The organism is Bacillota bacterium (assembly GCA_013314855.1).
In the GTDB taxonomy this organism is placed as follows: domain Bacteria; phylum Bacillota; class Clostridia; order Acetivibrionales; family DUMC01; genus Ch48.
This window is the reverse complement of the sequence record JABUEW010000013.1, coordinates 1-50,686: the sequence shown is the minus strand read 5'-3', so window position 1 is coordinate 50,686 and position 50,686 is coordinate 1. Positions and strand designations below refer to the sequence as shown.

The 50,686-nt window shown below is 36.1% G+C and carries 53 protein-coding genes, 1 other RNA gene and 2 pseudogenes; 10 read left to right on the top strand and 46 right to left on the bottom strand.

Annotated elements, in window-relative coordinates; translation table 11 throughout:
- The first annotated feature begins 349 nt into the window (after window positions 1-349).
- Window positions 350-574: a hypothetical protein gene (locus HPY74_03655; protein NSW89773.1), complete on the top strand. Its 225-nt coding sequence runs from the start codon at window positions 350-352 to the stop codon at window positions 572-574.
- A gap of 61 nt (window positions 575-635) precedes the next feature.
- Window positions 636-2,534, top strand: a complete 1,899-nt coding sequence (locus HPY74_03650) for a hypothetical protein (GenBank protein NSW89772.1) — start codon at window positions 636-638, stop codon at window positions 2,532-2,534.
- Between the two features lie 197 nt (window positions 2,535-2,731).
- Here the strand turns inward: HPY74_03650 and HPY74_03645 are convergent, their stop codons facing one another.
- The 6 genes from HPY74_03645 to cysE all read right to left on the bottom strand — a co-directional run bounded on the left by HPY74_03645 (window position 2,732) and on the right by cysE (window position 10,301).
- Window positions 2,732-6,232, bottom strand: a complete 3,501-nt coding sequence (locus tag HPY74_03645; GenBank protein ID NSW89771.1) for a heparinase II/III family protein — start codon at window positions 6,230-6,232, stop codon at window positions 2,732-2,734.
- A gap of 23 nt (window positions 6,233-6,255) precedes the next feature.
- A complete protein-coding gene (locus HPY74_03640; GenBank protein NSW89770.1) occupies window positions 6,256-6,768 on the bottom strand; it encodes an NYN domain-containing protein in 513 nt (170 codons plus the stop codon).
- A gap of 13 nt (window positions 6,769-6,781) precedes the next feature.
- On the bottom strand, window positions 6,782-7,570 hold the full coding sequence (gene rlmB, locus HPY74_03635) for a 23S rRNA (guanosine(2251)-2'-O)-methyltransferase RlmB (protein ID NSW89769.1): 789 nt from the start codon (window positions 7,568-7,570) through the stop codon (window positions 6,782-6,784).
- 40 nt (window positions 7,571-7,610) lie between these two features.
- Complete coding sequence (locus tag HPY74_03630) at window positions 7,611-8,024, bottom strand: Mini-ribonuclease 3 (GenBank protein NSW89768.1); 414 nt, start codon at window positions 8,022-8,024, stop codon at window positions 7,611-7,613.
- A gap of 52 nt (window positions 8,025-8,076) precedes the next feature.
- Window positions 8,077-9,516, bottom strand: coding sequence for a cysteine--tRNA ligase (gene cysS, locus HPY74_03625; GenBank protein ID NSW89767.1), 1,440 nt, complete (start codon window positions 9,514-9,516; stop codon window positions 8,077-8,079).
- A 128-nt stretch (window positions 9,517-9,644) separates the two neighbouring features.
- The gene (gene cysE, locus HPY74_03620; protein ID NSW89766.1) at window positions 9,645-10,301 is read right to left on the bottom strand and encodes a serine O-acetyltransferase; all 657 of its coding nucleotides are present in this window, start codon (window positions 10,299-10,301) and stop codon (window positions 9,645-9,647) included.
- Window positions 10,302-10,519: 218 nt separating this feature from the next.
- Between cysE and HPY74_03615 the strand changes: the two genes are divergently transcribed.
- Complete coding sequence (locus HPY74_03615) at window positions 10,520-10,888, top strand: phage holin family protein (protein ID NSW89765.1); 369 nt, start codon at window positions 10,520-10,522, stop codon at window positions 10,886-10,888.
- 66 nt (window positions 10,889-10,954) lie between these two features.
- Here HPY74_03615 and HPY74_03610 read toward each other — a convergent pair whose 3' ends face one another.
- The gene (locus tag HPY74_03610) at window positions 10,955-11,884 is read right to left on the bottom strand and encodes a hypothetical protein (GenBank protein NSW89764.1); all 930 of its coding nucleotides are present in this window, start codon (window positions 11,882-11,884) and stop codon (window positions 10,955-10,957) included.
- Between the two features lie 209 nt (window positions 11,885-12,093).
- On the opposite strand from HPY74_03610, the gene HPY74_03605 reads away from it, so the two are divergent.
- Entirely contained in the window at window positions 12,094-13,512 is a 1,419-nt protein-coding gene (locus tag HPY74_03605; GenBank protein ID NSW89763.1) for a hypothetical protein, read from the top strand.
- A gap of 76 nt (window positions 13,513-13,588) precedes the next feature.
- Here the strand turns inward: HPY74_03605 and ssrS are convergent.
- The 3 genes from ssrS to HPY74_03590 form a co-directional block, all read right to left on the bottom strand.
- Window positions 13,589-13,801: non-coding RNA, 6S RNA (ssrS, locus tag HPY74_03600), on the bottom strand.
- Between the two features lie 209 nt (window positions 13,802-14,010).
- Window positions 14,011-14,268, bottom strand: coding sequence for a DUF3343 domain-containing protein (locus HPY74_03595; protein NSW89762.1), 258 nt, complete (start codon window positions 14,266-14,268; stop codon window positions 14,011-14,013).
- Between the two features lie 62 nt (window positions 14,269-14,330).
- Window positions 14,331-15,239: an 8-oxoguanine DNA glycosylase gene (locus HPY74_03590; protein ID NSW89761.1), complete on the bottom strand. Its 909-nt coding sequence runs from the start codon at window positions 15,237-15,239 to the stop codon at window positions 14,331-14,333.
- Window positions 15,240-15,461: 222 nt separating this feature from the next.
- Between HPY74_03590 and HPY74_03585 the strand changes: the two genes are divergently transcribed.
- Window positions 15,462-16,238 carry an ABC transporter substrate-binding protein gene (locus tag HPY74_03585; GenBank protein ID NSW89760.1) on the top strand — a complete coding sequence of 259 codons (777 nt, stop codon included), beginning with the start codon at window positions 15,462-15,464 and terminating at the stop codon, window positions 16,236-16,238.
- Between the two features lie 12 nt (window positions 16,239-16,250).
- Here HPY74_03585 and HPY74_03580 read toward each other — a convergent pair whose 3' ends face one another.
- Together HPY74_03580 and ytxC are read right to left on the bottom strand one after the other, a co-directional pair.
- Complete coding sequence (locus HPY74_03580; protein NSW89759.1) at window positions 16,251-17,087, bottom strand: Asp23/Gls24 family envelope stress response protein; 837 nt, start codon at window positions 17,085-17,087, stop codon at window positions 16,251-16,253.
- Window positions 17,088-17,253: 166 nt separating this feature from the next.
- Window positions 17,254-18,177, bottom strand: coding sequence for a putative sporulation protein YtxC (ytxC, locus tag HPY74_03575; GenBank protein ID NSW89758.1), 924 nt, complete (start codon window positions 18,175-18,177; stop codon window positions 17,254-17,256).
- A gap of 528 nt (window positions 18,178-18,705) precedes the next feature.
- Here ytxC and HPY74_03570 point away from each other — a divergent pair.
- The gene (locus HPY74_03570) at window positions 18,706-18,921 is read left to right on the top strand and encodes a DUF378 domain-containing protein (protein NSW89757.1); all 216 of its coding nucleotides are present in this window, start codon (window positions 18,706-18,708) and stop codon (window positions 18,919-18,921) included.
- A gap of 144 nt (window positions 18,922-19,065) precedes the next feature.
- Window positions 19,066-19,251, top strand: a complete 186-nt coding sequence (locus HPY74_03565) for an alpha/beta-type small acid-soluble spore protein (GenBank protein ID NSW89756.1) — start codon at window positions 19,066-19,068, stop codon at window positions 19,249-19,251.
- Window positions 19,252-19,413: 162 nt separating this feature from the next.
- Here HPY74_03565 and HPY74_03560 read toward each other — a convergent pair whose 3' ends face one another.
- The 15 genes and pseudogenes from HPY74_03560 to metG all read right to left on the bottom strand — a co-directional run bounded on the left by HPY74_03560 (window position 19,414) and on the right by metG (window position 33,011).
- Window positions 19,414-20,142, bottom strand: coding sequence for a YebC/PmpR family DNA-binding transcriptional regulator (locus tag HPY74_03560; protein ID NSW89755.1), 729 nt, complete (start codon window positions 20,140-20,142; stop codon window positions 19,414-19,416).
- Window positions 20,143-20,498: 356 nt separating this feature from the next.
- Entirely contained in the window at window positions 20,499-21,257 is a 759-nt protein-coding gene (locus HPY74_03555; protein NSW89754.1) for an L-ribulose-5-phosphate 4-epimerase, read from the bottom strand.
- A gap of 42 nt (window positions 21,258-21,299) precedes the next feature.
- Window positions 21,300-22,373 carry a trimethylamine corrinoid protein 2 gene (locus tag HPY74_03550; protein ID NSW89753.1) on the bottom strand — a complete coding sequence of 358 codons (1,074 nt, stop codon included), beginning with the start codon at window positions 22,371-22,373 and terminating at the stop codon, window positions 21,300-21,302.
- Window positions 22,374-22,407: 34 nt separating this feature from the next.
- The gene (locus HPY74_03545) at window positions 22,408-23,034 is read right to left on the bottom strand and encodes a YigZ family protein (GenBank protein ID NSW89752.1); all 627 of its coding nucleotides are present in this window, start codon (window positions 23,032-23,034) and stop codon (window positions 22,408-22,410) included.
- A complete protein-coding gene (locus HPY74_03540) occupies window positions 23,025-23,519 on the bottom strand; it encodes an NUDIX domain-containing protein (protein ID NSW89751.1) in 495 nt (164 codons plus the stop codon). Before HPY74_03540 ends, HPY74_03545 begins: the two co-directional genes overlap by 10 nt.
- A 110-nt stretch (window positions 23,520-23,629) precedes the next feature.
- Window positions 23,630-24,202: a GNAT family N-acetyltransferase gene (locus HPY74_03535; GenBank protein NSW89750.1), complete on the bottom strand. Its 573-nt coding sequence runs from the start codon at window positions 24,200-24,202 to the stop codon at window positions 23,630-23,632.
- Window positions 24,203-24,235: 33 nt separating this feature from the next.
- Window positions 24,236-25,135 carry a DUF2156 domain-containing protein gene (locus tag HPY74_03530; protein NSW89749.1) on the bottom strand — a complete coding sequence of 300 codons (900 nt, stop codon included), beginning with the start codon at window positions 25,133-25,135 and terminating at the stop codon, window positions 24,236-24,238.
- A gap of 94 nt (window positions 25,136-25,229) precedes the next feature.
- Window positions 25,230-25,721: a dUTP diphosphatase gene (dut, locus tag HPY74_03525; protein NSW89748.1), complete on the bottom strand. Its 492-nt coding sequence runs from the start codon at window positions 25,719-25,721 to the stop codon at window positions 25,230-25,232.
- Between the two features lie 20 nt (window positions 25,722-25,741).
- Window positions 25,742-26,149 (bottom strand): cell division protein ZapA, encoded by a 408-nt coding sequence (locus HPY74_03520; protein NSW89747.1) that lies wholly within the window; start codon window positions 26,147-26,149, stop codon window positions 25,742-25,744.
- A gap of 136 nt (window positions 26,150-26,285) precedes the next feature.
- Entirely contained in the window at window positions 26,286-27,398 is a 1,113-nt protein-coding gene (locus tag HPY74_03515; GenBank protein NSW89746.1) for a hypothetical protein, read from the bottom strand.
- A gap of 169 nt (window positions 27,399-27,567) precedes the next feature.
- Window positions 27,568-28,482: a 16S rRNA (adenine(1518)-N(6)/adenine(1519)-N(6))-dimethyltransferase RsmA gene (gene rsmA / locus HPY74_03510; protein ID NSW89745.1), complete on the bottom strand. Its 915-nt coding sequence runs from the start codon at window positions 28,480-28,482 to the stop codon at window positions 27,568-27,570.
- Window positions 28,483-28,537: 55 nt separating this feature from the next.
- Window positions 28,538-29,599 (bottom strand): DUF348 domain-containing protein, encoded by a 1,062-nt coding sequence (locus HPY74_03505; GenBank protein NSW89744.1) that lies wholly within the window; start codon window positions 29,597-29,599, stop codon window positions 28,538-28,540.
- 230 nt (window positions 29,600-29,829) lie between these two features.
- Window positions 29,830-30,552 carry a hypothetical protein gene (locus tag HPY74_03500; protein ID NSW89743.1) on the bottom strand — a complete coding sequence of 241 codons (723 nt, stop codon included), beginning with the start codon at window positions 30,550-30,552 and terminating at the stop codon, window positions 29,830-29,832.
- Window positions 30,549-31,334: a TatD family hydrolase gene (locus HPY74_03495; GenBank protein ID NSW89742.1), complete on the bottom strand. Its 786-nt coding sequence runs from the start codon at window positions 31,332-31,334 to the stop codon at window positions 30,549-30,551. The genes HPY74_03500 and HPY74_03495 overlap by 4 nt, the downstream gene beginning before the upstream one ends.
- Before the next feature lie 105 nt (window positions 31,335-31,439).
- Window positions 31,440-33,011: pseudogene (gene metG / locus HPY74_03490) on the bottom strand (methionine--tRNA ligase).
- 183 nt (window positions 33,012-33,194) lie between these two features.
- On the opposite strand from metG, the gene HPY74_03485 reads away from it, so the two are divergent.
- A complete protein-coding gene (locus tag HPY74_03485) occupies window positions 33,195-34,262 on the top strand; it encodes a DUF2600 family protein (protein NSW89741.1) in 1,068 nt (355 codons plus the stop codon).
- Between the two features lie 9 nt (window positions 34,263-34,271).
- Here HPY74_03485 and HPY74_03480 read toward each other — a convergent pair whose 3' ends face one another.
- On the bottom strand, window positions 34,272-34,811 hold the full coding sequence (locus tag HPY74_03480) for a spore maturation protein (GenBank protein ID NSW89740.1): 540 nt from the start codon (window positions 34,809-34,811) through the stop codon (window positions 34,272-34,274).
- A gap of 54 nt (window positions 34,812-34,865) precedes the next feature.
- A complete protein-coding gene (locus HPY74_03475) occupies window positions 34,866-35,450 on the bottom strand; it encodes a nucleoside recognition protein (GenBank protein NSW89739.1) in 585 nt (194 codons plus the stop codon).
- A 392-nt stretch (window positions 35,451-35,842) separates the two neighbouring features.
- Between HPY74_03475 and HPY74_03470 the strand changes: the two genes are divergently transcribed.
- Complete coding sequence (locus HPY74_03470; GenBank protein ID NSW89738.1) at window positions 35,843-36,082, top strand: AbrB/MazE/SpoVT family DNA-binding domain-containing protein; 240 nt, start codon at window positions 35,843-35,845, stop codon at window positions 36,080-36,082.
- 84 nt (window positions 36,083-36,166) lie between these two features.
- On the opposite strand, the gene rsmI is transcribed toward HPY74_03470, so the two are convergent.
- The 17 genes and pseudogenes from rsmI to folP all read right to left on the bottom strand — a co-directional run bounded on the left by rsmI (window position 36,167) and on the right by folP (window position 48,912).
- Window positions 36,167-37,021, bottom strand: coding sequence for a 16S rRNA (cytidine(1402)-2'-O)-methyltransferase (gene rsmI / locus HPY74_03465; GenBank protein ID NSW89737.1), 855 nt, complete (start codon window positions 37,019-37,021; stop codon window positions 36,167-36,169).
- Window positions 37,022-37,087: 66 nt separating this feature from the next.
- Window positions 37,088-37,828, bottom strand: a complete 741-nt coding sequence (locus tag HPY74_03460; GenBank protein NSW89736.1) for a tRNA1(Val) (adenine(37)-N6)-methyltransferase — start codon at window positions 37,826-37,828, stop codon at window positions 37,088-37,090.
- Window positions 37,829-37,917: 89 nt separating this feature from the next.
- Complete coding sequence (locus tag HPY74_03455; protein ID NSW89735.1) at window positions 37,918-38,088, bottom strand: 4Fe-4S binding protein; 171 nt, start codon at window positions 38,086-38,088, stop codon at window positions 37,918-37,920.
- Window positions 38,089-38,205: 117 nt separating this feature from the next.
- Entirely contained in the window at window positions 38,206-39,078 is an 873-nt protein-coding gene (locus tag HPY74_03450) for a stage 0 sporulation family protein (GenBank protein NSW89734.1), read from the bottom strand.
- A gap of 6 nt (window positions 39,079-39,084) precedes the next feature.
- Window positions 39,085-40,068 carry a DNA polymerase III subunit delta' gene (locus HPY74_03445; GenBank protein ID NSW89733.1) on the bottom strand — a complete coding sequence of 328 codons (984 nt, stop codon included), beginning with the start codon at window positions 40,066-40,068 and terminating at the stop codon, window positions 39,085-39,087.
- Window positions 40,069-40,128: 60 nt separating this feature from the next.
- Complete coding sequence (locus HPY74_03440; protein ID NSW89732.1) at window positions 40,129-40,581, bottom strand: YaaR family protein; 453 nt, start codon at window positions 40,579-40,581, stop codon at window positions 40,129-40,131.
- Between the two features lie 26 nt (window positions 40,582-40,607).
- A complete protein-coding gene (locus tag HPY74_03435; protein NSW89731.1) occupies window positions 40,608-40,937 on the bottom strand; it encodes a cyclic-di-AMP receptor in 330 nt (109 codons plus the stop codon).
- Between the two features lie 57 nt (window positions 40,938-40,994).
- Window positions 40,995-41,615, bottom strand: a complete 621-nt coding sequence (locus tag HPY74_03430) for a dTMP kinase (GenBank protein NSW89730.1) — start codon at window positions 41,613-41,615, stop codon at window positions 40,995-40,997.
- A gap of 31 nt (window positions 41,616-41,646) precedes the next feature.
- A pseudogene (locus HPY74_03425) lies at window positions 41,647-43,161 on the bottom strand (aminotransferase class I/II-fold pyridoxal phosphate-dependent enzyme).
- Between the two features lie 30 nt (window positions 43,162-43,191).
- A complete protein-coding gene (locus HPY74_03420; GenBank protein NSW89729.1) occupies window positions 43,192-43,959 on the bottom strand; it encodes a type III pantothenate kinase in 768 nt (255 codons plus the stop codon).
- A gap of 45 nt (window positions 43,960-44,004) precedes the next feature.
- Window positions 44,005-44,358 (bottom strand): hypothetical protein, encoded by a 354-nt coding sequence (locus HPY74_03415; GenBank protein ID NSW89728.1) that lies wholly within the window; start codon window positions 44,356-44,358, stop codon window positions 44,005-44,007.
- Between the two features lie 16 nt (window positions 44,359-44,374).
- Window positions 44,375-45,220, bottom strand: coding sequence for an amidohydrolase family protein (locus HPY74_03410; GenBank protein NSW89727.1), 846 nt, complete (start codon window positions 45,218-45,220; stop codon window positions 44,375-44,377).
- Window positions 45,221-45,255: 35 nt separating this feature from the next.
- Entirely contained in the window at window positions 45,256-46,095 is an 840-nt protein-coding gene (locus HPY74_03405) for a biotin--[acetyl-CoA-carboxylase] ligase (protein ID NSW89726.1), read from the bottom strand.
- Window positions 46,096-46,115: 20 nt separating this feature from the next.
- Window positions 46,116-46,751, bottom strand: a complete 636-nt coding sequence (locus HPY74_03400) for a hypothetical protein (GenBank protein NSW89725.1) — start codon at window positions 46,749-46,751, stop codon at window positions 46,116-46,118.
- Between the two features lie 277 nt (window positions 46,752-47,028).
- Window positions 47,029-47,538, bottom strand: a complete 510-nt coding sequence (folK, locus tag HPY74_03395; GenBank protein ID NSW89724.1) for a 2-amino-4-hydroxy-6-hydroxymethyldihydropteridine diphosphokinase — start codon at window positions 47,536-47,538, stop codon at window positions 47,029-47,031.
- Window positions 47,539-47,628: 90 nt separating this feature from the next.
- Window positions 47,629-47,997, bottom strand: coding sequence for a dihydroneopterin aldolase (gene folB, locus HPY74_03390; protein NSW89723.1), 369 nt, complete (start codon window positions 47,995-47,997; stop codon window positions 47,629-47,631).
- A 72-nt stretch (window positions 47,998-48,069) separates the two neighbouring features.
- A complete protein-coding gene (gene folP, locus HPY74_03385; protein NSW89722.1) occupies window positions 48,070-48,912 on the bottom strand; it encodes a dihydropteroate synthase in 843 nt (280 codons plus the stop codon).
- A 316-nt stretch (window positions 48,913-49,228) separates the two neighbouring features.
- On the opposite strand from folP, the gene HPY74_03380 reads away from it, so the two are divergent.
- On the top strand, window positions 49,229-50,605 hold the full coding sequence (locus tag HPY74_03380) for a hypothetical protein (GenBank protein ID NSW89721.1): 1,377 nt from the start codon (window positions 49,229-49,231) through the stop codon (window positions 50,603-50,605).
- Window positions 50,606-50,686: the final 81 nt, after the last annotated feature.

Sequence of the window (50,686 nt, the reverse complement as noted above, 5' to 3'; positions counted from 1 at the left end):
AGCAAAATAATTACATTGAAATATTATTAAATTCTATTCAAATTATTTTGCGAGTTTGATTTGCCCCGAAGTGAATTTACAGGCTCTTAAGACTTGGAGCATTTAGTTACCGGAAGCATTTTCTTCATAAAAATAAAATGCGCCCCTGCAAAACCATGTAGAACTGCAAATTTTGGTTAAATTCCTACTGACATATGGTGCCGGTATAAAGAGTTAAATTAACAATGTAATATATTAATTTATTCCTATTTTTTTATGTAAAGCCTATGATATAATTTTTATAAAAATGCTATTTCTTTTGAAAGGTATACAAGGATGCTTTGGAATAACTTCAGAGGAGGTTGTACATATGGTTGATGTAAATTCCAGGGACTTTCCCCAAAAAGTAGACAAGCAAAGCAGCACTATACCCAATCACCAAACATTCTCATCCAATTTAAAAAGTCCGGCTTTTTTTAAGGAAGGAGAAAATGTAGTTTTTATCAGGCCATTCACGGTAAATTCACATACTGCCGATAAAAACCGTATTAATCTTACATGTGAAACTAAAGGTTTTTTACATAAAGCAGTATAGACTCGTGTCTATCTTATTCACCTAAAATAATATTGTATGGTCAAGAAAGGAGTTAATAAGTATGCATGAATGGGATATCCAATTGCAGAAAAGTCGAAGGAAACAAATCTATGAATTATACAGGAAATATATGTTTGACAAGATAGACGATGAACTAAATTGGCATGGCAAGGAAAGAGAACCAGGCTTCCGTGAGATAATGTGGCACTGTCTGCCTCTACTGGATGGTGATGAACATGCAATAACCCGGGCAAACAGGATAATAGAAGCAGTCCCCCTTCAGGTTTGCCATTTTACACCCATGACATCTCTCCAGATCCTTTTGAAGTACAAAGACAGGCTTACAAAAAAGGCTGTAGAAAAACTGGAAGGTTATGTAAAGAACAGCCTGCCCGGTGCAGCAAGTGACAAAATCCATTTCACTATGTACAATGATAATTTTGCTTCTATGAATACGTTTACACTGTTGGCGGCAGGCGAAATGTTTGGAGACGAGGAAGCATTCAAAACCGGTATGCAAAAACTAAACCAGTTAAAAGAAGTACTTATGCGTTGCGGGACAATAATGGAATACGGCAGTCCTACTTATACACCTATATCTACCCACGCCTTAGCCGAAATAGTTAACTATATTGAGGATCATGAAGCAAAGAATCTGGCCAGGCAGTGTGAAGAACGGATGTGGGCTGAAATAGCCACCCATTATCATGCACCTACTGCTCATCTTGCCGGACCATACTCAAGAGCTTACATGGTAGATTCTGTGGGACATCCGCATAATCTAACGGCTTTACTGTACCTGGTATTTGGTGAAAAAATATTTATCAACCCGGTAACCAACATGTTTCCGCCTCACAAACAGCAGGTAATTCACTGCGGTTTGGAAACGCTAATGTGGCCTAATCTTGCATGGTTGTGCAGTGGAGATTGCCATTGTCCGGATTATTTAGCCGACATATTGCTCAATAAAGCTTTTCCATATAATGTCATAACCACTTCCGAGTGCTTGCCATCCCCCGAATATATATATGAAGATTGTAAAATTGAATACCCAGCTTATTCCGGACCTAATACAACTTATATGACAGAGGATTTTGCAATTGGCACAGCTTATTCCCAGTTCCATGATGGCGCAGCCAGTGAATCCTTTTATACAGTATATAGAAAAAAGGTTCCGGCTTCACATTTAGAAGATATAGGCGTGGTTTTCAGTCGATATATTATAAATGAAAAAATACCAGGCGTAGAAAACGTTTATAACGGCCGCGTGCATGGTGTTGAATCATTTAGAGATGAAGGAAGAAAGTTTGGTCTGCAGTATAAGGATTGTGCTATGGTTGTTTATAAACCCAAACATTTTGAAGCCAACAATATTTCCAGTATGAAATTATCAATTATCATGCCATGCCATTTCAATACCATAGAGGAAATATGGCTGGGTACTGATAAATTGTCCAGTCTTGAAGGAGAAAGCATTAAACCCTGTACAATATTTGTTAAGGACGGACCTGTGTATATGGCATTCAAACCTCTGGAACTTACAAACCATGGACGGAGAGCTACTGTTAAAGTTGAAAAAGTTAAAAACTTTATAATGATTTCCTTTTATAACTATGAAGGTCCTGCAAAATCTTTCGATCCGAAAGACATTATACTGACTTCTGCAGGCTTTATTGCTCATATTAAATCAAGTTCGGAATTTAAAGATATAAACAGGTTTGTAAGTTTTGTTGAAGATAGTACTTTAAAAGATAAAATTACTTCCCAAATGGGAGCATACACCCGCTGGGTCAGATATACAAGAAAAGACTTGGATTTGCATTTTGCATACAGCCCCATAAGTGAAGGCATTATGATAGCAACAATAAATGGATGCCCCCGTCCTAAGTCCATTTTCGAAGCTACAGGACTGGACAGCCGTGTATTACCCTTCCTCCAAGAAAATTTGCTTCGCTCATGACTTGAACATCGAAGCAAATTTTCTTGTTCGCTAGGGAACCCTATGGTTCCCTTCGACGGATTCTGCCTTATCATATTTATTGCAGAATCCTTAAGCACCCTCCTTAAAACGGGAAAGGGGAATCCCCTTTCCAAACCCCAGCGTATAGTAATTTAATTCCCAGATATTAGGGTTTTTATAAATTATATATATATACGCTAAAAAAGCAGCAACCCGAATCTTTTAGGATTATGATACTGCTGCATTAGGTAGGTCCGTTCCCCAGGCATGCAGCCTGACCAAACCATCTGCAGATCTCTGCGCACTCCCGAATCACGATCGTTGACAATTAAGTCGAATCCCCACAGATCACCACTTTCGGGCCTACCTCCTATGCACTCCCACGGTATGTCCAACAGCATTTCATACCCGTCTGCGGTCAGGTAGGTAGATACACCTATGCTGTCCAAATTGCCTATGTCAGTACCGACTGCTTTTATTGATGAAGAATTATCGAACACCCCAGGAATCACAACAAAGCCGTAGACGCCCGGTGTAATGCTGTCTACATTCCTGTATTTTTCAGTCCTTCGGTCAAAATAAACCTGTATACTATCATTATCAAAGAAGAATTTCCCTCCACTAAATAGTACGCAGTTATCTTTTACTTTGACTTTTAATATAAGACCTTTGTCATCTGCACAAACCATAGCTTCTGCCGAAAGATCATTTAGACCTTCCCAGTGTTTTTCCCCTCTTCTTACCTGTGACTCGTTTTGTAAATGAATGTTAGGTTTCCAAGCAAAGGAATCAATGGGTATATTCCTCTTTATCCATACCGCTTTTGTCAACGCTTTTGAATAAATCCTGTTGATTATATATGACCCGACCTTGAGTGTATATGGGATTGATATGCTTTCCTGGTCCGGATCAATATCGAGCATCTCAAAAGGTATAACCAATTCCTTTGCTTTTGAAGCATCAATTACAAAGGACTCTTTCTCTAGTGAGCATTCAACTTTTACAGGTAGATCAGTGACATTTTTAATAAAAATTTTAAATAATCTTCCTTGGCCCCTCGGTATCCACTCATCAATCTCAACCGGGCTGCCAACTTCAAAATTCCAAATATCCCCTGTAGGATTGAATCTTATATTACATGTTTCATTTCCTGTTGATAACAATTCAGTGTTATTACAAATAACAGCAACTTTGATTAATTCTGTCGAGAAAGGCGCAACATTAATATGAGGAGTTTTTAACAGTTCCCAACCCGCTGGCAAATCAAGCTGTACTTTTTCTTTCCATACATCATTAGTAAAGTTATACAGTTCTATATCGATCAAGTTTTCTATACCGACAAAAAGCTTATTTTTTCCTACCTTTGCATATCTCTTACCATCCTGTTTAACCACATACGCATTTCCTACTCTTACCAACGCAACATTTTTACCGTTTACCAATACCTTGTTCTTGCTCATCAAGTAGGACTGTATCAATTCAGCTGAAAATGTAATGTTTCCAAATAGTTCAGGTACCACCACCCGACATTCGTTTTCTTCAAATATGCACTCAAAATGACTTAAAGGAATCATAAATTTCATATACTCCTGAACTTCCTTAAGTCCAAAGCTGTGAAGACTTACAAGATTTTTCTTGTTATATATTAAAACTGCCCACCCTTCCTCGGCTTTTATAATGACATACCGGATGTTATCCCTGCACTCTATACAAAAAGTACTTTCGTTTAACTTGGAAAAATTCAAAACCAATGCATCATTTTTAGATTCTACCGATTCCATTAAAGTAACAAAATCTGTTGCCGTTTTATTCCTTTCTACAACAAGTACTGGAAATAAGGTAGGGATCTGATCCGGTGGTCCATAAGCCTTTCCTTTGTAAATAACAGTATCCGGTTGCCCGATCATTCTAATGACTAACGATGCATCTTTATTCTGAAATTTTGAACTCCAGTTGTCTCCGGTAGTGTACCTGTATATTTCCTTTATAAATGAATAATTATCGCCATGCAGTTGGGCAGGTTCCAGGTTTTCTTCCTCTAACACCAGTTCACCAAAACTGTGAAGTGCATAATGGTATTGGTGCGGCTCATTGGAATTTACGCTTACGAAGTCAAACAGCAAGTCATTATCCAGCAGTATGACAGTCCTGCTCATGTCAACACCCGGTGCAATCCCTACAACTTCAGCAGAAGCTATGGAAACCATCGAAGTCTCTTGAAACAGGTTACACCTCCCATCAACCTGCATATGAGGATGTCCGTCAACTCCAACGGTATTGTGGGCTATTGTCGAGCGGTACCAATGGAGATGATCAAAATAGTAGTTTCCTGTACCCCAATCTGACAACCACCTGTGTCCACCGGCAAAGAAATTCAGATTAAGCCTGTCAGGATGTCCGTGCCCCCCTCCGTATCTTCCATAATCAAGGCTTACATAAGTTTGGCTGTTGTTCTTCCTTAATACGGCAAGTCCTGTTCCCGTCATATTTATGCTACGGGTTACAGGCAGTCCATTATCTTCACCAAGCTCAGGTGTTGCATTTAGGAATCCTCTCCAATCCAGCCTGTTCCGTCTTGCCACTTCTGCCCTGAAGACATCCATTATTCCTGCCGCGCTTGGTGGGTCAAAACCTTTCGGCGGATTATAGGAATAAGCTATCTTCAGTATTTTAGCAAATAATGGGTCCCTATAACGGGTATAAGCGAGTTCATATAACCCGGCATACCACCTCTGGGCTATATGGTTTGCATATCTGGAATCCTTCCTCGAAGGAAATGTCAAATCCGGCTGCAGAGACATCAATGGCGCTTCAAACATCATCTTAATGCTGTGCCCGTTAAATTCCTGTAAATAAAAATCCAATCCATTATGCCTGCAGACTTCGGCGATATTTACTATAGACGGTAATGTGGCAAAATGGTAGTTATCCCCCTCATACCACAAACCGTCCTCAAGCACGGATTTATTCATATGTGGTATAAACCCGTGTGTACCATAGAGGGCATAATCAATCAATTTCCGATCCTCCAGCAAAAATCCGATGGAGCAGATAGCAGCATTGTTAAATGCCTGCCGGTTGTTCATTTTTTCATCATAATCCATAATAATCTCTGCCGAAGCGCGGAATAAATCATTTTCTATTACAATGCAGTCATCTTTTGTAAAGCAGAGACTGCTCCTTACCATATCATAAGCACCTGCAAGATATGTATCCCACACCGACTCCATGTACGTTGACTGAAATACCCTGGTTGGTCCAAGTTCATTGTCGTTATTTGGGTATTCATGGTAATACTTTGCATAATCAAGCAGAATAGTTCTCAACGCCTTTGCATAAGCTTCGTCTCCATCAATCAGGTAAACAATTCCTAAAAGAATGCTCATTTGTGAAAGCCACGAGTGATAACTCAAAACCCATGCTCTCTGAAAAGGTTTATCCTTGTAATTCATACCGCAAACAGGACAAATATGGTCATTTGGACGGTACGGATCAAATATTAAGCGGGCATTATCCCGTGAGCATGAATCAAAAAATACAAAGCCGCTTTCTTTAGGAACTTCGAAACCTTTCTTCAACATTGAATCAACACTGGATTTTATGTTTTGGTAAGCATCCGCATACCAGTCATATTGTTTCAAAAACTTTTTGATATTATCTATCTCCTTATTACTTGTATACAAGCGTGGTTCGGTCATTTAGAAACTCTCCTTTGCATATTCTACAACTTGCTTCTCCTTATTTTTTCCAGCAAATCCGCCAATTCCGGCTTTATGTTGGACATTATGGTATTTTTTTCACTATACTGATTTTTACTAAAATCTTTTATCATACTTCTATGGGCGTCTTCAATCTCTTTCCTCAATTCCCTGGGCGTCATCCTGGCCCCACCGTTTCTCAAGACTATAGTCTGTTCCAGGTAGTCTGAAGTTGCAACTCTTATGGTATGCTCATTCCCCAATTTATAGACAAACCTTTCAATATAATTGTCCGCAGTCTGGTTTTCTCCTGTAAATACTACAATAATATTATCATACTTTTCAACTTTCTTCTTGCTTCCACTTACCAAATGAGCATCAAATACTACAATGATCTTTATTCTCTTATATCCTTCATAATTAGACAGCATATAAAGGAGCTTTTCCCTGCATTCTTCAAGGGACTCCCTATTGAGGTCGAAAACATCTTTCCAGGCATTAATAATATTATATCCGTCCACAAGCAGGTACTCCATTTGCTCCCAATCCTCATCCGTTTCTTTGTCTTAATACTTCATACATTACTAATGCCGCAGCTACAGATGAATTCAAGGAATTAATATATCCTCTCATGGGGATATTTACAATAAAATCACACTTTTCAGCCACCAATCTGCTCATTCCTTCTCCCTCACTGCCAATAACAATTGCAACAGGTCCCCTTAAATCACTTTCCTGGAAAGACTTATCTCCTGAAGAATCTGTACCGACTACCCAAATATTTTCTTTTTTCAAATATTCTATTGTTTGTGCAATATTAGTAACCCTCGCTACAGGAACATATTCAACAGCTCCTGCCGAAGCTCTGGCAACTGCAGCAGTAAGTCCTATTGCCCTGCGTTTTGGAATTATTACTCCATGTACCCCACAAGCATCTGCTGTCCTCAATATTGCCCCTAAGTTTTGGGCATCGGTTATTCCATCAAGAATTAGAATAAAAGGCTCTTCGTCCTTTGAACCGGCAATTTCCAATATATCATCAACTTCAACATACTCCTTTACAGAAACATATGCAATAACACCCTGGTGTGATCCTGTAACAGATATTTTATCAAGCTTTGCCCTATCTACTTCCTGTACCACAATCCTCTTTTCTGAAGCAAGAGCTGCCAGGTAATTAATCGAACCCTCTCTTTCTCCTTTCGCGATAAGTATTTTGTTAATGCTTCTACCAGCTTTAATCGCTTCTATAACCGGATTTCTTCCCTCCAGAATGTCAAGGTTGCCGTTGCCATTCTGCTTTCTAATGTTTTCTCTTTCCATATTATTACATTCCATTTCCCTTCATAATATTCCTAAAGTTTAATCTTACAACATACTATATACACATTTTCAAAACCTGCATCAAGCGGGTATAGTCCTGCTTCAAATAAAGATACCCCAGCAGCGCTTCAAGTCCCGTAGCATATTTATATTCTACAATATCAGCATTCTTCGGTACTGTACCCGGCTTTGCATTTCTGCCTCTTCTAACAATTTCCTGCTCCTCGGGAGTCAAAAACTCCAAAATCCTATGGATTGTACCGGACTGAGCCTTTGCTTTTACATATTCTGTTGAGCGCTTGTGCAGCTTGTAAACAGACCTGTTCCCCTCAGATAACACTAAAGTACGTATAAAAAGTTCATATATGGCATCTCCCAAGTAAGCAAGCACAAGAGGGGAATACTCCCTTATATCCTGTTTCTTTAAATCAATTTCTGCAAACATATTTTTAAAAAAATCCTCAATCATATTTTCACTTCTCTATTTTCATTATTAATCACGTATACATTGCCCTACACCATTAATTCATATCCTTATCTTTCCGTATTACTCTAACCCCCTGGGGGGTGTCTTCAAGTAATATGCCCATATCCTTCAACTTATCCCTTATTTCGTCAGCCACCTTCCAGTTCTTTTCTTTCCTGGCCTGTTGTCTTTGTTCAATAAGTTCTTTTATTTCTTCATCTAATTCTAATCCTTCCGCATCTTCCCCTTTTTCTTCCTTTTTTTCTTCGGCCTTTGCTATATCTAACCCTAATACCCTGTCAAAATCTACTAATAAGTCAAATAAGTCCCTGGATTTCTTTTCATATCTAATAACATTCCAGACAACTCCCATTGCCTTGGGTATATTTAAATCATCAGTGATAGCTTCTTCAAACTCATTTTTAAAGGTATCAATTATTTCCGGGTCCGCCGAATTCACTTCATTTTCCTCATAACCTGCTTTTTTATGAGTCAAAGCTCCGCCAAGCAGTCTATCATAGGCTATCTGGGCCGCCTTTATAGCATCCCATGTAAAATTCAACTTGTTCCTGTAGTGGGCATTCAGGCAAAAATATCTGAAGGTGAGAGGGTTAAATCCCTTCGACCTTAAATCGGATATTGTATAAGTATTGCCCAGGCTCTTTGACATTTTGCCATTGTTCACTAAAAGAAACTCGCCATGCATCCAATATTTAACTGCAGGTCTACCTAAAAGGGCTTCGGATTGCGCTATCTCATTTTCGTGATGAATAGGAATATGGTCCACCCCACCCGTATGGATATCAAAAAAGTCCCCTAGGTATTTTCTTCCCATGGCCGAACATTCAATATGCCACCCGGGATAACCCATGCCCCAGGGACTTGGCCACTGCATTATATGCTCCTTCGGGGCTTTCTTCCACAAAGCAAAATCTGCCGGATGCTTCTTTTCTTCATTAACCTCAACCCTTGCACCTGCCATCTGTTCATCAAGGTTTATCCGAGAAAGTTTTCCATATCCTTCAAACTTCCCTATATCAAAATATATTCCATCACTGGTTTCGTATCCATAGCCTTTTTCAACCAGGCCTTCAACAAATTCGATCATTTCCTTTATATGTTCCGTTGCTTTAGGTATTATTTCAGGTTTCTGTATATTTAAGGCCTCAATATCCTGAAAAAATACTTTGGTGTAATAATCGGCAATTTCCCAAGGTGATTTTTGCTGTTCCCTTGCTGTCTTAAGCATCTTATCTTCACCCTCATCAGCATCGGATACCAAGTGCCCCACATCGGTTATATTCATAACATGCTTGAGTTTGTAACCCTCATATTGGAGTACTCTCCTTAAAATATCCATAAATATATAGGTCCTGAGATTCCCTATATGGGCATAATTATATACTGTAGGTCCGCATGAATAAATCCGTACCTCTTTATCGTTAATTGGACAAAACTCTTCTTTTCTTCTGGTCAAAGTATTATAAATTTTCATTTCTATCTCCTCTATCATAATTATTATTTTAATATTATCATTTGAAAATCATTATAACATTTATACTTAACAATGCCTGCACTAAAGTGCAGGGATTACGTCATTTTAATGGTGGGTAATTCTAATTTTTATACTTCATCATTGTCCTCTAATTTTGCCATAGCCTGTTCTAGACGGTCAAGTCTCGCTTTAAGTTTACATAATTCTTGCGCAACAGGGTCAGGTATATGTATCTGGTCTAACTCTATTGAAGGTGCAATTTTTGTTTCACCCCTTCTTACTGTCCTTCCCGGGACTCCAACAACAGTAGTATTGGGCTCCACTTCACATAACACAACAGCATTTGCACCAATTTTAGAATTATCTCCAACTTTAAAAGGTCCTAATACTTTCGCCCCTGCACTTATCAATACATTATTTCCGATGGTTGGGTGCCTTTTTCCCTTCTCCTTGCCTGTACCTCCAAGAGTAACACCATGGTATATGGTACAGTTATCTCCTATTTCTGCAGTTTCCCCAATTACAACACCCATACCATGGTCTATGAACAAACCTTTACCAATCTTTGCTCCAGGGTGTATTTCTATACCCGTAATAAATCTGTTAAGTTGTGATATTGCCCTTGCTACAAAAAATAGCTTCTTTTTATAAAACCAATGAGCAATCCGGTGAAAAACTATTGAATGAAACCCGGAGTATAATAATATTACCTCAACTACACTTTTTGCAGCCGGATCCCTTTTTGCAATTGACTTTGCATCTTCTAACAAATCCTTAAGGAACATAAAAACTCCCTTCTTAAGTTGTATATAATTATAATCTACGACCTTATTATACCACCACTTAAGCCATAAAAAATTAATTAAATTATATAATTTTTTGATTAATTTTATCAAAAGCCACCGATAAAGTAAATACAGTAAGTTAATAGTGAGTTAAATGAATAAATATTTAAATATTTATAAATACTAGTACTAAGCCAAAACAGAAAGGACGTGGTTAAATGGATAACCAATATGAAAATCCAGGGACAGAAACCTTCAACATAACTCATTTCATAATAAGATTGGTTGTAGGAGCTATAGTACTAGCCATTACGGCAGCACTTACTCCAGGTTTTACCATAGCCGGTATATGGCCTCTTTTGCTGGGTGCTGTTGTCCTGGCAGCCCTTGATTATGTTGCACTAAAACTACTGGGTGTAAACGCGACACCTTTTGGAAGAGGAATAACAGGATTTATTCTTGCTGCAGTAATTATATATGTAACTCAATTTTTTGTAGCAGGATTTAATGTCACCTGGTGGGGTGCAATAATAGGAGCGCTTGTATATGGATTAGTAGACCTGGTAATACCCGGGAGAGCAATGTAATATTATATTATCAATAAAACGGGCCGCCCGGAAATATTGGGCGGCTTTTTCGTTGTCTTCGGTTTCCTAATCCTCTTTTTCTTGCTTTCCCTGCATGGCCATTTCTTCCTCCAATGCCCGAGGAAAGTCAAATTTCTGCGGCGGAAAGAATTCGTCAACAGGAAATTCTATGGTCTCAAACAGTTCACAAGGATTTTCTTCTGTTGCTGCAACACATTTTTTCTTCGGCACGCAGAAGTTAAATGCAGGTATAAGCAACTGTACATTCCTCACAAGCTTTATAATGGAAAACAACCCTATAGTCACTACCACCCTACGTGTTGATAAGTGCCTATCTTCTTCCTCCTCTTCTTCAAAGATATCATTATCATTTATGCTTTCCATCTCAAGGTATTCTACGATTCCTCTCGGAAATTGCTCAATGCAGCAACATTCTTCAAAACACTTATCCATTAAATCCTGTATTTTTGCGCTAAGACAAATGGGTTCAGCAACCTCCACTTTGGCTACCGGCAAATTGTCTTGTTGTAATGCCGATTTAATAGGTGTATCAATACCATGCTCTACAAAACGGGATTTAAATATTTTTACATTGCCTTCCGAACCAAAAAGTATAACTTTTTTATCAAATATTACAATTCCAGGTATAGTAACAATTTTTGTTCCGCATCTCTTTTTAGGCACAAAGAAGTCGAGAGTAACCTTAATGAAATACTTTACATCAACACTGTAAAAACCGCGTTTAAATGGTACAGGCTCTACATCTGTATATACATCAATTACTTCTGCCCTTCTACACTTTACATTTATTGCCCTATTAATTATCTTTTGTATACAGTCTTGGTGACAAAACATTACTTTAGCATCTTCAATGCAGTCTTTTTCCTTGCAGGAATCGTACACTTTTTCCACTTGTACGCAAACAGCTTCCTTAACTTTTGCAATGTCCCTTTCACATAATGCACCGGCAACTACTTCGTCATTATTATAACTCATGGACACATCCTCCTTTATTTGGAATATGTTATAATCACTTCTCTCATTTTCATAATATGTTTATATTGTTTTTTGGTGATTATTTTTTTTTGTTAACAAGTTTTAAATTGCTTATAACCAGGTACATTTTTTTATATATGTACAGCATATATATAAATTAGGAAGACTTGAGATATTATTTGACCGAGGTATTAAAAGGGTGATGCAGATTGTATAATTTTAGTAATAAGCAGTACGTGTTCAAACAGTTTTCAGGCAAAATATGGAATTTTTCCCATGATGTAAAACTTGGTATATGTTATAGCAATTTGACAAAAAGGAACACATGGACAGAACCGATTTCCATAGAAAAAAAAGCATATCAACATTTCTATGCTGCCATGGATGATGAGCGTTTTCATTTAATTTATCAGGATTTGCACGGAAATATAATTTATTCAAAATTTGACGAAATGTCAATAATGACGTTACCAATACTAAACAGCAAATCCCCATCATTATATAATAAGCATTTTTATCTTATCCCTGCAAACGACAATATTCATTTCCTATATATTTTACTTTATAACAATAATGTGCTGCTTACTCACCAAATGCTTATAAATGGGACAGTTGGAAGCCCAAAGGTAATAGATTATGTTTACAATAACAACTTGCCGTACTCAGCCATACGGGACAAATCAGGTAACATATATGTTTTTTACCAATCTACCGATACTACGAATATGCAGCTGGGATATAGACTTTTTTCTGAAGAACAAGATATTTGGAGTAAATTCATACCTGTAACCGGTCCGGGTATCAATTGTGATTTTCCATCAGCTATAGTCGACAATTCAAATATAATACATATTTGTTTTCAAAAACGTAGTCCCAGGTATTATGAACTGGTATATAAGCAAAAAATCCCGGATAAAAGCATATGGTCCGATGAAACAGTAATACATTCTTCTGTATATCCCTTTGAAAATTCTTCAATTCTTTGTCTTGATGAAAAAGTTATAATTTATTGGGTCAGAAATGATATAATATATTATTGTTTTTCAAATAATAAAGGAAATTCCTGGAGTAAACCTGCAAAATATAATTTTCCTGCAGGGCGGCAACTTTTATGCATCTCATATAATACAAATATCCCTTATGAACTCAGTAGAATTGCAATACGAGATATTCCCGGAAGTTTTGCCAATGGACTTAAACTTGCGTTTTACCAGGACTTTTTAGGTAACAATAATGTTAGTTCAACCCAGGAAAGTCTGAAAAACATGATTGTAGATTCTTTTAAATATTTGAAAGAAGGTATTGATAATCTTACCGAAGGAAATAAAACTTTGAAAAACCAAATTAGAGAACTAGAACTTATTCAAAAAAATTTAATAAGGGAAAAGGAAAGATATTCGATAAAATTAAATTTGTTAGAAAATGAATTAAAGCAACTCAAACAAATTACAGGCAAACCGGAAAAATTTAAGGAATATATAAGACAACATGCATCAGAAAAACACCATAGTTCATATACTGAAATTGTAGATAATAAAAATAACAATAGCAATAATGATGAATGTAAAATAAAAAAAACAATGCGGCTAAAAAAGTTTGAAAAAATTAAAAGGTTTAGGAAGAAATAAATATTTCCTGAAAATTCTATTAATATTTGGGTTACAAGAAAAGCCCACCTTCAAAAAGCAGGCTTCTCTTGTTATAATAAACCCCAAAATGGCGTTCCCCTATATTTTGACACCTAGCCTCTGCTAGGTGGGTGTCCTGTTATAGGCTTCAACCTTCCCCAGCCGTTGCACCCGGCTAACACCAGATGACGGAATTATGTTGGGGCCTGGCATCCACCTATAAACCCGGACTCCCGTATTAACGCTGTAGGTTCAAAATTATAGGTTTATCCGCTCATTTCAGGACTTAAGTTTAACATCTCTCTTCGCTGCAAGTTAATTATATCACCGCGCGGTGTGCTTAACAACAAATTTCAGAGCCGTTTATTTACTGCAGACACTGTATTTTGCAATAATTCTCAAGAATACTCCAAAAATCAAAAATATCATCAATTAAATTTGCAAAACCCTTTAATATTGCTTGTCTAAGATAGTTCATTCCATTTATTACCATAGTATTCACTTAATCCTCTCATAAACATTTTTGCAATCCAATGTTGTAACCTTATATATTTCCCTGACATATATGTTATTCTCCAGACCTTCTTTAACAATTAAATCTTTATATTCAAAAGGCAATTTTATACAATAACTACAACCGCTTTTTGCAAGTTTACAGGGTGTTGATACCACTTCAACATCATAACCCTTATTGCGCATTATACTGTAAAGCCTGTATGCATAATTGCCGGAATCTACTATTGCCAGGCAGTACATGTCTACCTTCCCCTTTATATATTTTATTATGTATTATAATATTTACTTTATAAGTACATGGGTTACTTTTGACCTTTAAATTTACCTACACCTATTTTATTCTCCCTGGCATAGTAGAAAAGATATTGCTGTGCAAAACCTGCAAGGGGACCGAAATAGTTTCTCGCAAATTCCTGTATTTCGTTAAATGAAGCCATACGATGAAAGTATAATTCTTCCATTACTCTCTTTACCCATACATCGGTAGGAAATACATCATATTTTATACCACTATAAAGCAATGTACAGTCGGCTACTTTAGGCCCTACACCAGGAAGTCGTTTAAGTATTTCTCCCGCTTCATACGTACTAACCCTGTAAAGGTTATAGAGATCAATTTCTCCGTTTTTTATCATCTTTGATGTCTCTGCAATATATTTGCATCTAAAACCCCCTTGGCATATTTGAAGTGCATCAATGCATTCAGTTGCAAGCCTGTCAATATCAGGAAAAGTATAATAAACTTTATCACCGAGCATTATCTTTTTACCAAAATTTTCAGATAAGGATGCAACAACTTTCATAATCATTGGTATTCTGTTATTAGCTGAAATAATAAAAGATATTAAGGTTTCCCACAAATCCTGGCGTAGAAGCCTGATACCGTAGCCGAATTCAATAGCTCTCTTCATTATGCTGTCTTTTTTGGAAAGTATGTCTTTTATTAGTGAATAATCTCTGCCCAGGTCAAAATAATGGTACCACAAGTCTATAAAATCTCTAACTGAGCAGTTTTCTATTATAAGCTTTTTCCCATCATAATTTACATTAACCGCCTTATCCCTTACTACTCCCGTATAACTGCCGTTGTCTTCCTTTATCCAACGAAAACACTGTCCACATTCAAATATATGGACCGGGTTAAAATCCTTTATATTCTTAACAATAGTTTTGCTGCCATCCTCATAAATATCATATCCTTGGTATTCCAACAAATCAGCCCCTGTTCCAATGATGAATAGCGTAGAGGTTATTATACTAAAGTTTACCAAAATAATTGGATTTTTTCAAGCAATTTCACAATTCTTACTTGGTAGATTATGTTCTGCTTTTCTGCTATAATTTGACTTAAGCATCATAAGTTCTCCTGCCTTTACAGGGGGGAAATGAATCAGCAGAAGGGATAGAAAATTATAGAAAGGGTAGAATATGTTATGAAAGAGCAAATTTATACAATACCTGTTATGGACGCTTTTAAGGAAGAAAGCGAATGTCCGATGTGTATACTGGAGAAAAATTTAGAAGACCATTACATTGATTATGTACTTGGTCCTTCCCTTATGGAGCCTGACTGCAGGATAGAAACAAATGAAAAAGGTTTCTGCAGAAGGCATTTTGAACTTCTTTACAATAAACAGGAAAACAGGCTTGGCCTTGGGTTGATTATAGATACCCATTTATGTGAGCAGAATAAAAAGCTTAAGAAAAAACATAGTAAAAAGCCGGCATCAATTAAAAGAGATGGCGGAACTTTTATGGTCAAAAGCATATTCGGCAGGTTTGGATCAAGGAAAACACCGACAGAGGCTTTTGTGGATGAACTTATAGAAGAACTTGCCGTCCTGGAAAATAAGTGTATGATATGTGATAAAATGGACTACACAATGGAGAGATATTTGGACGTGATAATGTATTTGTGGGGTAAAGAGGAAGAATTCCGAAAATTATTCAACAATAATAAAGGATTTTGCCTTAAGCATTTTCGACAGCTTTTGGAAGGGACAAAAAAGTACCTGGATCCCAGGCAAACTCCTACTTTTATAGAGAACCTGCTTAAGTTGCAACTGGAAAACCTCGAAAGAGTACAAAAGGAAGTTAATTGGTTTACTGAAAAATTCGACTACCGTAATGCCGACGCACCATGGGGGAATTCAAAAGACGCGGTACAAAGGAGTATACAAAAGCTTGTGGGCTATTGCAATCTTAAGTAATCTTAAGTAATCTTAAGTAAAGCTCGGCTTCTTTTGCTCAAGGATGAGGTTTTTAGCATAAATGTTAAGTGCCTTGATATTTAGTCCGGTAAGTTTTTCTATTTCGTACCTAACCTTCTTTTGTACATTTTCCAATAAAGGCTTTATGGGATAGCCATATATAAGGGTCAAGTCCATATCAATAGTAATTCCTTCCTGACCATTTTCCACTTTGAACCTGGAAATCCTGCTTATCCCTTTAATTCCTGACACAACATACTCTGCTATTTGGTATACTGTATAATCAGATATTGTATATTTACCCATATAACTGAAAGTTGGCCTTACTACCGACTTTTCAGCAACAAGCTGCAGGCGCCCTTTACCTTTCCTCCTGAATATTTGTAACGGGTCAAGGAAATATCCTGAAAAATCTTTTTTTATTTCAAATGTAGGGACCGGAATAACATGTTTACCCTGCTCCTTCCTTATTGAAAGGGCCCGGTTAATTTCCGAATCTTCTGCAATTTCGTGGATATATACCTTTTCAGTAATACCTGGTAGGCTAAGACGTTTAGCAATACTTTCCACCATTCCGTCTGAAGTTCCAAGTATCAATAAAGCTTCAGGTTTATGAAGTTCTATTGCCTTTTTTACTTCCTCTGCATGCTCATCATAAACAAATAATGCTCTTTTTATAGAACCAATTTTTGTACTTTCCTTTTTTGCAGAAATACCTGTAATTATTCTATTTCCTTTTATTAGAAGGCCATCATCAATTATGTACTCAATTCCTTTACTTTTTGCCACCCACAATGCCCTATGGCTTTTCCCGGTACCGCTTGGCCCGATAAATCCTACTATTCTCAAATAAATACCTCCGAAGCAGTTCATTTTCCAATTATTTTTTCAATTGTGCATCAACATTTCAATTATGCACCATTATCAATTTCTATAACAATGATTTTAGCATATATATAAAAAAAAATATAGATATTTTTTGTTTTAATTATGTTTAATTATGTCGGCCAAATTATTAATTTTCCTTTTTTATGGCGGTATCGAGTTTACAAAGCCCACAACCTTTGCATATAGTTATATTACCATGAAAAATACTTTTTATAGTCTCTAATAATTCCTTATTTTTAAAATTCTCAATGTTGTGAATTGTCACCTTTTTAGGAGCTAATGTTATAAGAGAGCTTACAAGCAAATCATCATGGTTTATTTCCCCTCCGGAAATCTCATTCATATATTCCTTTATACATTCATTTGTAATTTCCTGCTTCTTTTCATCCAGTAATGTGTATTGACTGTTCTCGTCCACAACAATATGAACATTGTAAAATTTGGGCTCCTGGATATCAACAAAATACTTTAAGAGCTTTATAAACTCCTTATACTCTTTTTCCATAAGGAAATTGTCAACTGCCTTTTCCACAATCTCTTCCAAGTCTTTAATATAATCCTTAAGCCTGAAATTTACAAATCCGTCTAAAATAATGCTGTTTGAGCTATCAAAATAATCCATGAGCTTTTTAACTATAATATTCCTTCTGCGTATTTGCAGCAAAGTATTCAAAAAACTTTTATCTTCATTTCTAATGACCTTAAATGCTGCTTTTAAAATATCTTTTCTCTCGGATTGACTAAAATAAAAATAATTGGAGTTTACTATCCTCTTTGTTATTTTTTCTTCATAACTCCTCATTATATAATCTGCAAGGGCATTTGAAACATTTAGCATCAATGCTCTGTATGCTTGCCTTGATAACTTCTTTCCTTGTGTCTGGTCTTTATCATCATTTATTTTACATATTATTGATTCAGTCCCGTTTATATTTACCTTGTCTATAGAGTAATCCATATTATCATTTTTGAATTGTTGAAGTTCATTTGTTATAAATTCCAATATGTCATCAGCACACTTATTATTTGCTCCAATGCTGAGAAACTGCATCAACTTCACTTCCCTTCAAGTGTAGTATATGTCTTCATAATTTGTTGTATGCAGTAAGCCGTCCATGCAATTTTTTCCATGATTTCCGATAGTATTGCAATTCTATTAATTTCACTATCAATCTCATAATATTATATGATTCCAAAATCGGTAAGTTACTATATTGCCCTCATTTTAATTCCTACTTTTACTATTTCTCATTTTCACATTTTAATTTACTTCCATTTTTATATAATATTTCCTCCAATTATATTATCGGTAATACTATTCACAATTTGATGAAACTATTCATAATATACTAGTGAAATAATATAGTGTAAGACTAACTACCGGCTGCCGCGGTTGTCCGGTGGTTGTTTAAATAAACCGCGCCTTTATTAAATTAGAGGCGCGGCAGTTTTTTAATCTTTAATTTTTTAAAACTTTTACGTTAATTTTAATTTTTATACAATTATACATAAATTTTTATGCATTTTTAAAACTTATCATGGAAATACTGTAGATAAAAATAGTAAAGGAGATGTTAATATGCGTAGGACACCATTAGATAGACTCGCTCTTATACTTGTAATAATAGGGGCTTTAAATTGGCTACTTATCGGTCTTTTCAGTTATGACCTCGTAGCGGCAATTTTTGGTGGCAATACTGCATCTGTAAGTAGGATCGTTTATACTCTTGTAGGAATAGCAGGTTTATACAGCATAAGCCTGTTATTTAGAGAAGCTGAACCAGCAAGAGAATAACTTTTCTGTCGTTTACCAGTATTGCTATTGACCACAATTAAAATTAAAGAGTTGACAATAATTCCCGTAATAAAATTTAAAAAATCTACAAATCATAAGAATACGCTATGATAATAGCGGAATAAATTTTAAGGAGGTTGCATTATGGCAAAGAGCAAAACTTATTTTGAAAACATGAAGTATGAAATAGCAAACCAGGTTGGTGTAAACTTAAAACAAGGTTATAATGGTGACCTGGCAGCAAGAGATGCTGGTAAAATTGGTGGAAATATTGTAAAGAAAGTGTTTGAGGCTTATACCGGGAACAATTACAACATCAACAGGCAGTAATGAAATACCGGCGACTTTTTAAAAGGGGCATCGTCAGACTAATTCGGAATATTCTTCGTAAAACCCTTTTAAGTTAATTTAATAGAGGTTGTTTATGTAAATTGGTAGTCCCCGGTCCAAGCGGCCGGAAAGCTTTAAAAATTAATCCGGCTGCTTGGCACTTTAATCCTGTTCCCAGTTATGATAAACATTCTGTACATCATCCAAGTCTTCCAGATTATCTATGAGTTTGTTCATCTGTTCAATATGCTTTGGCTCTGTGAGTTTTGTTGTGGTCTTGGAAACCATTTCTACTCCTGCAGATATAAATGTATAACCCTGCTTCTCCAGGGTTTCCCTTACAGCAGAAAAATCGGCGGGATCAGTTAATATCTCAAAGTACTCATCCTGGGCATCGAAGTCTTCAGCTCCAGCATTAATGGCCTCCATCATAAGAGTGTCTTCATCAATATCTTCTGTCCTCTCAATTAATATAACTCCTTTTTTATCAAACATAAAGGATACACATCCTGTTTGACCGAGGTTTCCTCCAAATTTATCAAAATAATGCCTTATATCTCCCGCTGTCCTGTTGCGGTTATCGGTCATTGTCCGTACTATAATAGCAACTCCGCCTGGACCATAACCTTCATAGGATATCTCTTCGTAATTATCCGAATTCATATCTCCTGCTGCCTTTTTTATGCTCCTTATAATATTATCGTTGGGCATATTGGCAGCTTTCGCCTTTGCAATGGCATCCTTTAGCTTACTGTTAGTTTCAGGATCGGGACCTCCCTGTTTAACAGCAACAGCCAATTCTCTTCCAATCTTTGTAAATAATTTGCCTTTTTGCGCATCACTCTTTTCTTTTCTATGTTTAATATTAGCCCATTTAGAATGTCCGGACATTTTTACACCTCCAGTTGGAAATCACCAGGTAAAACTCTTAAGCTTTCGCAAGCTTTATTATACCATATAATAACACCCAACTGCAATTAGGATAAAAAATCCGGGTGCATTTTCCATATATGACCCATATAATGACAGAAACATTGCGAAAGGTCTCGTAGAGCCTGTTAATCCGACGAGGGATAAGCAAATCAACTGTTTGAGCAAAATAATCACATTAGATCTTTATTCAAATTATTTTGCGAGTTTGATTTGCCCCGAAGTGAATTTACAGGCTCTAGAGGCCTGGAGCACCGTTTCTGGAATATAATGGGTCATGGAAAGAAAATGCACCCAAAAAATCCCATTTTTCTTCCTTACCCTTGTCCATAGTAGGAGTTTTTCCCATGTTTTCTAAGAAAATGCTTATCAAGGAGTGCAGGCGACATTGTTATTGATACATTGGCTGACATATGGGTTGATATTTTATAGTCTGTTTTCACATGTTCGGAAGCCAATCCTGCTGCAAAATTCCTTAGCGCCAGCGTATTAAAAGCCATCATTGCAACTTCCTCCATTACCACGGCATGGTATACGGCTTCATCGGCATCCCTCCCCCAGCAAAACGGGCCGTGTTCATTTACCAGAACTCCGGGAATGTAAACAGGATTCTTATTTTTGAAAGTCTCAACAATAACATTTCCTGTTTCTTTTTCGTAATCTCCTTTGATTTCTGTTACAGTCATCTTTCTGGTACAGGGAATTTCTCCATAAAAGTAGTCGGCATGAGTAGTTCCAAGAGGCGGTATTGATAATCCCGCCTGGGCGAATATTGTTGCCCAGCGGGAATGGGTATGCACAATTCCTCCTATTTCCGGAAATGCTTTATATAGAATAAGATGAGTTGCTGTATCTGATGAAGGTTTAAGCTTTCCTTCAACAACATTGCCTTCAAGGTCAAGTACAACAAGGTCTTCCGGTTTGAGCTTATCATAATCAACCCCACTTGGTTTTATTACTACAAGTCCTTTCTCCCTGCATATACCGCTGGCATTACCCCATGTGTAGATTACAAGTCCCTTATTTACAAGTTCAAGGTTTGCTTTAAATACAATTTCTTTAAGCTTTTCGAGCATTTTAACTCCTTCCCCTTGTCATCATTTTCAGAACTAATACTTCTAATATATTCTTTTTTTATAAGACCTTTCTGCCTTTTTCAACAAATCCTCGGCATCCTGTTCACTTTTGCACCAGGTAGTATACATGACACCTTCCGGTCTTAATTCTGTTATAAGAATATCCAATTCGTGGGGTTCAATAGATACATGTACCAGTTTTCCCGCATCTTGGATTTTTTTCAATACAGGTATCCAGTGTGAGGCACTGGGTTGACCGGCACCATATACCCATTGTATTCCTTTTAATTCAGGTATATCAAGAAGTGCATCAAGGTGTTTAAGTGCTCCAGGCCCATCAAGATGAAAAATAGAGGCATCCAGCCAATATATTTCTTCCAGTAACTCCGGTAATACAAATTCGTCAAACATTCCCTTAGAAATAAGGCATATAAAATCACAGGACGTTGGATACCATTTCTCCGGATGCCATACACCCATCCAGTTTGAACTTCCGGGCAAATTTTTTAAAGTAATGTTATATAAGCGGTTATAAACCTGCTTGAAAACTTCGAAAACTTCAAAGGTAGCTTTTTTTACCCGTCCAGGATAATCCATAAGGTCAAGGCATAGGTTTTCCGGACCTCTGAGAGATACTAATGCGTCTACACCGCTGTGCAGGTCTGTTAATGACACAAAATAGTCACCTCTTGAATCTTTGACAGCCTCTTCGGTTATTTCCACAATTTTTTTCCACCACTTGTTCATAGGGTCAAATTCAAACTTTTCTATTTGTTCCCAATTATGTAATTTATGAACAGCCCAACTGGTGTTATCACCAAATTCCAGATCACACCAACCCAATATGGCGCCTAGAATATCCGGCCCCAGGTTAGGGCAAAAATTGGGAAAAGCTTCTCCACCAAAGTACGTCGCACTAAACCTCTCCCGGGCATTTTGAATTAAATATTCAATATCCATCCACCTATCAACCAGTTTCTCAGGTGCTTTTATTTCTTTCGGGATGTATCCTTCCTTTGGTGCACAGACCGATATCAATGGCCTGTCATGGTTCTCCTTTTCCCAGTATTCAATATATCTCTTTTCAATTAACTCCCAGTCAGCTTTATAAAGCATATAAATAATCAACTCCTCATCTTTACTATATTATTTACATCACAATATATTCCTTTTTTCCAATTTCCACCAATGCTTCGCCGTTAGTAGCTTCGTTTATATATTCAATAAATCTATCTCTTTCATCAATAGGAACTAGCATAACCATTTCTACATCCTGGGTATATTTTATATCTTTTATCTTATACCCGCAAGTAGCCACCCTATTTTGAACTTTTCCCAAAACCGGATATTCCAATATCACACGGATTTCCTCACATAATTTCTTTTTTACTATACCGGCAGCTTCAATACCTAATAAGGCACTTTTCCCATATGCCCTGACAAGTCCTGCAGCTCCAAGCAAAGTACCGCCAAAGTATCTTGTTACCACTACTACCAAATCCTGAAGTTCCATTCTCTTTATAACTTCAAGAACAGGAAGCCCTGCTGTTCCCGATGGTTCACCATCATCGCTGAAACGCCGGACAATGTTATCTCCGCCTATGCAATAGGCATAAACATTATGAGAAGCATCCCAGTATTTTGCTTTTAACTGGTTTATAAATTCAACTGCTTCCTCTTCGGTAGCAACAGGCTTAATGCTTGCTATAAACCTGGACTTTTTTTCTTCATATTCTGCCGTAGCGTAATTCAGCACTGTTTTATATTCTACTGGCATCCCCATAATTCTATATTCCTATATGTTTGTACATTATTATTATTTATATCGTCAATTTTGTTATTACACAATGTAACCATTTCGGAAAGCTTTTTTGATAAGAAATTAAGGATAGCTTTGTTATTATTGTGTGTTAAAAGTTCCATAGCTTCACCTATACTATAATAACCGCCGCTTTTGTAACCTTTATCTTTTTTAACTTGATATTCATTATTTTGAGAAATCATAACATACCAGATAATTTTATTGTAGATTGGGTTTTGATGTGTTTTTGAAGAGATTTCGTAACTTGCACGACCTTCTGTTGAAACAATTTCTGCCGTTATTCCCGCCGTTTCCTTTGCAACTCTTAAAGCAGCTTCGGCAGGTAGCTCATCTTTTTGTATCACCCCTTTAGGAAAGATCCATTCTCCTCTTTCATCCTTTAGGAGAAATACCTTGTCTTCCCAAAAGACTAAACCACCTGCACAGTTTTTAACAAGCATATAAAAAACCCCTTTCCGGTTTATTATAATAAGGCACTAATAATGTAATGCCTCTACTATTATAATAACCGAAAAGGAATTTTTAATCAATATACTCCGACATAATTATATCATTTGTTTTCCTGCCTTGAGAACGTGATTTCCCATTCCGCCCTTAGCAATCCATACAAATACATATCATACCTCTTCCCATCCCTGTTTATAAACTGCCTGTATGTGCCTTCCCTTATGAAGCCAAGGTCTTCATACAACCCTATAGCAGTTTTATTGTAGGAAATTACATTTAATTGGATCCTGTAAAAATTAAGCTCGTTAAAGCCATAATCCAGTAAAAGTGTCATGGCTTCTTTCCCCAGGCCCTTGCCGGTAAAATTCTCATCACCTATTCCAACAAAAACCGTTGCCACACCATTACTCCAGATTATTTCGTCAAAACCCGCAACACCTATTATCCTTCCCGTTTTCTTTTCTCTTATTGCATATATACATCTTTCCGGTGAATCTTCATAGTATTTAATCATATTTTCCACCTGTTTGCGAGATTTAGGCATGGCAGGTATCATATCATAATATCTAAGGAATTCTACATTGTTAAACCAATCTTCAATTACATGCATATCATCTTCTTGTACAGCTGTGAGCCGGATATTAGAACCATCAAGCAAGTTTCTCATAATATAGATTCCTTTCTTCCTTTGAAGATATTAATTATAATATTACAATAAATTCACAATAAATTTCTTTTCCAATTTTACAGGATTATATGCCTTCTTGGCTTTTCTCAAACCTTTTATGCCCATATCTTCCTGCATGTTTACAAACTTCACATCGCTGAAATATTTCTCTACAAAGGTTTTATTTATAAAAGAATATATACCGTTATAGGATAGGTCTCCCTTTTCAAAATGAATAACACCCATATTGCTATTTACCTTTTCACCGGCAGTAAAACCTGCAAGATGCCCATCAACATAGACAGCCATTCCCTTTATACCCAACAGACCTGATTTTGGCAAAACTTCTTCTATGCTTTCCAGTTCATATCTAAGAAGGCAATCATTATTCCCTCTTTCATGAAACCATGTTCCGGAAAACTTAATACAATCTTCTATTACTTTAGAGTCGTTAAAATCTTTAATCTCATATTTGTAATTATTTATAAACTGGTTGTACTGGTTCTTCTTGCGGTGGAATTTTTTGCCTGATAATAAAATCAGGTCTTCACTGTTACATATATAATCAAAGTTGTTGATATCCTCGCAAAAACATATTTTCCCTTCAAAAATATCTAAAAGCTCATATAAAAATGGTATTTCAATGTCCCTGAACAAATTTTTAAAATTTTCGTCATTCTTTCTGATGCTATTAAGCTTTAATACAATGCTCTTCAAACTTTCTTTTCTATAACCAACAGGCTGCATAAAGTAAGTACCGGTTTTTTTAGTGGACTTTTTAATTATTAAGGCATCGTCAATTATACCGAATTCTACATTAAGCATTTTCCGCCATATATAAAGTGTCAAAAAAGAATACTCATAAGTATTGAATCTGTAATCTCCAAGGTATCTTTGAAAAATATCCCTGTCATCAAGTTCCAGCTTTTTAAAATCCGTCATTTACCCCACCCTTGTAAAAATCAAACTGCTTCTGTAGTTATACCCATTTTATCAGTTAACTTAACGAGAAAATCAGTAATATGTCCTGCGCCTTTCAAATTCCCGTAGAACCAAAACCTCCGCCCCTATCGCTACCTATATATTTTACAGAATCAACAACGGTAAACTTTATTTTAGGTACTCTCTGTAACACTATTTGTGCTATCCTGTCACCCTTTTTTATTTTATAAGCACCCATTTTATTGCCTTCACTTTCAAGGGTAAAAATTTCATTATTACTGCAGTTAATATCGGAAGAATTATTCATAATAATACCAAGCTCATCCCTGTAACCACTATCGATTGTTCCGGGAGAATTAACAATTCTCAAAGGAGTTCTAAAAGAAATTCCGCTCCTTGGCCTTACCTGTATTTCATAACCTTCGGGTATTGCCATTTTTATTCCTGTAGGTACGATTACTGTTTCTCCAGGCTTGATTATAATATCTTCAGCTGCAAAAACATCCATTCCTGCATCACCAGGTTTTGCATATTCCGGTAATACAGCTCCCTCCCTGCATATTTCGACAAATACTTCAACATCCATTATTATATATCCCCCTTTTTTCATTTATTCCGGGTCAATTTCTCAAGAGAATTTCTTACTTCCCTCAACTCTGTTTCTGTTTTAACTAACTTAAGCTGCAGGTTATTATTCAAATTAACAAGGTCCAAATTTTCTTTTTTTAGGCGTTCATTTTCAGCTTTCATAAGCTGTAGTTCTTCCCTGAGCTTATTTATTTCATTTATAAGTTTTGCCCCGTTTTCCTGGGCCTTTATATAATCATCAGCAACATTTAAGGCTGTCAGGACGGCCGCCATATTAGTACTTAATTTGCTGTTATTCTTCATAATTTCGCTCATTTTTTTATCTACATACAACCCCAATTTATGCATATATTCTTCGGATTCTGCTCCGCGAATAGCATAATCCATACCCGCAATCCTTAATACTACCCTGTTTTTAGCCGTCACTGAAATCAACCTCCATACTATATTAATACTTGTTAATTTATTTGTTAGTTATTATTTCTGTACAAACGATATTTTTATATAGATATTATACTATAATTCTTCATAAAATGCATTTTTATTATTTTTTTTTGTTATTTTAATGATTCACCTTTAAAAATTCGCCTGTAGCAGGGTCAATATAAGCAATCCAATAACCAAACGCACCGTATTTGGGTGTATTCCCCTCAACCTGTATCCATCTGCACAAATCTCCCAAAGGGCTTTCATCTACATTATAAGTGCCGGGTATACCATATACAATATACTCTTTGCCTTTTTTCCTGCTGGTGTATATTCCTGCAATTAAATACCTGTATTTATAATATGCCATAATTATTAAGGGGTTAAATATTTTAGGTATCTGAATATTGCAGTAGTACAACACATTGCTTAAATGAACCGGGCTGCTGACTTTCCACCATTTATAGTCCTGTCTTTTGGTGTTGAAGGGGTCACACCTTTTAAATACTTTGTCAAGGCAATTTACCAACAGCTCTATATCCGGGGATTGACGGGTACAATACCGGCAATTTGCATCAGAAACTACTCCCGGTATATTTTCATTATATGAGTATTTGCTTTCAGTTTCTTGCCTGGTTTTTTCTTCGGTTTCGGTTTCAATTACTTCTTCTCGCTTCATTTCAGGTTTTTCTCCGGTTTTTTCTTCAATTTTTCCTTCAAGGTTTTCTTGTTCCTTCTCTTTTACTTCTCCGGTTTTTATTTCTTCTCCAATTTTTATTTTTCTTTCTGTTTTCAAAATCTCCGTAAGGTTCTGAGTATAATTACTAAAAGCTTCAGTCCATTTTATTTTTTTACCTTTATACACAACCAAGGGACATTTTATAACTATTCTTTCCGCATCCTTACGCTCCAATATAACTGCTGCTATGTTAAAATCATTAATTTGCAATTTTGTATCCTCTACATTAAGAGGATCAAACTCCCCTGTAATTTCTCCTCTTCCATTTTTAACAGGTATTGTACCCATACAGGCAGGACATATTTCTCCTTCATGGTACCTTATTAAATATAATTTGTAATTATTATATTCATCGCTATCTTTTAAATCCTGTACCATAGCCGAAAGCCTTCCTTTTCCTTCTCTGACTTCCAGCCTTACATACCCTGCAGGGGGTTTATCCTTTCCAAACCCCCTGTCTTCTTCATTAAGCATTAGAATTACACTATTAAACCTCAAGCTATTAACCACTTGCTCTTCCTCCCATATCCAGTTAAGGCTTGCACAGGCCAAGCCTTTGGCCAAGCCTTTAAGTTTTCTACTTCCTAGTACTATATATATGAATACGGGAGAAAAAATAAACCGCCATTTTAACTGGGGGCGCATTTTCTATGTATGACCCATTATAATGACAGAAACATTAAATATTTAAAGTATTTAATTTTCGAGAAATTACATTTGACATTTGCGCGAATTGAATTAGTGATAAGTTCTCTCCTCTCATGTTTTCATTTATTTCCAGACTTTTCAGTATAGATTTGATTTCTTCTTTACTAAGAGAAAATATATTTGCATTAAATAAAGCATTTAGCAAAGTTTTCCTTCTTTGACCAAAGGATGCCCTTACAATTTTAAAAAACAAATCTTTGTCAACAACGTGTACAGGAGGTATTTTATTTATGATTAATCTTATAACTGATGAATAAACTTTTGGCCTGGGCAGGAAACAAAAAGGCGGGACGTCAAATAGTATTTCAGGCTGTGAATAATACTGTACTGCTATAGACAAAGAGCCGTAATCCTTTGTCCCGGGTTTAGCAAGAATCCTGTCCGCCACTTCCTTCTGAACCATAAAAATAATTTCATCAATTCCAGGTTCTTCTTCCAATAGTTTCATTATAATAGGAGTAGTTATATAGTAGGGAAGATTTCCCACTACTTTAATACAAGCAGGAATAAACACGTCCCCTTTAGTAATTCCATTTGCTTCGTGGGCTGTCCCACATACCTTGCGAATTATATCATTCTTAATATCAAGTTTTAATACATCTTTATTGATAATTACTACATTTTTATAATCCTTTAAAATTCCCTCAAGTGCTGAAACCAAGTGTTTATCTATCTCTATAGCTACCAGCCTTCCAGCCTTGGCTGCAAGCTCTTTTGATAAAACTCCAAGGCCGGCGCCGATTTCAATTACAAGGTCATCCTTTTGCACAGCGGAAGCCTCGGTTATTTTAGCTTTGACCTCTTTGCTAACAAGAAAATTCTGGCCCCATGACTTAGAAGGCCTGATATTATATTTTTCCATAAGTCTCCTGATGTCCTTTTCCATTTCATTCCTCATAACCAGATGCTCATTCAGTTAAATGTCCCCTTACCTTAAGGACCTACTCCGATAATATATACACTCTGACTTTCTTTATGCCCCATCCATCGGCTTCTTCCTGTGTTTCAAAATACAAATCAATTAAATTTCCTTTAATGGCGCCGCCAATATCTGCCGCCAATGCAAATCCATAGTCCGGAGTTTTACCCACACCTTCAACATAAACCCTTGACCCTAATGGAATTACCTTGGGATCTACAGCTATAATCCCTCTTTTTGCCTTTATTCCCGTATAAGTTATTCCAAAATGCGGATGGTCGGGATTTTTTCCGGTATCCTTGTATGAAGAAGTATATGCGGTTGCACGCATATCAAGGACTTTGCTATAACGGAAAGTTTCGCCTCTTGCGGTTGTGTATTTAGCAATAGTGCCATATTCAACTAATTTGTTAACAGGTGCAGAGGCTATGGTTTCTTTAACTAATTCTTTGGTTTTTAATACTCCATCTTCATATACAACCCTGTAGAGTAATTCACGTATTCCCTCTTTTCCCTCTCTTACTGTCTTCTCAACACCCTGGTCCAATCTTTGGTTGGGTCTTCTTTCAACTATGTAAGAAATAGGTTCTTTTTCAATAATAAGGTCTTCTTTAATTCTTACAATTTTTACATTCATACCCGGGAAAACCGGTTGGTCAATTCCTGCGCCTTCTATCCTGTCACTCTCATTGACCTCGATCTGATTTTCTTCCAAAACTTCTCTTAAAGTGGTATTATGGGTTAATATCTCCAACTTTGCACCATCTACATTAACACATATGGGTATAGCTCTCTTAATAAATACTGTATTTGTTTTCTCTGTAAGTAGTTTTTCTTCAGGAGAGGGATAAATATAATCCTCACATCTTATGTTTATACCATTCTGTTCCAAGGCATCCCCAACAGTCAGTTTTTTGGTTTTAAGGGTAATTATGCTTCCATTGTCGTTAATAACTACTTCCCTTAAAGGCAAAGTTAATGCTTCCATTCCTCCCAGCATTGTAACAATTACTGTAAACAAAATAATCATTGCAACTTTTATAAAAAAGTATTTGTTTATATTGCCATTACCAAAATACTCCATTTTCAACAGCCCTCCTTTCTTGTAGCTGTAGTTATTCTATTCAAAATATCATTTTTTGTCAAATTTTTTTACAGTATACACCAGTTTATATAAATTATATACCATAAACTGTTTCTTTATTCAAATGAATACTTAAATGACATCAAATCATGTTAAATTCAGGTGCATTCATCCTTTAACAAAACAAAATTAAAGGCAGATTGTTTGTGAAATCTGCCTCTTTTTAATCTCTACTTAACTTCCATAATACTTGATATGTGCCATTTTTTTTCTTTAGTGTTATACTGCAATGCAAATATTTTCTTATTAACCCCTTCTACAAACAGCATATTGCTTTTACCGTCACCTTCGGCCAACTTTACATCCAATTCAACAACGAAAAATATATCTCCTTCCTGCAATATGTCTCCTTCCGGTTGTTTTTCAATACCCTGGGTATAAAGATCAATTGACTTAATTTTTACGCTTTTAATTTTATCCTTGTACTTGTTCGTAAAATCAGTAAGACTTTCCTTTTCATCTTCTTTCCCTATATACCAGGTACGGTATGCCGACTCGTAATCACCGGCATTAATATATTCCGCCCATTTTTTTATAGGAGTTTCAACAAGACCGGGTTGGACGTTTTTGTAAAGATAGTTTATAACTTCATTTTTATGTGTAATTGTCTTATTAGCCTTGAGATAATCTTGGTTTAGTTGCTCCAAATCTTTCTTTAAAAGGGAATTTTCTTCATCCAGTTTATTAATATTATCGTTTCTCAATTTCAGAGTGTTTTCCATGTTTTCCAATTGCCTGTTAAGGGCATTAATAGTTATTGAATTACTGGCATTTATATCCTGAAGATTTTTGATATCCTTCTCCCTGTTTTCTCTCTCCCATAATAAGTAGTTGAACCCAACAAACACCACAATAACCAGAGAGAAAAACATAATTAATACAAATTTTTTCATTTATTCACCTCCGGGGGGCCTACCCCGAATAATCTCCTTGCATTCCCCATTGTTATTTCAGCTGTTTCTTCAAAAGTCATGCCTTTGATTTCGGCAACTTTTTCAACAATATATTTTAAATAACCGGAATCATTTCTTTTCCCCCTATAAGGCTCAGGAGTTAAATAAGGGCAATCAGTCTCAACCAGGAGCCTGTCATCAGGAACATATTTAAGTACCTCTAACACTCTCCTTGCATTTTTAAAAGTAACCGGTCCGCCAACAGAAATATAAAAATTATTATTTAATACTTCCCGTGCCATTTCAACGCTACCTGAAAAACAATGGAATACTCCGCCCACTTCCTTTGCATTTTCTCCCTTTATTATTCTCAATATATCTTCATGAGAATCCCTATTATGGACTATTATCGGCAAAGAGAGCTCTTTTGCCACACTAATCTGTTCTGCAAAACATCTTATTTGAACTTCCCTTGGTGTAAAATCATAATAATAGTCCAAACCGATTTCTCCTATTGCCACAACCTTATCACAAGCTGCCCACTCATACAGAGAAGGTATTATGTTACTGCATACTTCTTCTGCATTATGGGGATGTATACCTATAGCAGCATATACATATGGGTATTTTTGGGCCAATTCCACGCTCACCCTTACCGATTTCACATCGGAAGATGCATTTATGATGTATGATACACCCTCTTGATGTACCTTTTCTATAACTTCATACCTGTCTTTATCAAATCTTTCATCATCATAGTGCGCATGTGTATCAAAAAGCATTTTTTCTCCTAAAGTTAAGAAATCATATATATATTATACATTATTTTTATTCGTTAGGCAATGCATCGGTTCACGGTTTCAGGGCGCATTTTCAAATTTTCCCGAAGCAATATTCTCCAGTTCTTCCAATTCCTTTTTAATGTCAATTCTAGGGAATATTAATTCGCCTTTCTTAACCCTTGCATCTTCAGGATACATGCCCCACCTGCCTGCGCTCTCCCATGAAATTAAAGGAGAGTTTTCTTCCAGGCCAAGCTGGTTCCATATCTTTTTAGGCGTTTCTGGCATAAAAGGCTGAATTAATATCGAAATAATCCTTATGCTTTCCGCCAGGTTATATAAAACTGCCGCCAATCTTCCTCTTTTTGAATCATCTTTTGCCAGAGTCCAGGGCATGGTTTCATCAATATATTTGTTTGTCCTGGATATAGCCTTCCATATTTCAGCAAGGGCAGAACTAAACTGCAATTTATCCAATAGCTCTTCAACTCTTCCGGGAGTTTCAAATAAAACAGCTTTCAAATCTTCATCAAATTCTCCTACTGTCCTTTCTGTGGAGATAGTCCCAGCGAAATATTTATCTATCATGGCTACAGTCCTGCTCACCAGGTTGCCCAGGTCATTAGCCAAATCCGAATTTATCCTGTTAATTAACGCCTCATTGGAAAACACTCCATCTGAGCCGAAAGGCACTTCCCTCAATAGAAAATATCTTACTGCATCAATTCCGTATTTTTTCACCAAGATTACAGGATCCACTACATTGCCTTTGGATTTTGACATTTTGCCTCCCTCAAGAAGTAGCCATCCATGGCCGAAAACCTGCTTGGGCAAGGGTTCTCCCAGGGCCATTAACATCGCTGGCCATATTATTGTATGAAAACGTACTATTTCCTTGCCTACCAAGTGCACATCCGCAGGCCAGTATTTCCTGTAGTCTGAATCGTCTTCCGACATGTAGCCAAGAGCAGTTATATAATTTGAAAGGGCATCAATCCATACATATATTATATGCTTTTCATCAAATGTTACAGGAATACCCCAATTAAAAGTAGTCCTGGAAACACAAAGGTCTTCAAGGCCCGGCCGCAAAAAGTTGTTGAGCATTTCATTCTGCCTTGAAACAGGCTGTATAAACTCAGGATTTTCCTCAATATGTTTTATTAACCTGTCTTGATACTTTGATAATCTAAAGAAATAGCTTTCCTCTTTTGTAAGTTCTACTTCTCTTCTACAATCAGGGCATTTCCCGTCTACTAACTGGGTTTCAGTCCAAAATGATTCGCAGGGAGTACAATACCAGCCTTCGTACTCGCTTTTATAAATATCTCCCTGGTCATAAAGCTTTTTAAATATTTTTTGTACAGCTTCTTCATGGTACTTATCCGTAGTCCGGATAAAACGGTCATTGGTTATCTTCATTACTTTCCATAACTCTTTAATTCCTGCCACTATATTATCAACATATTCTTTTGGTGAAACTCCTTTTTCCTCGGCCTTTCTTTGTATTTTTTGTCCATGTTCATCAGTGCCGGTAAGAAACATTACATCATAACCTTTCAATCTTTTATACCTCGCAATAGTATCTGCAGCCACTGTTGTATAGGAGTGTCCTATATGAAGCCTGTCGCTGGGATAGTATATTGGCGTAGTAATATAATATGTCTTTTTTTCCATACAATAAAGCCTCCTCTTAGTATTACTTATTAATTACTATACCTTCGGAAAAGAAATTTTTCAAGGAAAATATTCAAATTAACATCTTCCTAGAAAGACATATTTCCTACTGTCTGGAAATATATTGATTATTATAACATATAATGGTAATATTTTTTAGAATTGTAAGAAGATCTAAAGGGGATGATCAAAATTACTACTAATTCTTTTTATGCTTTCTATCTATTATTAAATTATGTTTTTAAAGTTCTTCCTGAAGCAAAAAAGCAAAAAAGGTACTGGCGGGACATATTGAAGGAATCCATGAATGAAGAAGATTTGTCCTATCTTTTATCAGTCTGCTTTAATATACGCAATAGTTTCATATACTATTTATACCCACTCTATCCGAAAGCAAATATCAAAATCGCCGTAAGCTTTATTTCATCCTTCTGCATGCTGGCAAACTATTTGGAGAGATTATGTATTCAAGGCAGGATAAAAGATGAAGCCGCATTACGTCAATTGTATCTTTCAATGCTTGATGCAGTAAATCCCGACAAGGAAATCAATAACTACTGCAAATATTTACAGTATAAAAGTATGGAAAATACTCTCAAACTCTTTGTTGAAACCTGCAGAAACCAACTTATTAAACTTCCGTCTTACAAAATTGTTCTGGAACATGTGAAAAAATATATTTATTTATATTCAGATCTTAATATATATAAATTTGTCTCCGATGAAAAAACCCGGGATAATTACCTGTTAACCTGGGCAGGTTATTATATCAACCAATATCCGCTAATATCACCATGGGAATTTTCTGCATCGGCAAATTCAATTTTATGCATCCTTGCATTATTTTCTTCTGCCTTTGACCCCTCTCTTGACATAAATACGGTCAAAGATATTGATTCGGTATATTTCCCATGGATATGCGGGCTTAATATCCTGTTAAGGGATTGCTTATATTACCATCGGAAAATACTTGAAGATATAGGGACAGAAAATTTTAATTTTACCCATAATTATAGTAATCTCAAGCAATGCGAGGAAAGACTTAAGTTTTTCTTAGACTATTCCTTTGAAACCTGCTTACAATTAAATTTTCCCAACTTCCATCAATCCATTATAAAATGGATGTTCGCAATGTGTTTATCTGATCCCAGGGCCCAGCTTGGCCTTAACAAGATAGCAAGCCGTAACCTGTTGAAAAACAGGGACAAGTCTTGTTACAGATTATGCAAGCTGTTAGGTATTATTTTGTAAGCAAAGAGTTCAAGTAGAATTATGAAAAATCAATGTACATATCCATACTGATGTAAGAACTCCTGCTATATCAGCGATTAATGCCGCTGCAAGTGTATATCTGATATTCTTGATTCCAACAGATCCACAGTAAATTGTCAACGTATAAAATATAGTCTCGGTAGATCCCATTATGGTAGATACAAGCCTTCCTATAAAAGAATCAGGCCCATAAACATTTATAATATCCGACACCAATGCAAGGGAAGCACTTCCTGATATGGGCCTTAATAATATTAAAGGTAATACCTCCGGCGGTATATTAAAAAGGGATGTTATTGGCTTTGCAATGTAAACTATAAGCTCCATAGCTCCGGATGCCCTAAATACTCCAACAGCTGTAAAAAGGCCTACCAATGAAGGAATTATCCTCAACATAGTTGCAATTCCTTCCTTTGCACCTTCAATAAAGATATCAAAAACCTTAACATCCCTATATAGTCCTATGCACAATATAACCAGAAATGTAATTGGTATGGCATAATCGGCTAGCAATATAATAATCTTCACTTCTTATGTTACCTCTTTCTTTATAATACCTCTTGATATTACCTTTATTATTAATTATCTCTTTCTTCCGACATAAGAAAACACTTTCAATGATATTATGCCTGCAATTGCAGCAAAAGCAGAAGCTACCCAAATTGTGCTTATTATTTCCACAGGATTTGTGGAGCCTGCCTGAGAACGTATAGCAATTACTGATGTAGGTATTAATTGTAAAGACGCAGTATTTAAAACCAAGAACATGGCAATTTCATTAGATGCCGTTTGTTTTAAAGGGTTCAATTTTTGGAGTTCCGTCATTGCCTTTAATCCTAGAGGTGTGGCTGCATTTCCAAGCCCTAATATGTTAGCTGCAAGGTTCATCACTATTGCTCCCATAGCAGGATGATTCCTGGGAATTTTGGGAAATAAGAACTTAAGGAGTGGCTTTACAATTGAAGCAATATTTTTTACAAGTCCGCTTTTTTCAGCTATTTCCATTAAACCTGACCACAGGCACATAATTCCAAGTAAATTAATGCTAAGTTTAATAGCATCTCCTGCAGATTCTATTACTGCATTTGTAACTTCATTTATTCTTCCATTCATTATTCCAACAATAAAACCAAATGTAATCATTCCAAACCATATATAATTCAACATAAAGAACCCTTCCCCATGTTTTACAATAATTTATATGTCAGTTTGCATGAATCTATTACCCGAGAATTTTATATCCTATGATAATTTATTACTACGTCACATATCGTTGCTATTAGCAATTTTGTACTATTATAATAATATGACCATAAATTGAGTATTTTGGAAGAAAAATATTTTTAAACAAATTTTAATATATTAGTAATAAAATTATTAAATCTCCTGTAATATAATTAATTACAGTATTTCACGCCGTATAGTTTGCAGCACCCAAAATATTTTATAACAAATTTTTGAATTTTTTTAATTTTATTCTTGACGATTATTGGTATATATGGTACTATTAAGTTACAGAAGTTTGTCGAATACTGTAATTTTAGAGGAGGAAGTGAACTATGAAATCAACAGGTATTGTAAGAAAAGTTGACGAATTGGGAAGAGTTGTACTTCCAATTGAGTTAAGGAGAACTCTCGACATCGCAGAAAAGGATGCACTGGAAATATACGTTGACGGGGCAACAATTATACTTAAAAAGTATGAACCGGCATGTATATTCTGCGGCGATGCGAAAGACGTTATTTCTTACAAAGGCAAAAACATTTGCCAGGTTTGTATGAAAGAATTAAAGGGTTAAGTTTGCCCTCAAGTTTTTTGTAAAGATAAAGGTTTAGTGTTAACACACTAACCCTTTATCTTTTGTTTGCTTTTTTCTTTTTGTTTAGTTAAATTCTTTAGTTAAACTTTTATAAACATCTCTCCTTGTTACGCCCCTGTCTTCCGCAACTTTTCTCATTGCCTCCTTTTTATCCAGACCCTGCTTTATATAAATATCAACATGTTCTCCAATGCTTATTTCATTCCATTTTTCTCTTTTTTTCGTTAGAATGTCTTTTTCTGATGCACCTTCCAATACCAGGACAAATTCTCCTTTAGGCACTTCCGTTTCAAATTTTTCTATTGCTTCCGACAGGTTGCACCTAATAATTTCTTCAAATTTCTTAGTCAGCTCTCTTGCTAATACAATTTTTCTTTCGCCGAGGAAGTTATAAAGATCTCTTAGTGTATATATAAGTTTATGGGGTGCTTCATAGAATATTATGGTCCTTGTCTCATTTTTTAAAGATAGTATTCTTTCTTTACGGGCTCTTTTGTTAATAGGCAGAAAACCCTCAAAAATAAACCTGCCTGTAGAAAGTCCCGATAATACCAGGCCTGTAATCGCAGCAATAGGTCCGGGTACCATGGTTACATTAATCCCATTGTCAACAGCAAGCTTTACAAGATCCTCCCCGGGATCGGATATGCCAGGTGAACCTGCATCAGATACCAAAGCTACATCCTTGCCTTGAAGAAGCTCATTTATAATAAAGATTCCTTTATCGGCCTTATTATACTCATAATAACTTGTTATTGGTTTTTTTATTTCATAATGATTAAGCAACTTCAATGTCTGTCTTGTATCTTCTGCAGCAATCAAGTCCACTTCCTTAAGAACTCTCAATGCTCTTAAAGTTATATCTTCCAAATTCCCTATAGGCGTTGCTACAAGATATAGTGTCCCTTTTTTATCCAAATCCTTTTTATCCGGGCAGCATTTCTCCAAAGTTTTTTCACCTCTTACTTACGTCTTTGTATTTTCTCACTTACGTCCATATATTTTATTAATCTCTTCAGAATACACTCCAGGGGAATCATATATATATAAAGGTTCTATCATTTTTAACTGGGGATTTCCTCCTCTTGTCCCTTTAACTAAAAAAATATTTGCTTTTTTGTAAACCGATGGGTGTATAAATCTTATGTATTTTGGTTCAATAGAGTATGTCCTCATTAAAAAAAGAACATCCACCAATCTCTCGGTCCTATGGACCATGGCTAGTTGTCCTCCGGGAACAAGAAGTTTGCTACTCACTGAAATTATATCTTCAAGGGTGCAGGTTATTTCATGCCTTGATATAGCCTTTGAATCTGCAGGATTTGTCAGTCCATCACCGCGTGCCATATACGGGGGATTGGTGACAATCACGTTGAATCCGGAAGGACCAAAATATTCCAGGCCATTTTTGATATCACCCTGAATTATTTTTACCCTATCTTGGAGATTATTTAATACGACACTTCTTTCTGCCATTTCTGCCATTTCTTTTTGAATTTCCAGTCCAAATATGGTTTTAGCCTCTGTTTTTCCTGCAATCAGTATACTTATTATTCCCGTACCCGCTCCAATATCCAATACAATATCACCCTTTTTAACATCGGCAAAATTCGCCAGTAATACCGCATCCATACCAAAACGGAATCCCTCTTTTTTTTGTATCAACATAAGGCCTTTATATTGCAAATCATCTATGGTTTCATTTTCTTTTAAGTCTACAGACATATTAACTCCCCATTCCGTAAAAAAATCAAGCAAGGTGTATATCATTTCCGACCCCGCTTGATTTCAAATATTACATTCAATACTTATTTTTATCTCTGTTGAGGAGCATCAACAGGACAAACATCTGCACATGAACCACATTCTATGCAAGCATCTTCATCAATAACATACTTTCCATCACCTTCCGAAATGCATGATACAGGGCATTCCGATTCACAGGCTCCACAGCTTATACACTCGTCTGTAATATAATATGACACTCAAAAAACACCCCCTAATTTTATATAAAAACAGGGTAAATTTAATAATTTTACATATTAAATTAATAAATTTACCGAACTAATTATAATATATACAAGGGAGTGTTGCAACATATTTTAATCCTCCAACTCTTTTAATGCTTCCAAGTCTATATCCAAATCTTCCTGCTGACCGGCAACATCCTTTATTACTTTAATTTTATCTACATTAAATATTTTAAGGTCAGGTTCATTTTCATTATCCAGTTTGACCTTTACTGTCTCTTTGAGGATATTTGTTTCCATGACCACCCCCTGGCCTTCGGGTGTACTTACTACGGCACCAACTTTAGGCATTTTCTTCAAAACTTCCTCATAAGCTTCATGCTCATATTTTAAACAACACATGAGTCTTCCGCAACAACCCGATATTTTTGCAGGATTTAAGGATAGCCCCTGTTCTTTAGCCATTTTTATTGATACAGGTTGGAATTCACATAAAAAACCTTTACAGCACAGTACCCGTCCACATATACCAACGCCTCCCATCATCTTGGTTTCATCTCTTACTCCTATCTGCCTTAATTCTATCCTGGTCCTGAAAATTGCCGCCAAATCCTTTACCAGTTCCCTAAAGTCAATTCTACCGTCAGCAGTAAAATAGAATAGTATCTTATTATTATCAAACGTATATTCTACATCTATAAGTTTCATTTCAAGGTTATGCTCTTTAATTTTCTTGAGGCATATATCAAATGCCTCTTTTTCCTTTTCCACATTTTCTTCATGATGTTTAACATCTTCTTCTGTGGCTATTCTTATAACCTTCTTTAAAGGTGCCACAATTTCTTCCTCATTTACTTCCCTGTTCGGCAGTACCACCTTTCCCATTTCAATTCCTCTTGCAGTCTCAACTATTACGCAGGTACCTTCATCAATATCCATGTTATCCGGATCAAAATAGTATATCTTTCCTGCTTTTTTAAATCTTACTCCAACAACTTTTACCACGTATATCTAATCCTCCTGAAGCCTAATAATCATTGTTTCAATAGCCAGTTGAAAATTGGCATTCTGCTTTATACTACGACGCGTAAATTCAACTATTTCAATGTTTTTAAGCAGTTTCTCCAAAGTAAACTTTTCGGCCATACTTATAATTTTATTTTTTTTATCTGAATTAATCAACATGTTTTCTTTTCCACCTGCTAAAGATACAACTAAATCCCTATAAGTCAAAAGCATTATATCCAACACCTTATCTATACTGTCTTTATTCTCCATATAAAACCCGCATATCTCAAAGAATTTTTCCTGGCCTTCGGTAGCCAACCTTAAAAGGATATCAACAGTTTTTTCCCTCAAAGGTATAAATTCGTCTGATAAGGCGAGATCCAATGCTGTACCAATAATCCCGTCAGCATATTGTATTATAAAATCCAGCTCATCTCCACTTTTACAAATTTTAGACTCGAGCACTTGCCGTACTTCTTCATTTGTATTTTTTACAAAAGCGTACTTTGTACACCTGGAACAAACCGTGTCCAACAATGCATTATAATTTGAAGTAGTGAGAATAATAACCCCATACGCCGGAGGTTCTTCCAATGTTTTAAGCAGGCAGTTTTGGGCCTGTACTGTCATTTTCTCTCCATCAACAATTAAATATACCTTCCTGTTTGAATATAAGGGTTTTACAGCAATGTCATTTTGCATATTCCGGATATCATCAACCGCTATACTTGTACCTCTACTCTCTATTATATAAAAATCAGGGTTGGTATTTCCTGTAAATAATCTACAGGATAAGCACTTCCCACAACCTCCGTCCTCTCCTGGGCGGCTACACAAAAGCATATAAGCAAAAGCCTTTGCAACAGTCTTTTTGCCTATACCTTTAGGACCGCTGAATATATATGCATGTCTAACTTCATTTTGTTTTATTGAGCTTTTAAGTCTGCCAACAATTTCCTTTTGTCCCGTAATACTACTAAAATCTATAATGCTGTTGAAATTCATAAAAATTGGCTTTCTCCTAATAAATTTGTTTTTTCCCTTTTATTACATCAACAAATCCAATATAAGCCCCTTAATATCATCAAGTCGCTGTAACACTTTTAAATTACCTTTTTGGTTGTCCAAAACATCTTCTGCCAAACTATCAAGCTGTCGGTTAATCTTTTTAATAATAGAATAAACCCGGTATCTACCCCTTCTGTCAAGTATACTTTGTTTTGAAAACTTATGAGAGTTGCCGAGAAACTCATTTAGGAATTCTGAAACAAGTTTTTTATAGACTATTAATTCTTTAATATCCATCCTTTTCTCAATTTTTTTACCCTGTTCAAATATTTGGCAGGCCAATTGGTCTAACCTTCCTTTATAATTTCCATATTCCGCTTGGTGCAACTGGCCTTGGAAACCTAAATCTTTAGTTTCCATACTTTTCCTATCTTCACTTTGGTTAATTCCGATTATCTTTGGCCGATTACCCAAAGATTCTTGAATTTTCAAGGCACTCACCCCCGACAAGCTGTAACTTACGCCTTTTCAAACCTTTCAACGTTAAGGACAAAAATTGTAGCTCCTCCTACAATAACTTCAACGGGGTAAGGCATAAACATCCCTCCCATATTGTTGGGTATCATTGTTGAATTGATTGCCTGTTTCCTGCTCTTTGATTTTTGTTTTATTATCTTGATAACACTATCCAGCTTTTCTTCAGTTACTCCTACTAAGAGCGTGGTGTTGCCGGCCCTTAAAAAACCTCCTGATGAACAAAGCTTGGTAACACTAAAACCATTCCTGTTCAATTCATCCATAACTTTTGGGCCGTCCTCATCATGGACAATAGCAAATACAAGTTTCATTTGACAACCTCCCCTTTTTCACTATTTTTATTGTTACAATATTTTATTGTAGAAATATTATAATAGTTTATCAAGCCATTCCTTTACATCTTTGAATATCTCGTCCTTACCTCTTTCTGCATTTATTGTTTTTATCCTCTCAGGGTATGATGCGGCAAGAATCTTATACCCCTCATAAACCTTCATATGAAATCCTATATTTTCTTGTTCAATCCTGTCAGGTCCTGAAGATGCGAATCTTCTCTTTAGGGCAGCTTCCGGAGAAAGGTCAAAGAAAAAGGTCAAATCCGGCATTATTCCATGTAATGCTATATTATTAACTTTAGCTATATAATCTAAATTTATCCCTCGTCCATATCCCTGGTAGGCAAAACTTGAATCAATAAACCTGTCACATATAACTATTTTCCCCGATTTTAACGCAGGCTTAATTACCTCATATACAAGCTGTGCTCTGGAAGAAGCATACAACAACATTTCAGTTATTTCTCCCATTCCTGTATTTTGCGGGTCAAGAATTATTGAACGTATTTTTTCGCTAATTTCCGTTCCTCCAGGCTCTCTTGTAACTATTACATTATATCCCTTCTCTTCCAGGTAATCCCTTATAAGGTTAATCTGTGTAGACTTCCCTGAACCATCGGTACCCTCCACACTAATAAATATTCCCTTTCTCATAACTAAATCCCCTTAAATAAATTATACCATATTATTCAATTATATCTACAAAAAAATTTTTATCTACACCATTAACAGTACCGCCCCATTCAATCACATTGTAAATATATTCAACAACTTCTTCCGTAATAATCTCTCCAGGACAAATAACCGGCACTCCAGGAGGATACGGCACAATAAAATCTCTACTTGCCTTTCCTATTGAATCTTTGAGTACTGCAGTTCTTCCTCGGGTTTTACCAATATCACAAAGCCGAATCCCCTGTTTAGGTATGGGAAGTCCTTTAAAATCTTCAAAGTTTTTGAAATCTATAAAATTTTTAAAATCTTTTAATCCTTTTAAGACTGAAGGCAATTCACTCAAAGCGCGGTATAGTGTCTCAAAATCTTCTCTTCTGTCAGATATAGTAGATATACACACAATATTAAATATGTCGGCCATCTCAACCTGTATTCGGAATTTTTTCCTAAGTATATGTGATACTGTATAACCTGCCATTTCTAAATTTCTCGAATTTAATACCAACCTTGTTTTATCCAGAAATTTTTTCCCAATTATCTTTTCTTCATTTTCTTTTACCCTGTTCTTCATTCCGCAAACATTATTATTCCGGACTTTATTACCATGACCAATATGATTCTCTGCAAGAGGTACAAAACTACCCAAATTATTAGCAGAATGCCTTAACCATTCTGAATTTTTTATCACTTCTTCCAATAGTTGTTCTCCAAAACATTCCATAATCTCCCTGGCAATATCTAAAGACGCCATAATAATATATGAGGGACTTGTAGTCTGGAGTAATCTTAAGTTAAATTCGAGCCTTTCAATATCCACCATACTGGATTTTACATGAAGATATGCACCTTGTGTAAGGGCAGGCAGGGTTTTATGGGCACTTTGTATACAAATATCCGCCCCTGCTTGAACAGCACTTGGAGGAAGAGTCTTGTTAAACTTAAGATGGGCGCCGTGAGCTTCATCTACAATAAGGATTTTTCCATATGAATGGGTTATCTCTGCTATTTGCCTTATATCAGAGCAAATGCCGTAGTAATTTGGCCTAGTTACCAGGACTGCCGCCACATCGGGGTCATCTTCCAACGCTTTTTCTAATTTCTCCGGGTCCAATATAGTAGGTATTCCAAAAAAATTGTCAAATTCTGTATTAATGTATACAGGATCTGCCCCTGCAAGCATCATACCCCCTATAACCGACCGGTGGCAATCCCTTGTTACAAGTATTCTGTCTCCCGGCCTGCAAACAGACATTATTGAAGCATGTATTCCGCAAGAAGAACCGTTTACTAAAAAAAAGGTTTTTTCTGCTTCAAAAGCCTTTGCAGCTAAAATTTGCGCCTCCTTTATTACCCCCTCCGGGAAATGCAGGTTATCTGTGTTGGGTAGCTCAGTTATATCGAACTTGGCAAGGTTCTTTATAAACTCATCAGGAAAACCCTTTCCCATTTTATGTCCAGGCATATGAAAAGGTATAATATTTTCTCCTGCATAGTTTTTTACTGCTTTATATATAGGTGCGTTAAGACGTAAATTGTTTTTGTTCAAATTCCACCTCTATCTATTCTTTTCGTAAATTATCCTTAAGCCTTCAAGAGTAAGCAACCCATTTACCTGATTTATTGTCTCGGATTCTGTAGCTATAAGGCCGGCCAGGCCTCCTGTTGCTATAACCTTTACACCGGGTTCCTTAATTTCATCTTTCATTCGCTTTACAATATAATCCACTTGCCCCACATAGCCGTAAAAAATCCCCGACTGCATTGCAGCAACCGTATTCTTACCTATAATACTCTGTGTCTTTACTATATCAATTTTAGGTAATTTAGAAGTCCTATGGAATAAAGCTTCAGCAGAAATCTTAATCCCAGGGCATATAGCACCGCCCAAATATTCGCCCTTTGATGTTACAACGCAAAAAGTAGTAGCTGTCCCAAAATCTACAATGATAACAGGTCCCCCATATATTTCATAGGCGGCAACAGCATTCACTATTCTATCTGCTCCTAATTCACGGGGGTCATCCAGTTTTATATTAATCCCTGTTTTTATACCCGGGCCTACAAATAAAGGTTCTACTTTTAAATATCTTAAAATTGCATTTTCAATAGTATTATTAATAGGAGGTACCACAGATGCTACAACAGCAGCCTTAATTTTATAAACATCAATTTTTTCATAATTTAGAAGTTCTAAAATCAATATACCATACTCGTCGGAAGTTTTTTCCCTGTTCGTACCCAATCTCCAATGAAATAACAGGCCTTCCTTACCATATACTCCCATAACAATATTCGTATTACCTATATCCATAACAAACAGCATATCTAAGTTCCCTCCGTGACAGACTCATTTATTTGTACAGCTTTTCTATAGTCCTAATTTTAAACTTCTTATCTCATTAATTTCAAGCCTTATTTCTTTTTCGATTCTGATAATATCCTCTTTTATATCATTTATAGTTTCATCAGCTTTTGACTTTTTTTCATGCTTTGAATTGGCACAGTCTGCAAGAGACCGACTTCTCCCCTTATTCTTACTATAAATATTATAATTATTTCCTTTGCGCTGATTTTGCTCTCGATTTTGTCTTTGATTATAATTTTCATTATTATTGTTATCGTAATCGCTTCTTTTTTTTGCAGGTATTTGGCCGTACTCCTGTTTTTTTGTCATTAATTTCACCCTTTCTTCTTTTATTTCTTCTTTTAAGTTGTTATCCAAACGACTCACTGAATTCCTAATGATTCACTGAATGACCCAGTAGTCTGCAAGCATTTCCACCCAGAATAGCATCCCTGATATTATCCTCAAGGCCTAATTTTCTAAACCTGTCAACTTCCTCTTTTTGAAGGGCCCACGGCGCATCAGTTGCAAATAGTATCTTTTCATAACCATGGTTGGCAATTATTTTTTTCGCCTGAATATCATTCATCCACCCAATACCATACGAAGTGTCAAAATATATATCTTCTCCCATAAGATATTTTTCAACATCATCCCAGCATTTGAAACCACCCATATGGGCTGCAATTATTTTACCTCCGGGGCAAGCTCTTAAAACATTCAATAATCTCTTCGGAGTACAATGGTATGGTTCTGGAAGGCCTATGTCAAGCCCTGCATGAAATAGCAAAATAAGGTCCAATTTGAATATCTCCTCATATATAGGGAGCATTCTTTTTTCATCAACAAAAAACTCCTGGTAATCCGGGTGGTACTTTAAACCTCTTAACCCTAAATCTTTTATTCTTTTAAGTTCGTCCTTCCAGTCGCTGTAGTCAGGATGAATGCTTCCAAACGCAACAATCCTTGCGTTTTGCATTTCTACATTTTGCGCTTCTCCATTTTGTACAGCATTATTCTGTATAGCTGCCGACCAGTCATTAATTGCTTTAGTCTGAGCGGGTTTAGTTGCAATAGATTGGATTACCGCGCAATCTATGCGTGCTTCACTCATTGAACATTTTAGTCCACTCAAGGTACCATCATAGCTGGCAGCAATTCCGGCCCTTTCTTCCAGTTTAGGAATTGCTCTTTTCGCCAGGTCATCCGGGAAACAATGTACATGAAAATCCACTATCATTATTTTTACTCCTGTCTTGTTGAAATTTTTTATTATTATTGCATTGAATATTCGTCCAGACCTCTAATTGAGACTTCTCCGGACACTAATTTGTGTATAGCTCCGTCGGCAGCCTTAATAACTAATTTTCCGTCATCAGTAATATCTTCCACCCTGCCTGTGTATTCATTATTACCGGAAATTACCCTGATTTCCTTTCCCAGCACTATGGAAAATTCCCTCCATTTGTTTATAATCTCCCTTGTTTCTCCTTTCTTAATAAGATTATATACTTTTTCCATCTCAACCAATATGCCTTTTATTATATCTCTTCTTTTCAACTGTGTATCAGGCATTCCGGCAATTTCCCTGTAACTTTTCAAGGATATTGCCTTTCCCCTTAAACCTTCTTGAAAATCCCCAACATCCTGATTTACATTAACCCCTATCCCAACTATAACATAGTTTACTTTATCCTGCTCAGAATTCATTTCTGTCAATATTCCGCAAACTTTTTTCCCTTCCAGGATTATATCATTAGGCCACTTTATCCCTCCACGCACTCCGACAGTATGCATTATACCCGATACAACCGCCACAGAAGCTGCTAGTGTAATAATCTGTACCTTGGACGGCTCAATTAAAGGCTTTAAAACTATTGACATCCATATGCCTTTTTTATCAGGAGAATCCCACGATTTCCCTAACCTACCCTTCCCTGCCGTCTGCATATCTGCAACAACCACCGTTCCGTCTTGACAACCTCCGGAAGCAATTTGTTTTGCATAGTTGTTTGTAGAATCTACGCTCTTTAAATAATAAACTTCTCTACCCAGAATCCGGGTATTCAAATTATGCCTTATTTCATACTCGTTAAGTATATCCGGAACATCCATACCCTACTCCTTATTTCCCTTCATAAACTTATACCCCTTATCATTTCTGGTATTTTAATTGTAATAGCCCTTCCCTGTACTTTATCTATAAATATTGCTATTTTTTTCTCCCTGTCTTCAATTTTATCAATTTTTTGAAATTCTGCAAGCTTAGAATAGAAATAATAAAGAACGGTGTCTTCAAAATCAATATATCTTTCTTTATTCATTTCAATAAGATTGTCTATATAAAGTTCTTCAGAACTGTTAATCAACACAGGAGAATCTTTAATTTTGTTCATTATCCTTACCTGTCCTGCAATGACGGTAGTGGTAACAAGACATTCAGGCAATCTATGAAAGCCAAACAAATATTTTTCAATAGGTACTATTGAGGCAGTGTAAAGGTCCATAACCTCCGGTATATTAATGCCTGTGTCATACAGATATTTATCTGCTACATAGCAATAATTAGAAGGCACTTCCAGTTTGATACACTTTAAATTATTATTATTAAATTTTTCTATATCGTCTTTTGGATTTAAAAGGGCAGCTATACACTTCTTTTTAACTCCATTAATAAGCACTTCCTTGTCATACCATCTTGACAGCTTCAAACCGCACTCTACCACGTATTCAGCTTTATCCGCCGGTATATAATAATAAACCTCCGCCACAAAATCCCCCCTTTCATCTTATTAACATTCATGACCTCCAGTCACAAATATCAATGAAAAGCGTCAGAAGCGAGCAGTGCTAGGAAGCCTTGGTCACTCATAGGGGGGCATTCCCCCCTGCATGACGGATGCTTCGCATCCTGTCACCCCCCTTTTTGGTAGCAGGGTTTCACGGGTCTCCTCACGGGTCCCTTAATAGCATATGTGGGTATATGTGAGGATTTTTGCGCCCGAAGTCTGACAACGCAATGCGACGCTTATCACGCTTTTCATCTTATTAACAGGAATAATAAGGCCTTACTCCATCTTTATCATTACATGCATCTATATATCTGTCAATATTTATTCCGTATATTTCCATATCCGGTTCTATATCTTTTAAGGGTATTAATACAAACGCACGTTTCAACAATTCAGGATGAGGTATTTTCAATTCCGGAAGGTTAAGAGTTATTTTATCATAAAGCAAAATATCCAGGTCAATAGTTCTCGGCCCCCAATGTATTATTCTTTTTCTTTTAAGCATACCCTCTATTTCCTGTAGTTTTTTCAAAAGTTCCAGGGGGCTTAAGCCGGTTTCAATCAAAATAACCATATTCAAAAACTTTTCCTGTAACAAATATCCTACAGGTTCAGTTTCATATATTCCGGAAGATTTAATTAGCCTGGTATTATTTAAAGCTGAAACGGCTTTAACTGCCTTCATAAGATTTTCATAACGATTTCCCATATTCGAACCCAATCCAATATAAGCTTTAGCTAATTCAATATGAGCTTTGGAATCCATTTTTCCCTCCCCGTTTCAATTTTGTGCAAATTTTATTCTTCATCCCTGTTTCTTGTAAATCTTACTATACTATTTTGGTATTTCGGCATCTTAAACCCTTTCCCTGTGTAAGTGTACCTCTACACCTACCCAACCAAATTCTCCTTCTATGGGTGCCTCAGGCTTTCTTGCACATATTTTAACACTATCTACCCTATTGTATTTTTGCAATATGGCTTTACCTATAGTTTTAGCCAATTTCTCTATAAGTTGGAACTTATTACTTTGCACAATATCTCTAACCAAATTATAAACTTCAGAGTAATCTACCGTATCCTCAAGACTATCTGAATCTCCCGCTTTTCCCAAATCTGTATACATCTCTACATCAATACAGAAAAGCTGGCCTTCCTTCTGCTCCCGCGGCAAAACTCCATGATACCCATAGATTTTCATATTTTTAATAATTATCTTATCCATTCTCACTTCCCGCCTCTCACTCCTCACCTCTTACTCTTTACCTCCAACCTCCCACTTCTAACCTCTCACCTCTCACTTCTCACCTCTAATCTCCCACTCCTCACCTCTAACTATGGCATCAGCTACTCTAGCAACCCTTGCCATCTCCTTCACGTCATGTACCCGTACAATATCGACTCCTCCGGCAATCCCAAGAGCAGTAGCGGCAGCAGTACCTTCTACTCTTTCATTAACAGGTAAATTGAGTATTTGGCCTATAAAGGACTTCCTGGATGCTCCAAGGAGTACCGGAAACCCTAAATCCTTTAACTCACCAAGCCTCTTCATAACCTCTAGGTTGTGTTGAAAAGTCTTCCCAAATCCTATACCGGGGTCAATGATAATACTATTGCGTCCTATTCCGGACTTTAAGGCAATATCAATGCTTTTCTTCAAAAACTGCTTAATTTCCCCCAGTAAATCATCGTATACCTTATCAACCTTATTGTGCATTACTATAACCCCTGCATTGTATTTAGCCGCAATTTCGGCCATTAAAGGATCTCCTTGCAGTCCCCATATATCGTTAATAATGTGGGTCCCTACCTGAAGGGCCTTCTCCGCCACAACCGCTTTGCTTGTGTCAACCGATATGGGCACACCCAGCTCTTTTACAAGCAATTCTAGAACAGGCAATACTCTCTTTAATTCTTCCTCTGCCTCTACGGCTTTAAACCCCGGCCTTGTAGATTCTCCGCCAATATCAATTATATCTGCCCCTTCTTCTACCATTTCCCTCGCTTTTTTAACGGCAGCCTCAACTGTAGTATATTTACCTCCATCAGAAAAAGAATCGGGAGTAACATTAAGTATTCCCATAATATAAGTTTTGCTACCTAATGGCAATTTGTAACCTCTACATTCAAAGTATTGCATGATATCGTCACCATCCTTCTACCTACCTGTTGTTACAGATGATTGTTCAGCGGTAAATTTTATATTATTATAATACCATATGTGGCTAACTTAAGCCAATACTTGTAAAACCAAATTAACGATAGATTTCTTGTTTTATGCGCATTGGTAAAACTTTGTTTAATTTTGCTAAAAAAGCAGTAAAAAATTTATTTTCATTTTACGTAGAAAAAAAATTTACTCATAGATAGAATTTATATGTAGATAATAGTATAATAAAATAACAAATCTGACAAATCATATTATAAATTTTACAAATTTGCATGGGGTTGTTGACATGGTAAATATATTTAAATTAAACACGACAGAGCTTGAAGCATTAGTGCAGTATAAGGAAGTTCTCGAAGAAGGAGAAAGCTTCCCAAAGGATTTTTGGACAAAAGAAAAAGAACAGGTAAAAGGTATAAAAGTGAAGTGTCGCGTCCTTACCCGTTATTGTTTTGAAAATCTTGCCGGGCTTGAAGTTACCAACTTGCCCAACTACAATTTGAAACAGTTAAAATCCATTTTGATTAAATACAAACTATTTGGTATGGTTCAAAGGGTTTTTAATCATGATGTTTTAGCTGTTTTAAAAAATGCCTACCCGGAGGAATTCAGAACAAGAAAACTAAAAGAATGGATGTGGAGCAAGCATGGTATATGGCATGACGATAACGCAATAATTGAAGCTGTACAAGATATGGTGAGAAAGGAAGGAATAAGACGGATTGAGGACATACCTACTCTTAATTGGAAAGACAGGCTGCTAAAACATGGGATATACAATGTATTATCATATTTCAATTGGTCTATTTATTCTCTTTTTAACTTTGTATACCCAAATAAATTCCACCCCACCGACTTCAAATATAAAATAAAGTGGGCTGCAGCCGATTCATTGGACAATGCATTCTATTTCATGCATAAAATATTTAGAAAGAAAAAATATAGTCTGGAAGATATTTTGCTTCTTAATACCTCGGATTTCCGTAAACTTGGACTTGCCGGCATGCTCGTATCGGTATTCAATTCTTCTACTTTAAAGGCCAAGGAATATTATCTGTATAAAACTTTAGGCGATAAAGAACATCAAAAAGAATTAAGAGAAGATATCAGAGAATTGAAGAAGAAAATTTATGATGAAAATATTAAGAAAAAATTAAGTAAAGTTGCAGTAGGAGGGTACATATACAATCTTCACAGTAACACTACTTTATATAATTATATAAAACGTCACGCCAGAAAGCATAATATGTCCATAAACGATTTTATATCAAGCTATGGATTTATATATAAAAGTGCAAAGAAAGATATTAAGAAGATTAACAAAGAGGACATTTGGAATTTAAGAAAACAGGGGCTTACCTATGTCCAAATAGCCCAGAAGCTTGGTAGTAATCCTACAACAATTACGGAAATGTGTGTAAAGTATTTTGGTGGAGATCCGTTAATTCCAAGGCCTATTGAGGACTATATAACAGTCCAGGAATTAATGAACAAATACAGGGTGGACCATAAAACAGTAATGAAAATAGTGTACGAAAACGGTTTCGAGAACCACACAACCATACGTTTCAGATATCTTAAAAAGTCGGAAATAGAGCCTGCTCTTGAAAAATACACAAAAACAAGTAAACATCATCAATTTATGATAAAAAGGTATGCAAATTAAGTTGATGTCCATGGTTTAAATAGTTTATTAAAATCGAAAAGCCCTCGAAAAAATGAGAGGGCGCATTTTATTTTTTTAATA

What these genes read in the sequence shown, in the direction of transcription:
- HPY74_03655 (NSW89773.1), top strand. Translation starts at nt 350, where the DNA reads ATGGTTGATGTAAATTCCAGGGACTTTCCCCAAAAAGTAGACAAGCAA.
- HPY74_03650 (NSW89772.1), top strand. Translation starts at nt 636, where the DNA reads ATGCATGAATGGGATATCCAATTGCAGAAAAGTCGAAGGAAACAAATC.
- HPY74_03645 (NSW89771.1), bottom strand. Translation starts at nt 6,232, where the DNA reads ATGACCGAACCACGCTTGTATACAAGTAATAAGGAGATAGATAATATC.
- HPY74_03640 (NSW89770.1), bottom strand. Translation starts at nt 6,768, where the DNA reads ATGGAGTACCTGCTTGTGGACGGATATAATATTATTAATGCCTGGAAA.
- rlmB (NSW89769.1), bottom strand. Translation starts at nt 7,570, where the DNA reads ATGGAATGTAATAATATGGAAAGAGAAAACATTAGAAAGCAGAATGGC.
- HPY74_03630 (NSW89768.1), bottom strand. Translation starts at nt 8,024, where the DNA reads ATGATTGAGGATTTTTTTAAAAATATGTTTGCAGAAATTGATTTAAAG.
- cysS (NSW89767.1), bottom strand. Translation starts at nt 9,516, where the DNA reads ATGAAAATTTATAATACTTTGACCAGAAGAAAAGAAGAGTTTTGTCCA.
- cysE (NSW89766.1), bottom strand. Translation starts at nt 10,301, where the DNA reads ATGTTCCTTAAGGATTTGTTAGAAGATGCAAAGTCAATTGCAAAAAGG.
- HPY74_03615 (NSW89765.1), top strand. Translation starts at nt 10,520, where the DNA reads ATGGATAACCAATATGAAAATCCAGGGACAGAAACCTTCAACATAACT.
- HPY74_03610 (NSW89764.1), bottom strand. Translation starts at nt 11,884, where the DNA reads ATGAGTTATAATAATGACGAAGTAGTTGCCGGTGCATTATGTGAAAGG.
- HPY74_03595 (NSW89762.1), bottom strand. Translation starts at nt 14,268, where the DNA reads ATGTACTGCCTGGCAATAGTAGATTCCGGCAATTATGCATACAGGCTT.
- HPY74_03585 (NSW89760.1), top strand. Translation starts at nt 15,462, where the DNA reads ATGAAAGAGCAAATTTATACAATACCTGTTATGGACGCTTTTAAGGAA.
- ytxC (NSW89758.1), bottom strand. Translation starts at nt 18,177, where the DNA reads ATGCAGTTTCTCAGCATTGGAGCAAATAATAAGTGTGCTGATGACATA.
- HPY74_03570 (NSW89757.1), top strand. Translation starts at nt 18,706, where the DNA reads ATGCGTAGGACACCATTAGATAGACTCGCTCTTATACTTGTAATAATA.
- HPY74_03565 (NSW89756.1), top strand. Translation starts at nt 19,066, where the DNA reads ATGGCAAAGAGCAAAACTTATTTTGAAAACATGAAGTATGAAATAGCA.
- HPY74_03560 (NSW89755.1), bottom strand. Translation starts at nt 20,142, where the DNA reads ATGTCCGGACATTCTAAATGGGCTAATATTAAACATAGAAAAGAAAAG.
- HPY74_03555 (NSW89754.1), bottom strand. Translation starts at nt 21,257, where the DNA reads ATGCTCGAAAAGCTTAAAGAAATTGTATTTAAAGCAAACCTTGAACTT.
- HPY74_03550 (NSW89753.1), bottom strand. Translation starts at nt 22,373, where the DNA reads ATGCTTTATAAAGCTGACTGGGAGTTAATTGAAAAGAGATATATTGAA.
- HPY74_03545 (NSW89752.1), bottom strand. Translation starts at nt 23,034, where the DNA reads ATGCCAGTAGAATATAAAACAGTGCTGAATTACGCTACGGCAGAATAT.
- HPY74_03540 (NSW89751.1), bottom strand. Translation starts at nt 23,519, where the DNA reads ATGCTTGTTAAAAACTGTGCAGGTGGTTTAGTCTTTTGGGAAGACAAG.
- HPY74_03530 (NSW89749.1), bottom strand. Translation starts at nt 25,135, where the DNA reads ATGACGGATTTTAAAAAGCTGGAACTTGATGACAGGGATATTTTTCAA.
- dut (NSW89748.1), bottom strand. Translation starts at nt 25,721, where the DNA reads ATGGATGTTGAAGTATTTGTCGAAATATGCAGGGAGGGAGCTGTATTA.
- rsmA (NSW89745.1), bottom strand. Translation starts at nt 28,482, where the DNA reads ATGGAAAAGGACATCAGGAGACTTATGGAAAAATATAATATCAGGCCT.
- HPY74_03505 (NSW89744.1), bottom strand. Translation starts at nt 29,599, where the DNA reads ATGGAGTATTTTGGTAATGGCAATATAAACAAATACTTTTTTATAAAA.
- HPY74_03500 (NSW89743.1), bottom strand. Translation starts at nt 30,552, where the DNA reads ATGAAAAAATTTGTATTAATTATGTTTTTCTCTCTGGTTATTGTGGTG.
- HPY74_03495 (NSW89742.1), bottom strand. Translation starts at nt 31,334, where the DNA reads ATGCTTTTTGATACACATGCGCACTATGATGATGAAAGATTTGATAAA.
- HPY74_03485 (NSW89741.1), top strand. Translation starts at nt 33,195, where the DNA reads ATGATCAAAATTACTACTAATTCTTTTTATGCTTTCTATCTATTATTA.
- HPY74_03475 (NSW89739.1), bottom strand. Translation starts at nt 35,450, where the DNA reads ATGTTGAATTATATATGGTTTGGAATGATTACATTTGGTTTTATTGTT.
- HPY74_03470 (NSW89738.1), top strand. Translation starts at nt 35,843, where the DNA reads ATGAAATCAACAGGTATTGTAAGAAAAGTTGACGAATTGGGAAGAGTT.
- HPY74_03460 (NSW89736.1), bottom strand. Translation starts at nt 37,828, where the DNA reads ATGTCTGTAGACTTAAAAGAAAATGAAACCATAGATGATTTGCAATAT.
- HPY74_03435 (NSW89731.1), bottom strand. Translation starts at nt 40,937, where the DNA reads ATGAAACTTGTATTTGCTATTGTCCATGATGAGGACGGCCCAAAAGTT.
- HPY74_03430 (NSW89730.1), bottom strand. Translation starts at nt 41,615, where the DNA reads ATGAGAAAGGGAATATTTATTAGTGTGGAGGGTACCGATGGTTCAGGG.
- HPY74_03420 (NSW89729.1), bottom strand. Translation starts at nt 43,959, where the DNA reads ATGCTGTTTGTTATGGATATAGGTAATACGAATATTGTTATGGGAGTA.
- HPY74_03410 (NSW89727.1), bottom strand. Translation starts at nt 45,220, where the DNA reads ATGATAGTGGATTTTCATGTACATTGTTTCCCGGATGACCTGGCGAAA.
- HPY74_03405 (NSW89726.1), bottom strand. Translation starts at nt 46,095, where the DNA reads ATGGATGTTCCGGATATACTTAACGAGTATGAAATAAGGCATAATTTG.
- folK (NSW89724.1), bottom strand. Translation starts at nt 47,538, where the DNA reads ATGGATTCCAAAGCTCATATTGAATTAGCTAAAGCTTATATTGGATTG.
- folB (NSW89723.1), bottom strand. Translation starts at nt 47,997, where the DNA reads ATGGATAAGATAATTATTAAAAATATGAAAATCTATGGGTATCATGGA.
- folP (NSW89722.1), bottom strand. Translation starts at nt 48,912, where the DNA reads ATGCAATACTTTGAATGTAGAGGTTACAAATTGCCATTAGGTAGCAAA.
- HPY74_03380 (NSW89721.1), top strand. Translation starts at nt 49,229, where the DNA reads ATGGTAAATATATTTAAATTAAACACGACAGAGCTTGAAGCATTAGTG.